Annotated in this window: 55 protein-coding genes; 36 read left to right on the top strand and 19 right to left on the bottom strand. The window is 59.7% G+C overall.

Annotation, left to right across the window (positions count from 1 at the left end):
* Positions 1-134: 134 nt before the first annotated feature.
* Positions 135-1901, top strand: coding sequence for an ABC transporter ATP-binding protein (locus tag NOV21_RS02615; protein WP_283171755.1), 1767 nt, complete (start codon positions 135-137; stop codon positions 1899-1901).
* Positions 1898-3631 (top strand): ABC transporter ATP-binding protein, encoded by a 1734-nt coding sequence (locus tag NOV21_RS02620; RefSeq protein ID WP_283171246.1) that lies wholly within the window; start codon positions 1898-1900, stop codon positions 3629-3631. Before NOV21_RS02615 ends, NOV21_RS02620 begins: the two co-directional genes overlap by 4 nt.
* On the opposite strand, the gene NOV21_RS02625 is transcribed toward NOV21_RS02620, so the two are convergent.
* On the bottom strand, positions 3615-4589 hold the full coding sequence (locus NOV21_RS02625; RefSeq protein WP_283171247.1) for a helix-turn-helix domain-containing protein: 975 nt from the start codon (positions 4587-4589) through the stop codon (positions 3615-3617). The two genes, NOV21_RS02620 and NOV21_RS02625, sit on opposite strands and share 17 nt — an antisense overlap.
* An 83-nt stretch (positions 4590-4672) precedes the next feature.
* Complete coding sequence (locus NOV21_RS02630; RefSeq protein WP_283171248.1) at positions 4673-4813, bottom strand: hypothetical protein; 141 nt, start codon at positions 4811-4813, stop codon at positions 4673-4675.
* 156 nt (positions 4814-4969) lie between these two features.
* Between NOV21_RS02630 and NOV21_RS02635 the strand changes: the two genes are divergently transcribed.
* The 5 genes from NOV21_RS02635 (at position 4970) to NOV21_RS02655 (ending at position 9107) form a co-directional block, all read left to right on the top strand.
* Positions 4970-5284, top strand: a complete 315-nt coding sequence (locus NOV21_RS02635) for an RNA/DNA-binding domain-containing protein (RefSeq protein ID WP_283171249.1) — start codon at positions 4970-4972, stop codon at positions 5282-5284.
* Positions 5285-5356: 72 nt separating this feature from the next.
* The gene (locus NOV21_RS02640; RefSeq protein ID WP_283171250.1) at positions 5357-6046 is read left to right on the top strand and encodes a hypothetical protein; all 690 of its coding nucleotides are present in this window, start codon (positions 5357-5359) and stop codon (positions 6044-6046) included.
* 152 nt (positions 6047-6198) lie between these two features.
* Positions 6199-6531 (top strand): hypothetical protein, encoded by a 333-nt coding sequence (locus NOV21_RS02645; RefSeq protein ID WP_283171251.1) that lies wholly within the window; start codon positions 6199-6201, stop codon positions 6529-6531.
* A gap of 170 nt (positions 6532-6701) precedes the next feature.
* The gene (locus NOV21_RS02650; RefSeq protein WP_283171252.1) at positions 6702-8123 is read left to right on the top strand and encodes an amidophosphoribosyltransferase; all 1422 of its coding nucleotides are present in this window, start codon (positions 6702-6704) and stop codon (positions 8121-8123) included.
* Between the two features lie 411 nt (positions 8124-8534).
* Complete coding sequence (locus tag NOV21_RS02655) at positions 8535-9107, top strand: DNA-3-methyladenine glycosylase I (RefSeq protein ID WP_283171253.1); 573 nt, start codon at positions 8535-8537, stop codon at positions 9105-9107.
* A 214-nt stretch (positions 9108-9321) separates the two neighbouring features.
* Here the strand turns inward: NOV21_RS02655 and NOV21_RS02660 are convergent, their stop codons facing one another.
* From NOV21_RS02660 to NOV21_RS02670, 3 genes are all read right to left on the bottom strand, one after another.
* The gene (locus NOV21_RS02660) at positions 9322-9615 is read right to left on the bottom strand and encodes a Txe/YoeB family addiction module toxin (protein WP_283171254.1); all 294 of its coding nucleotides are present in this window, start codon (positions 9613-9615) and stop codon (positions 9322-9324) included.
* A gap of 3 nt (positions 9616-9618) precedes the next feature.
* Positions 9619-9870, bottom strand: coding sequence for a type II toxin-antitoxin system Phd/YefM family antitoxin (locus NOV21_RS02665; RefSeq protein ID WP_283171255.1), 252 nt, complete (start codon positions 9868-9870; stop codon positions 9619-9621).
* A 184-nt stretch (positions 9871-10054) separates the two neighbouring features.
* Positions 10055-10627 (bottom strand): TetR/AcrR family transcriptional regulator, encoded by a 573-nt coding sequence (locus NOV21_RS02670; RefSeq protein WP_283171256.1) that lies wholly within the window; start codon positions 10625-10627, stop codon positions 10055-10057.
* A gap of 237 nt (positions 10628-10864) precedes the next feature.
* Here NOV21_RS02670 and NOV21_RS02675 point away from each other — a divergent pair, with 237 nt between their 5' ends.
* The 3 genes from NOV21_RS02675 to nrfD (NOV21_RS02685) are packed head-to-tail and all read left to right on the top strand — an operon-like array spanning position 10865 to position 15078.
* Complete coding sequence (locus NOV21_RS02675) at positions 10865-13273, top strand: molybdopterin-dependent oxidoreductase (protein ID WP_283171257.1); 2409 nt, start codon at positions 10865-10867, stop codon at positions 13271-13273.
* A 2-nt stretch (positions 13274-13275) separates the two neighbouring features.
* Complete coding sequence (locus NOV21_RS02680) at positions 13276-13893, top strand: 4Fe-4S dicluster domain-containing protein (protein WP_283171258.1); 618 nt, start codon at positions 13276-13278, stop codon at positions 13891-13893.
* 12 nt (positions 13894-13905) lie between these two features.
* Positions 13906-15078, top strand: coding sequence for an NrfD/PsrC family molybdoenzyme membrane anchor subunit (gene nrfD / locus NOV21_RS02685; RefSeq protein ID WP_283171259.1), 1173 nt, complete (start codon positions 13906-13908; stop codon positions 15076-15078).
* A 413-nt stretch (positions 15079-15491) separates the two neighbouring features.
* Here nrfD (NOV21_RS02685) and NOV21_RS02690 read toward each other — a convergent pair whose 3' ends face one another.
* The 6 genes from NOV21_RS02690 to nrfD (NOV21_RS02715) all read right to left on the bottom strand — a co-directional run bounded on the left by NOV21_RS02690 (position 15492) and on the right by nrfD (NOV21_RS02715) (position 21540).
* Positions 15492-16814 carry a glycoside hydrolase family 30 protein gene (locus tag NOV21_RS02690; RefSeq protein ID WP_283171260.1) on the bottom strand — a complete coding sequence of 441 codons (1323 nt, stop codon included), beginning with the start codon at positions 16812-16814 and terminating at the stop codon, positions 15492-15494.
* Positions 16815-16933: 119 nt separating this feature from the next.
* A complete protein-coding gene (locus NOV21_RS02695) occupies positions 16934-17530 on the bottom strand; it encodes a TlpA family protein disulfide reductase (protein ID WP_283171261.1) in 597 nt (198 codons plus the stop codon).
* A gap of 25 nt (positions 17531-17555) precedes the next feature.
* The gene (locus NOV21_RS02700) at positions 17556-18233 is read right to left on the bottom strand and encodes a cytochrome c biogenesis CcdA family protein (RefSeq protein WP_283171262.1); all 678 of its coding nucleotides are present in this window, start codon (positions 18231-18233) and stop codon (positions 17556-17558) included.
* A gap of 1013 nt (positions 18234-19246) precedes the next feature.
* A complete protein-coding gene (locus tag NOV21_RS02705) occupies positions 19247-20191 on the bottom strand; it encodes a slipin family protein (RefSeq protein ID WP_283171263.1) in 945 nt (314 codons plus the stop codon).
* On the bottom strand, positions 20175-20663 hold the full coding sequence (locus tag NOV21_RS02710; protein WP_283171264.1) for a GntR family transcriptional regulator: 489 nt from the start codon (positions 20661-20663) through the stop codon (positions 20175-20177). Before NOV21_RS02710 ends, NOV21_RS02705 begins: the two co-directional genes overlap by 17 nt.
* 1 nt (position 20664) lies before the next feature.
* A complete protein-coding gene (gene nrfD / locus NOV21_RS02715) occupies positions 20665-21540 on the bottom strand; it encodes an NrfD/PsrC family molybdoenzyme membrane anchor subunit (RefSeq protein ID WP_283171265.1) in 876 nt (291 codons plus the stop codon).
* Positions 21541-21679: 139 nt separating this feature from the next.
* On the opposite strand from nrfD (NOV21_RS02715), the gene NOV21_RS02720 reads away from it, so the two are divergent.
* The 18 genes from NOV21_RS02720 (at position 21680) to NOV21_RS02805 (ending at position 38894) form a co-directional block, all read left to right on the top strand.
* Entirely contained in the window at positions 21680-24337 is a 2658-nt protein-coding gene (locus NOV21_RS02720) for a molybdopterin-dependent oxidoreductase (RefSeq protein WP_283171266.1), read from the top strand.
* Positions 24338-24339: 2 nt separating this feature from the next.
* Positions 24340-24939, top strand: a complete 600-nt coding sequence (locus NOV21_RS02725; protein ID WP_283171267.1) for a 4Fe-4S dicluster domain-containing protein — start codon at positions 24340-24342, stop codon at positions 24937-24939.
* 2 nt (positions 24940-24941) lie between these two features.
* On the top strand, positions 24942-25772 hold the full coding sequence (locus NOV21_RS02730) for a dimethyl sulfoxide reductase anchor subunit family protein (protein WP_283171268.1): 831 nt from the start codon (positions 24942-24944) through the stop codon (positions 25770-25772).
* Positions 25773-25855: 83 nt separating this feature from the next.
* Positions 25856-26545 (top strand): TorD/DmsD family molecular chaperone, encoded by a 690-nt coding sequence (locus tag NOV21_RS02735; protein WP_283171269.1) that lies wholly within the window; start codon positions 25856-25858, stop codon positions 26543-26545.
* A 72-nt stretch (positions 26546-26617) separates the two neighbouring features.
* The gene (locus NOV21_RS02740) at positions 26618-27172 is read left to right on the top strand and encodes a 4Fe-4S dicluster domain-containing protein (RefSeq protein WP_283171317.1); all 555 of its coding nucleotides are present in this window, start codon (positions 26618-26620) and stop codon (positions 27170-27172) included.
* Between the two features lie 814 nt (positions 27173-27986).
* Positions 27987-28922 (top strand): NrfD/PsrC family molybdoenzyme membrane anchor subunit, encoded by a 936-nt coding sequence (nrfD, locus tag NOV21_RS02745; protein WP_283171270.1) that lies wholly within the window; start codon positions 27987-27989, stop codon positions 28920-28922.
* Between the two features lie 12 nt (positions 28923-28934).
* The gene (locus tag NOV21_RS02750) at positions 28935-29429 is read left to right on the top strand and encodes a GntR family transcriptional regulator (protein ID WP_283171271.1); all 495 of its coding nucleotides are present in this window, start codon (positions 28935-28937) and stop codon (positions 29427-29429) included.
* Between the two features lie 2 nt (positions 29430-29431).
* Positions 29432-30418: a slipin family protein gene (locus NOV21_RS02755; protein ID WP_428978401.1), complete on the top strand. Its 987-nt coding sequence runs from the start codon at positions 29432-29434 to the stop codon at positions 30416-30418.
* 33 nt (positions 30419-30451) lie between these two features.
* Positions 30452-30721 carry a type II toxin-antitoxin system Phd/YefM family antitoxin gene (locus NOV21_RS02760; protein ID WP_283171273.1) on the top strand — a complete coding sequence of 90 codons (270 nt, stop codon included), beginning with the start codon at positions 30452-30454 and terminating at the stop codon, positions 30719-30721.
* Positions 30711-31022: a type II toxin-antitoxin system RelE/ParE family toxin gene (locus NOV21_RS02765; RefSeq protein WP_283171274.1), complete on the top strand. Its 312-nt coding sequence runs from the start codon at positions 30711-30713 to the stop codon at positions 31020-31022. Before NOV21_RS02760 ends, NOV21_RS02765 begins: the two co-directional genes overlap by 11 nt.
* A gap of 188 nt (positions 31023-31210) precedes the next feature.
* Positions 31211-33646: a molybdopterin-dependent oxidoreductase gene (locus tag NOV21_RS02770; protein WP_283171275.1), complete on the top strand. Its 2436-nt coding sequence runs from the start codon at positions 31211-31213 to the stop codon at positions 33644-33646.
* Between the two features lie 9 nt (positions 33647-33655).
* Entirely contained in the window at positions 33656-34273 is a 618-nt protein-coding gene (locus NOV21_RS02775; protein WP_283171276.1) for a 4Fe-4S dicluster domain-containing protein, read from the top strand.
* 12 nt (positions 34274-34285) lie between these two features.
* Entirely contained in the window at positions 34286-35461 is a 1176-nt protein-coding gene (nrfD, locus tag NOV21_RS02780) for an NrfD/PsrC family molybdoenzyme membrane anchor subunit (RefSeq protein ID WP_283171277.1), read from the top strand.
* A 246-nt stretch (positions 35462-35707) separates the two neighbouring features.
* Positions 35708-37057 (top strand): ATP-binding protein, encoded by a 1350-nt coding sequence (locus NOV21_RS02785; protein WP_283171278.1) that lies wholly within the window; start codon positions 35708-35710, stop codon positions 37055-37057.
* A gap of 124 nt (positions 37058-37181) precedes the next feature.
* Entirely contained in the window at positions 37182-37823 is a 642-nt protein-coding gene (locus NOV21_RS02790; protein ID WP_283171279.1) for a TorD/DmsD family molecular chaperone, read from the top strand.
* 5 nt (positions 37824-37828) lie between these two features.
* Complete coding sequence (locus NOV21_RS02795) at positions 37829-38161, top strand: MGMT family protein (RefSeq protein WP_283171280.1); 333 nt, start codon at positions 37829-37831, stop codon at positions 38159-38161.
* Between the two features lie 123 nt (positions 38162-38284).
* On the top strand, positions 38285-38596 hold the full coding sequence (locus NOV21_RS02800) for a type II toxin-antitoxin system Phd/YefM family antitoxin (RefSeq protein ID WP_283171281.1): 312 nt from the start codon (positions 38285-38287) through the stop codon (positions 38594-38596).
* A complete protein-coding gene (locus NOV21_RS02805) occupies positions 38583-38894 on the top strand; it encodes a type II toxin-antitoxin system RelE/ParE family toxin (protein ID WP_283171282.1) in 312 nt (103 codons plus the stop codon). The genes NOV21_RS02800 and NOV21_RS02805 overlap by 14 nt, the downstream gene beginning before the upstream one ends.
* A 99-nt stretch (positions 38895-38993) precedes the next feature.
* On the opposite strand, the gene NOV21_RS02810 is transcribed toward NOV21_RS02805, so the two are convergent.
* The 4 genes from NOV21_RS02810 to pdxR form a co-directional block, all read right to left on the bottom strand.
* Complete coding sequence (locus NOV21_RS02810) at positions 38994-39359, bottom strand: HepT-like ribonuclease domain-containing protein (protein ID WP_283171283.1); 366 nt, start codon at positions 39357-39359, stop codon at positions 38994-38996.
* Positions 39349-39645, bottom strand: coding sequence for a nucleotidyltransferase family protein (locus NOV21_RS02815; RefSeq protein WP_283171284.1), 297 nt, complete (start codon positions 39643-39645; stop codon positions 39349-39351). The genes NOV21_RS02810 and NOV21_RS02815 overlap by 11 nt, the downstream gene beginning before the upstream one ends.
* A gap of 185 nt (positions 39646-39830) precedes the next feature.
* Positions 39831-40352: a hypothetical protein gene (locus NOV21_RS02820; protein ID WP_283171285.1), complete on the bottom strand. Its 522-nt coding sequence runs from the start codon at positions 40350-40352 to the stop codon at positions 39831-39833.
* Between the two features lie 91 nt (positions 40353-40443).
* Positions 40444-41919: a MocR-like pyridoxine biosynthesis transcription factor PdxR gene (gene pdxR, locus NOV21_RS02825; RefSeq protein WP_283171286.1), complete on the bottom strand. Its 1476-nt coding sequence runs from the start codon at positions 41917-41919 to the stop codon at positions 40444-40446.
* Between the two features lie 117 nt (positions 41920-42036).
* Between pdxR and NOV21_RS02830 the strand changes: the two genes are divergently transcribed.
* The 5 genes from NOV21_RS02830 to NOV21_RS02850 all read left to right on the top strand — a co-directional run bounded on the left by NOV21_RS02830 (position 42037) and on the right by NOV21_RS02850 (position 46893).
* Positions 42037-44295: a molybdopterin-containing oxidoreductase family protein gene (locus NOV21_RS02830; RefSeq protein WP_283171287.1), complete on the top strand. Its 2259-nt coding sequence runs from the start codon at positions 42037-42039 to the stop codon at positions 44293-44295.
* A 9-nt stretch (positions 44296-44304) separates the two neighbouring features.
* On the top strand, positions 44305-44829 hold the full coding sequence (locus NOV21_RS02835; RefSeq protein ID WP_283171288.1) for a 4Fe-4S dicluster domain-containing protein: 525 nt from the start codon (positions 44305-44307) through the stop codon (positions 44827-44829).
* A gap of 24 nt (positions 44830-44853) precedes the next feature.
* Entirely contained in the window at positions 44854-45507 is a 654-nt protein-coding gene (locus tag NOV21_RS02840) for a TorD/DmsD family molecular chaperone (RefSeq protein ID WP_283171289.1), read from the top strand.
* Between the two features lie 17 nt (positions 45508-45524).
* Positions 45525-46313 carry a DmsC/YnfH family molybdoenzyme membrane anchor subunit gene (locus NOV21_RS02845; protein ID WP_283171290.1) on the top strand — a complete coding sequence of 263 codons (789 nt, stop codon included), beginning with the start codon at positions 45525-45527 and terminating at the stop codon, positions 46311-46313.
* A 103-nt stretch (positions 46314-46416) separates the two neighbouring features.
* Positions 46417-46893 (top strand): pyridoxamine 5'-phosphate oxidase family protein, encoded by a 477-nt coding sequence (locus NOV21_RS02850; protein ID WP_283171291.1) that lies wholly within the window; start codon positions 46417-46419, stop codon positions 46891-46893.
* Between the two features lie 18 nt (positions 46894-46911).
* Here NOV21_RS02850 and dmsD read toward each other — a convergent pair whose 3' ends face one another.
* The 4 genes from dmsD to NOV21_RS02870 all read right to left on the bottom strand — a co-directional run bounded on the left by dmsD (position 46912) and on the right by NOV21_RS02870 (position 51744).
* Complete coding sequence (dmsD, locus tag NOV21_RS02855) at positions 46912-47535, bottom strand: Tat proofreading chaperone DmsD (RefSeq protein WP_283171292.1); 624 nt, start codon at positions 47533-47535, stop codon at positions 46912-46914.
* A gap of 299 nt (positions 47536-47834) precedes the next feature.
* Positions 47835-48671, bottom strand: a complete 837-nt coding sequence (locus tag NOV21_RS02860) for a dimethyl sulfoxide reductase anchor subunit family protein (protein WP_283171293.1) — start codon at positions 48669-48671, stop codon at positions 47835-47837.
* Positions 48672-49295, bottom strand: coding sequence for a DMSO/selenate family reductase complex B subunit (locus tag NOV21_RS02865; protein WP_283171294.1), 624 nt, complete (start codon positions 49293-49295; stop codon positions 48672-48674).
* Positions 49296-49311: 16 nt separating this feature from the next.
* Positions 49312-51744 (bottom strand): DMSO/selenate family reductase complex A subunit, encoded by a 2433-nt coding sequence (locus tag NOV21_RS02870; RefSeq protein ID WP_283171295.1) that lies wholly within the window; start codon positions 51742-51744, stop codon positions 49312-49314.
* A gap of 332 nt (positions 51745-52076) precedes the next feature.
* Between NOV21_RS02870 and NOV21_RS02875 the strand changes: the two genes are divergently transcribed.
* From NOV21_RS02875 to NOV21_RS02885, 3 genes are read left to right on the top strand one after another with little or no spacing between them, the layout of a single operon-like run.
* On the top strand, positions 52077-53414 hold the full coding sequence (locus tag NOV21_RS02875; protein WP_283171296.1) for a radical SAM protein: 1338 nt from the start codon (positions 52077-52079) through the stop codon (positions 53412-53414).
* Positions 53411-54286 carry a dimethyl sulfoxide reductase anchor subunit family protein gene (locus tag NOV21_RS02880; protein ID WP_283171297.1) on the top strand — a complete coding sequence of 292 codons (876 nt, stop codon included), beginning with the start codon at positions 53411-53413 and terminating at the stop codon, positions 54284-54286. The genes NOV21_RS02875 and NOV21_RS02880 overlap by 4 nt, the downstream gene beginning before the upstream one ends.
* Positions 54287-54288: 2 nt before the next feature.
* Positions 54289-55923, top strand: coding sequence for a helix-turn-helix transcriptional regulator (locus tag NOV21_RS02885; RefSeq protein WP_283171298.1), 1635 nt, complete (start codon positions 54289-54291; stop codon positions 55921-55923).
* Positions 55924-56035 lie beyond the last annotated feature (112 nt).

The raw sequence follows: 56035 nt of genomic DNA on the forward strand, positions 1-56035 counted from the left end.
TGCCAGACTCCTTTACGAGAAGCGGGGCTCTCACACGAAATGTCGGCAACCCTGCCCGCCAGAATCTGCATTGCATCCACAAGCATTCGATAATCGGCTCGAAAATGCAACGACTAAAAGATAGGAGCTCGGGAATGTTTTCGAAGCTGTTGGAGTATGCGGGTGCGTACAGGAAGTACACCATCGCCGCTGCGGCGGTGCTCGTCGTCGCGACCATCGCCAATATCATCCCATTCTACTTCATCTACGAGCTCGTGTGCGCGGTGATGGCGGGCGGGGCCGGCCAAGCGTTGCTCGTCTCGAGGCTCGCGGGCATGGCGGCGTGCGCCGTGGCCTACGCCGTGCTGTACGCGTGGGGGCTCGACCTGTCCCATAAGAGCGCGTACCACACGCTGGAGAACCTGCGCAGGTCGCTGCAGGGGAAGCTGGAGCAGCAGCCGCTCGGCGCAATCCAGGACAAGGGCACCGGCTCGCTCAAGAAGATGTTCGTCGACGACATCGATTCGCTCGAGACCATGATCGCCCATGCGCTGCCCGAAGGGCTGGCGACGACGCTTGTCCCGGTGATCATCTTTATCGGTCTCTTCTTCGTCGACTGGAAGCTCGCGCTGCTCTCGCTTCTCACATTGCCCATCGGGGCATTCGCCATGAGCAGGATGTACAAGGTGGGCACGGCGCGCATGGGAACGTACTACGCGGCCAGCCAGAAGATGAATGACACCATCATCGAGTACGTCAACGGGATGGAAGTCGTGAAGGTCTTCAACAAAGGTGGTCAGACGTATGAGCGGTACCGCTCGTCGATCGAGGATTACCGCGATTTCACCCTGGCCTGGTACAAGGTGTGCTGGCCGTGGATGGCGGTGTACGGCAGCATCATCCCCTGCGTCTGCCTGTTCACGCTGCCCGTAGGCGCCTGGTTCTGCACGCTTGGGATATCGACTGTGCCCGATCTGGTGCTGTCGCTGTGCATGTGCATCGCCGCGGGCACGCCGCTCATCCGCGCGGTGAACTTCATGGGGAGCATGCCGCAGATCAACTACAAGATCGACGAGCTGGAGAACGCCCTGTCCGCCGAGCCGCTGCAGCAGAGCGATGGTGCGTTCACGGGCGTCGACGACTCCATCTCGCTTACGAACGTCCGCTTCGCATACGGCGATGCCGAGGTGCTGAAAGGCATCGACCTCGACATCGCCGCCGGCAGCACCACGGCGATCGTCGGGGAGTCGGGAAGCGGCAAGTCGACGCTTGCCAAGCTCATCGCCCATTACTACGACGTGACCGGCGGCTCGATCGCGATCGGGGGGCAGGATGTGCGCGACATGAGCCTCGCCGCGCTCAACGAGCGGATTTCCTACGTATCGCAGGAGCTCTTCCTCTTCAACACGAGCATTCTCGAGAACATCCGCATCGGCAGGCCGGGCGCAACCGACGAAGAGGTGCTCTCCGCCGCCGGGAAGGCGCAATGCACGGAGTTCCTCGACCGGCTTGATCAGGGGATCGACTCTGTTGCGGGGGCCGGCGGGGCCAAGCTTTCCGGCGGGGAGCGTCAGCGCGTCGCCTTGGCCCGCGCCATCCTCAAAGACGCGCCCATCGTGGTGCTCGACGAGGCGACTGCCTTCATCGACCCGGAAAACGAGCGGGCGATGGACGAGGCGATCGCGAACATCGTGAAGGGCAAGACTGTCGTGATCATCGCGCACAAGATCCCCTCCATCAAGGAAGCCGACCGCATAGTCGTCATGAGCGACGGGCGCATTGCCGCCCAGGGAACGCATGGTCAGCTGCTTGAGACGAGCGTCGAATACCGCAAGCTCTGGGATGCGTCCGTGAGAAGCGCCAGCTGGAGCGTGAGCACCGCAAGGCGTTCGGAGGCGCTGCAGGAAGGAGGCTCGCGATGATCTCGCTTATCCGCAGGGTCTTGGACCTTTCCGGCTCGAAGCGCGGCTCGATACGCTTGGCATTCGTGCTCGCCTTCGTGAAATCTATCCTTTCCAAGGCGCCCATCATCCTGTCATTCATCATCCTTGCGATCTTCTTCGATGAGGCGATCACGGCGGCGCAGTGCCTGTGGGTCGGCATCGCCTTCCTCGTCTGCCTGGCGTTTCAAATGGTCCTGCAGAACGCGACCGACCGCCTGCAGTCGGGCGCGGGTTACGAGATCTTCGCCCAGAAGCGCCTCGAGCTCGGGCGGCATTTGCTCAAGCTTCCCATGGGGTTCTTCACCGAGGGCAACATCGGCAAGATCAGCTCGGTACTGTCGGTCGATATGGCGTACGTTGAGCAGAACTGCATGAGCGACATCGCGAACATGATGAACTACGTCTTCTCCGAAATCGTCATGATCGTGCTGCTCTGCGCCTTCTCCCCCTACCTCGGGCTTGCAGCCGTCATCGTATCCGCGCTGGTACTCCTTACTGCACGGGGCATGAAAAGGACTGCCATCGACGAGTCCGTGAAGCGCCAGGAGCAAAGCGAGAAGCTGACGAGCGCGGTGCTCGACTTCGCCGAGGGTATTGCGGTCGCCAAGACGTACAACCTGCTCGGGGAGCGTGCTCGGGAGCTTACCAGGAACTTCGCGCGGAGCCGCGAGACGAGCATCGCGTTCGAGAGGCGCTACAACCCCTGGTTCGTATTGCTGAACCTGCTTTACGGTTTGGGGGCGGTCGCGATCGTCGCCCTGTCGTTCTACCTGAACGCGCGCGGCATGCTTCAAGCCACAATGCTCATCGGCATGCTGTTGTTCGTGTATGACCTGTTCGGGCCGTTCCGCGCCCTCTACAATCAAAGCGCCCAGCTCACCATCATGAGTGCATCCCTCGATCGTATGGACGCGCTGTTCGCCGAGGTCGAGCTTAGCGACGGTGGCGCGGTGCACATCCCGGACAAGGCAAATCCCGCCATACCCGAGGTTATCTACGATGGCGTGCGCTTCGCCTACTCGGACAAGGAAGTGCTCCACGGCATCTCGTTCGCGATGCCGGGCAACACGATGACGGCACTCGTTGGACCGTCGGGCTCGGGCAAGTCGACGGCGGCATCGCTGCTCGCTCGGTTCTGGGACGTGACGGATGGGTCGATACGGGTGCGGGGCGCAGACGTGCGGGACGTTCCGCTCGCCGAGTTGATGGACAACCTCAGCATGGTGTTCCAGCGCGTGTACCTTTTCCAGGACACGGTTTTCAACAATATAGCCTTTGGCAAGCCCGGCGCAACGCGCGAGGAAGTGGTGGAGGCGGCGCGCAAGGCCCGCTGCCTCGACTTCATCGAGGCGTTGCCAGATGGGTTCGACACCATGGTGGGAGAAGGCGGGGCGAACCTTTCCGGTGGCGAAAAACAGCGCATCTCCATCGCACGATGCATCCTGAAGGATGCGCCCATCGTCATCCTCGACGAGGCGACGGCCAGCGTCGATCCCGATAACGAAAGCTACATCCAAGAAGCCATCACCGAGCTCGTGCAGGGCAAGACCCTGCTCGTCATCGCGCACCGATTGGGAACCGTCCGGGATGCCGACCAGATTTTGGTGATGAGAGACGGCAAAATTGTAGAGAGCGGAACGGACGGCGAGCTGTTGGAGGCAGGCGGCCTGTACGCGCGCTACGTGGAGCTGCTCACGAGCCGAATGTGAGGTGCTCGTCTGCAGAGGGGTCGAGCATGACGCTCGATCGCATGGAGGTGCGGTATTCCCTGGGCGTCATGCCAGACTGTTTGCGGAACGACGTGGCGAAACCGCTTGCGGTCTGAAAGCCCGCCTCCCGTGCGACCTGATAGATGGGTATGGACGTGTCGGACAGAAGGTGCATCGCCCGGTCCGTCTTACGCTCCAGTACGTACTGCGTAACGGTGAGGCCGGTGAACTGCTTGAACAGGTTCTTGAGCTTGGTGGCGCTCATGCTCGCGACTTGGACCAGCTCGCTCTGCTCGATCTCCTTCGCGAAGTTCTCGTTGATGTAGGCTATGACGGCGCTCACACGCTCGTAATCGGCGCTCTGTTTCGGAAGGCGCTCATTCCCCATCTGCAGGAGGGCCGCCATCAGCTCGTACGCTTTGCCGACGCAGAAGAGCTGTGCTGCGGCGCCGGCGAGCGTACAGTTGCGTACATCGTCGAGCGCTGTCATGACCTGGGTGGACCAGTTGTGCTCGCCGGCGATGCTCCGAAGGACATCCGTCGGGTTGGCAGGGTAACCGCCGAAGCTTTCCCGCAGATGAGATTCGTAGAACGAAGGCAAATACATGACCTCGGTATACGCCACCCGCAGGCCGCGTTTCATGGTGGCGGGCACGTTTCCGCCGGCCTCTTCGAGGAAGGCGACGATCTTGCCGGGGGGAAGGTGCTGCGCGTAGTCGAGTCGAAGCGAAATGTAGCGCGTGTCCGCCGGAAAGGCCGCAGCGACGTCGCTCGTGAACGAGAAGTCGCATTTCGACACGGCGATGTGGCCCGCGTAGGTGATGAACCAGTAATGCCCGCGCGTCTTCCTTCCGTCCCCGGCGAGGTACGTTCCGCAGTCGAAGGGATTGCCACTCGATGGTTCCATACCCAGTTGGGAGCAGACCTTCATCAGCACCCCTTCTATGTCTTCCATCATGCCTCGCTCCGCTTCTCGATTGATGGCTTTCAGCATACCGTAAACGCGTGTTCAATCACGGGTTTTCGGAATACCCGCCTGAGCTATGCGTCGATGAGGGCGGGGTCGGTGAGAAAATCTGTCGACCCGACGATGAGCATTCCCTGTTCGTTGCGCCAGGGCTTTACGCGGTTTCGATGACCGCCCCCATCCGCCTCGATGCGCTCGATCGCTCCGACGTCCATGTTGTAGCCGCGGCAGACGAGCTCGTTATGGAACGCGTTCTATTCTCATTCAATCGCCAATCCGAACGATTAGGTAGGTTGATTTTTTAAACGCACCCCTTTTTTTCGCGTGCAAGGCGGGTGCAAAACAATGAAGAAGGGATTGAGATACGCGAATTGAGGAATCTCGAGTTCAAGGAGATTGTCTCCTCTGGCTCTCTGAAGACCGTCTCCGCATTTGCCAACTACGGTGGTGGTACGATCCTCTTCGGCGTGGATGACGGGGGTTGCAACAAAGCCGCGGAGATGCTTGCCGATGTGAACGCTCTGCCGAACGGCATATCGGAGCAGGAGTACCTGAACAACAGCACATCGGTCCGAAGGAATCCCGTTCTCGCAAACGTATTCTACCGGCTTGGGACATCTTCGGACATTCCCTTGCAAGATGTCCGAAGATGTCCGAAGATGTCCGAAGCCGGTAGGAGACGATGATGACGCCAGAGAAGTTCGCCCTCGGTCTACCGCTTCAAGGGCGTTATCTACGATCGCGTCGCCGATGTCGACGTGAAGACGACCAGTGACGACCGCATCTCGCTGATGTACATACGCAAGAAGGGGTACTACTCCGAGCAAAAGGTATACCCCTTCATGAAGGCGACCGACCTCCGTCCCGATCTCATCGACCGTGCCCGGAAGATGGCCGTCGCCAACAAGCGAGACCATGCATGGGGAAAGATGGACGACGAGGAACTGCTCAGGACGGCGGGGCTCTACGATCGGGACAGGGAGACGGGCGAAACCGGCTACACGCTCGCTGCGGCGCTGCTTCTGGGAACCGACGAGACCATCAGGTCCGTATGCCCGGCGTATATGACCGATGCGGTCGTGCGCCTCGAAAACACCGATCGCTACGACGACCGTCTCATGATCAGGACGAATCTTATCGACTCCTACGAGCAGCTGAGCGCATTCGCACGCAGGCATCTTCCCGACAGGTTCCTGCTCGAGGGCGACATCCGAGTAAGCGCACGCGACGTCATTGTGAGGGAACTCGTGTCGAACCTTCTCATTCACCGCGAGTTCCTGAGTTCGATGCCCGCACAGCTGGTCATCGACGCAGACGGCTTGCATACGAAGAACGCGAGCCGATCCGTGTTCAATGGGCGGATCACGCTCGCCGACTTCTCCCCCCGCCCCAAAAACCCCCTGATAGCGGATTTCTTCACGCAGATAGGCCTAGGGAACCGCCGATGAATTCCGCCAGCCCGAGAACGGCATGCTGGCGCCGGAGCGGCTCAACCCTCGTTCACGCACGTCAGCGCGCTCGCTCGCCTTTCGCCGCCCCGGCACTCAGCCCGCCGTCCCCGGCCAAGGCGGAATTAATCAGTGCTTCCCTAGCGGAAGAGATGGGGAGCGGCACGCGGAACCTGTACAAGTACTCGAATGCGTATACGGGGACGGAGCCAGAGCTTGTTGACGGTGATGTGTTCGAGGCCCATGTAACCGTCGAATCGCCCGGGAGTGTCGAGCGCGACAATCCTGTCTCCGCTCCCATGGCGAATGTGGACCAGGTGATACGAGCGCTTCTCGACTCACGCGGATCTGTTACGGCAAGCAGCGTGGCCGCGGTCGCGAGGGTCAGCGCGAGAACGGCGCTCAGACACCTGTCGAAAGCGGTCGAGGCGGGCGAGCTGGTAGCGATCGGTGCCACATCGTCGCGCGAGTACCGGCGTGCTTGATTGACGAAAAGGAGCGATGGGACCATATCCTGATACCCTGACCACGCGATTATCGCTCCTCCTTCAGCATCAAAATGAAAGCCCAAAGAGCGAAATGTGGATTAACTTCGATGACACATTGCTTCGCTATACTGTCGAAACGGAGTGTAAATGCCGACGAGAGGGCAGCCATGGGTGGATTCTTCGGAGCGACTTCGCACCGAGATGTGACGATCGACGTGTTCTTCGGTGTGGATTACCATTCGCACTTGGGAACGAAGTACGGCGGATTGGTGTACAAGGATCCCGATAGCGGCTTCCAGCGCGAAATCCACTCGATCGAGAACACCCCCTTCCGCACGCGCTTCGAGGACGACCTGGCCACCATGCACGGCTGCTCCGGCATGGGCTGCATCAGCGACTCCGATCCGCAGCCGCTTCTCATGCGCTCCCACCTAGGTGTTTTCGCCGTTGCGACCGTCGGTTTCGTGCGCAACGCCGAAAGGCTGATCGAGGACTTCTCCAAGAAGGGCGTGCAATTCTCCGTGCGCGGCTCGGGCGAGGTCAATACCACGGAGCTGGTCGCCGCGCTCATCAACCAGAAGGCCGACCTGGTCGAAGGCATCCGGTTCGCGCAGGAGGTGACCGACGGATCATTGACCATGCTGTTGATGCTGGAGGACGGCTCGTTCATCGCCGCGCGCGATCGCATGGGGCGCCTGCCCGTGCTCATCGGCAAGGACGACGACGGCTATTCCGTGACATTCGAATCATTCGCCTATGGCAAGCTGGGCTACGTCGACGAATACGAGCTCGGCAGCGGCGAGATCGTGAAAGTCACGGCGGATGGCTACGAGGTGCTCTCTCCCGCTCGCGACGAGATGCGCATCTGCGCGTTTTTATGGGTGTACTACGGCTACCCGAACAGCACATACGAAGGTGTGAACGTGGAGACCATGCGGTACCGCAACGGCGCCCTCATGGCCCGCGACGAGGCAGCCCGCGGCGTCCTCCCCGATGTGGACAGCGTCGGCGGCGTGCCCGATTCCGGCTTGCCGCATGGCATCGGCTTCGCGTACGAGGCGGGCAAGCCGTTCGAGCGCCCGTTCGTGAAATACACTCCCACCTGGCCGAGGTCGTTCATGCCCGCGAACCAGAAGGTCCGCAACCGCGTGGCGAAGATGAAGCAGGTGCCGGTGCCGGAGCTCATAGACGGCAAGAGGCTGCTGCTGGTGGATGACAGCATCGTGCGCGGCACGCAGCTGCGCGAGACGGTTGACTTCCTGTACAACGCAGGCGCCTCCGAAGTGCATATGCGCAGCGCCTGCCCGCCGATCATGTACGGATGCAAATATCTCTCGTTCAGCCGCAGCAACAGCGATTACGAGCTGATCGCGCGGCGCAAGGTGCGCGAGCTCGAAGGCGACGAGGGCGAGCAGCACCTGGACGAGTACGCGGACAACCGCACCGAGCGCGGACAGTGCATGCTCAAGGCGATTTGCGAGGAGATGGGCTTCAGCAGCCTGTCGTACCAGACGCTCGACGGCATGTTGGAGGCCATCGGCATCGATCCCGCGAAGGTGTGCACCTACTGCTGGACGGGCCGGGAGTAGCCGCCACCCGCCTTTTTCGGGGTCAATCTGGCGCAGGCATCCAGGCATTGCAGTGCAGCGGTCCTATAGGAGCGCGAAAATGCTCGGGGTGGGATACGGAGTTGCGTTATCTCCGGTGACGATGCGCGGGCTGGCGCTCGTTTCAGACGGCTCTCCGCGTAGACCATGTCTTTGCCACGACGTTCGTCCGGCTGGATTCATCCCTCCGGATATCCGGCGCACGCGGGAAATGCGGGTGGAATGGTTTTCGAGTGCAGTCGGAGTCGGTCCATATCGGCACCGGGATATAGGCTCACGCGATGGCGGAGGATGCGATCGAGTCCGCAAGCCCGCGGGGAGAAGCGTTCTCGCGGTTCGCGACTGCGGCAAAGGATACAATCGAACCTGCAAGCATGGTGGAAGGAGCGGAGCGTGGGCGAATGCGATGTGGAGCGCTGCTGGGGGAGCGCGACTGTCGAGGAAGCTGCTTATCATGATGCGCGTTGGTGCGTGCCCCAGCACGATGACCGTGAGTTGTTCGCTATGCTCGAGCTGGAGGGCATGCAGGCGGGGCTTTCATGGAAGACGATCCTGCTGAAGGAGCGGGCCATACGCGCTGCGTTCGATGATTTCGATCCGGCGGAGGTGGCCGCCTACGACGATGTGGAGATCGAGCGTGTGCTGGCAGCCCCCGGGGTGATCCGCAACCGCGCCAAGGTTCGATGCGCGGTCTCGAACGCGCAGGCGTTTTTGGAAGTTCAGCGCGAATGGGGAAGTTTCGACGCGTACATCTGGCACTTCACCGACGGCAAGGTGGTGGACCATCGGCTGGGGAGCATGGCGGACATGCCCGCCTGCGACGAGATGTCCGAAATCGTGAGCACAGACCTGAAAAAGCGCGGGTTCAAGTTCGTAGGGCCGGTGATCGTCTACTCCTATTTGCAGGGCATCGGCGTGTATAACGACCACCTGCTGTCCTGCCCCTATCGGAATCACGCGGAATAGTCCCGGTCGGTACTGCACTCATCGTTACGCTTGGCGGTACGTTCATCGGAGAACCGAGTTTGGACATCCCCGGAAGCAGGAAAGGAAGCCTTATTGCGCTTGACCGTGGGTTAATCACAATCATACGGATTTTCACGTTTCGATTCCGCAGCGCAATGCTCCCGTAGTCGGCGGCCGTTGCCTGGAATTCGCCGGACGGCGATGGTGGATCGGGCTACGGGTCCTCGTAATGCGCCCACATGCTCAGCGCCTTGACGGCACCGTCGTACTCGATGCCGTCCTCGGTGAGGGGGTTCGCGATCACTTCGTAGACGAATCGGTGCTGGATGCTGATTCGGCGGGAATACATGCCCGATAGGTTGCCGACAAGCGCCTCGTATCGAGGGGGATTGCGGAACGGATCTGCACGGACGATCGCTACGAGCTCCTTCGCCTTGCCGTCGAGCCCGGCCGATTTCAATTTCTTCGCGTCCTTGACGGCACGTTTGGCAAACTTCACCAAGTACATGGGTTACCAATCCAGCTCGCTCTCGTCGACGCATTCCTCGAGGGATTCCGCGTGGCTTGCCATCAGGGTTTCGACCATGCCGGGAATGGAGGCGAGCGCAAGGGTTTCCTCGATGGCGGCCCAGTCGTCTTCTCCGACGAGTACCGCGCCCTTGCCTTTGGTGCTGGTGATGGATACCGGCGTGCTTTCGGCGTTCACCTGGTCGATGAGCCGATATATGTCCTTGCGAGCCGTCGTAGCGGTAATGGAAGTCATGGCGTCTCCAATCCCAAAAGCGTACGTTCTTGTGTACGCTAAAAGATACCGTACGTTCTTGCGTACGTCAATACTGATAGAGACCGGATCGCGAGAGGGCTGGTTGCGGCGAAATGGCTTAGATACCTGTCAGGGCCCATGCTCGGTTCCATCCATTGAGCTGCAGTTCTTGCTTGTGGCCTTGCTACCGCATGAGTCCTTCCACGCCGTGGCAGGTCACGTTGCCGAGCAGGCGAGCCGCGTCGTCGATCGGGACCTTCTTGCCGTTGCGCACCCATTCGCGGTACCAATCGAACGCCGTCATGCGTATGAAATGCAGCACCAGATCCTGCTGGTCCACGGGCATCCACCCGAACGGATTCCCTGCATCCCGGTATCGAAGCATTTGCGTTTCGTAGAGCTTGCGTCCGAATCCGTAGTAATTGCGCTTGAATATAAGCCTTTCGATGTGGGGCGGCAGCTGCGCAAGATAGCGGAAGAAGCGCTGCGCGTGGCCGTCGATATCCTCGGGTGTTTCGGGAGTTTCCTCATGGTTTTTGAAATATTCATCGAGGACCCCATTCAGCACCTCGTCGAAAAGCGCGTCGAGCGTCTCGTAATGCAGATAGAAGGTTTTGCGGTTTATTTCCGCGCGATCCGAAATCGCTTTCACCGTTATCTTGCTCGCGTCCGTCTCGAGTAGCAGCTCCGTGAATGCCCGCCTGATCGCATGCCGCGTGCGTTGCGCCCGCAGGTCGTTTTTATTCGATTCGCCCATCAGCCTTTCCTCTCCAAAATGCCCACTTCCTCGAAAGCGTGGCGTAAGCCCCTGTCGCAAAAAACTGGGCAGTGAATGCGGATGCGCACGCTTTTACCCTTCAAGCAGGCGCAACGCCGTCGGGGCAATTCCGTGGGAGAACCCGATAAACATCGCGGAGATTTTACCATCGGCGGCAGCGCGCGTGAGTGAAAGGTTGGGGGGGAGCGCCCCAAAGGCGAGAATGGGGGAGAAGCGATGCGAGAGAACGTGCAATCGCCTATGACCAGCCGTCGAGGCTTTGTCAAAGGCATCGCGGCAGGCGCGGCGGGCTTGGCTGCCGCAGGAGCGATGGCCAGTGCATCAGGATGGCTTGCGCCCGCGAAGGCGCATGCCGAGGCGGAGGAGAAGGTTGCGTACACGTACCATAACGAGCACTGCCTCTGCAACTGCATGCTCGAATGCACGGTGCGCGATGGGCGTCTGATTAAGTTGGAGCCTCGGCCCAACGAGGACAAGCGGTTCCACAACATCTGCTTGAAGGGCATTTCCGAAATCCAGCACATCTACGGCGAAGCACGCCTGCAACGGCCCATGAAGCGCGTGGGAGAGCGCGGCAGCGGCGAGTTCGAAGCGATAACCTGGGACGAGGCATTCCAGATGATCGCCGACAACTTCAAGGGCGCCCAGGAGAAGTATGGCCGGGAAAGCCTGTGGATCCAATACTCCACCGAGGCGCAGCAGCGGTTCACCCCGCTGCTTTCGAGCGTCCTCGGCGCGCATGCGGGCGGTTTGAACGGCTACGATATGGGCCAGGGCAACGGCCAGGGCCAGGGCATGGGCTTTTCTGGGATGTTCGCCATGAACACCGTGTGGGAATGGCCGCAGGCGAAGGTCGTGCTGATGGTGAACCACAACATGGTCGAGACGAGCATGATGTGGTCGCGGGCCATGCTGGACGCCAAGGAAGCCGGCACGAAGATCATCTGCATCGACCCCCGCTTCAGCCAGACAGCGGGCAAGGCGAGCCAGTGGGTGAACCTGCGTCCCGGCACCGATCCGGCGTTCTTCCTGGGCATGATCCGCTACATCTTGGACAAGAAGCTCTACTCAGAGGCGCACTTGCTCGCGCACACGAGCTTCCCCTTCTTGGTGGACGCGGAAACGGGGGAGGTCCTGGGCGACGTCGCGCAGGCGGAGAACCCGATCTCGGGCCAGATGATGCCGGTCAAGCCCGCTCCGTATGTGTGGGATACGGCTTCCAACGCCGCCGTCCCGTGCAACACACCGGGCGCTTCGCCTGCATTGCAAGGCACGTTCGCGGTGAACGGCCGCACCTACGTCACCGAATTCACGCGCTTGCTGGAAGAGACGCGGATGTACACGCTCGATTGGGCGGAAAAAACGTGCGGGGTCGGCGCAGATGTCATCGCGCAGGTCGCCACGGAGTATGCGGAAGGCCCCAGCATCATCGACAACGGCGTCGGCGGCATCGACAAGTTCGGCAACAACGACATCGCCGGCCACTGCTACGCGCTCATCGCCTCGCTAACGGACAACTACGGCAAGCGCGGAACGGGCATCGGCATATACGGCTACCATGTGACTCCGTACTCGGTGAACATGGGGCCGTGGCTCCCCACGGCGAATAGGGAGCCCGCCAAGAGCCCGATGGGCTTCTACGATATGGTGCAGAAGGACGACTCCATTCATGCGGCCATGTTCTTCGGCGACATCCCCACGCAGAAGGCGGCGAACTGGAGCAAGACGCTGGAATGGATCGATTCGCTCGATTTCATCTGCCTAGCCGACATCTACCAGAGCAGCGTGACGGATTACGTCGACCTGGTGCTCCCGGTATGCAGCAAGTTCGAATGCGCCGACGAGGTAGGCGGCGTGAAGTGCGCCAACGGGTACATCCTCGAGAACCAGAAGGTGCTCGACCCGCTGTTCGAGGCGAAGAGCGATTTCTATATCGAAAAAGGCATCGCGGAAGCGATGGGGCTCGGCGACCTGTATCCCGCCGATGGCGAAGAGTTCGCGCGGGCGATGCTGCAGAGCGGCGATCCCATGACCGAGGGCTTCACTTTGGAGAAACTCGCCGAAGCGAAGGGCGCCTTGAAGCTGTTGGGCACGGACGATCCGTTAGGTCCCGAGGTGGGGTATACGCTGGGAACGCCGTCCACGCGCCAAGAGCCGTACTACGAAAACCTGCTTTCATGGGGCCAGGCGTTTCCCGCGTGGGAGGCGCCCAACGAGGCGTATCCCGAGAATCCGCTGCGCGAGAAGTATCCTCTTGCGTTCACGCAAAGCCGCACCCGCTTCCGCGTTCACTCCGCGTATTCCGGAGCTAACTGGGTGCAGCAGATATTCGAGCCGCATATCGAGATGAACCCCGCCGACGCAAAGGCGCGCGGTTTGGAATCCGGCGACAAGGTGGAGGTTTTCAACGACCGCGGCAGTTTCAAGACGAAGCTCCTGGTGAACAACGCGGTGCGCCCGGAAACCGCCTTCATGGCGGAAAGCACGTATCGGCAGTACCTCGACGGGACGCTCATGCAGAGCGTGACCAACGACACACTGAACCCGCGCGGCTACGCGTTGAACTTCGGCCCCATGATCCCCTTCAACGATACCCTCATCGATATTAAAAAGGCTGGTGAATAGCAATGACGAAACTAGCCATCGTCATCAAGCAGACGCGCTGCATCGGATGCCATACCTGCTCCCTCGCCTGCAAGATGCAGAATAACGTTCCCGACAACATGCTGTGGAACCGCGTTTTGACCGAGGGTGCCGACGTGCTGGACGGTGCCGTGGGCACGTACCCGAATCTGTCCCGCTCGTACCTGCCGCTGGCGTGCCAGCACTGCGAGAACCCGGCCTGCCAGAAGGTGTGCCCGACCGGTGCCACCTACAAGGATGCCTTGGGCCGCGTGGAGATCGACTACGACAAGTGCATCGGCTGCCGCATGTGCATGGCCGCCTGTCCGTACAACGCCCGCACGTTCAACTGGAACGAGCCGGTGCGCTCGACCGGGTTCAACTACGGTGATGCGGATGTCCCGGTCCGTATCAAGGGCGTGATGGAGAAGTGCACGTTGTGCGCCGAGCGAACCGATAAGGGGCTCCAGCCCATGTGTGTCGAATGTTGCCCGGCGGATGCGCGCATATTCGGCGATTTGGACGATCCGGAGTCCGACGTGTCCCAACTGCTGCGCGAGGACGGCTGTTATCAACTTCTCGCCGAGAAGCAGACGAACCCGCAAGTCCACTACATCCGCTAGGAGGTGCCGAAAATGAATCAAACAAGTTCCAGGGCAGCCAAGCCCGTCATGGTCGTATGTGGGGCGCTTGCCGCCGTCGCTTTCGGATGCTGGGTGTATCAGCAGGTCATGGGCCTTTCGATCACCGGGATGAGCAATCTTGTCTCATGGGGAACGTACATTTGCATGTTCATGTTCTTCGTGGGGCTTTCCGCGGGAGGGCTGATCGTGGCGAGCAGCGCGAGCGTGTTCAACATCAAACCATTCAAGGCGATCGCCAAACCCGCCATCCTGCTTTCCACGGTGTGCATCTGCGCCGCCGGTGCGTTCATCCTGCTCGACCTGGGCGGCATCGTGCGCATCTGGCGCATCCTCACCGGCCCGAACCCCAGCAGCCCGCTGGTGTGGGATATGACGGTCATCACAATCTACCTGGTCATGAATCTGGTGTACATCTATCTGTACACGCGCAAGAACCCCGATCATCGCAAGCAGAAGATCGCCAGCTTCATCGCGCTGCCCGTCGCCATCCTCGTGCACAGCGTGACCGCTTGGATCTTCGGTCTGCAGATCGGCCGCGAATGGTACAGCTCCATCATGGCGCCGCTGTTCGTCGCGAGCGCTTTGGATAGCGGGCTTGCCTTGCTGCTCATCGTGATGGCCTTGCTGGAAAAATTCGATGTGTTCAAGGTGGACGGGGATCTGATCGCTGACCTGGCCGGCCTGCTGTGCGTGTTCATCGCCGTCGACGGGTACATGGTGGGATGCGAGATCCTTACCATGGCGTATCCGGGCGGCAGCTATGGCGACTACCTCGCCATGTTGGCGACCGGTCCCACCGCGCCGTTCTTCTGGTTCGAGATCATCGCCGGCGTCATCATCCCCTTCGTGATGCTCGCGCCGCGCGCGAACCGGCGGAGGACCGGGCTGATGATCGTCGCCTGCGCCCTTAACGTGCTGGGCGTGTTCTGCAAGCGCGTGTGGCTTCTGTTCACCGGTTTCCAGGTGCCCAACGTGCAGGGGGCGGAAGGCGTGACCGTCGGCAACGTTAACTTGGTCGGCGACACCGCTTATGCGCAGTTCGGCAGCTACATGCCGACGCTGCCCGAGATCATGATCGTCGTGGGCGTCATCGCCGCCTGCGTATTGGCATACATGCTGCTCGCCCGCCGCGTGTGCGATGCGGGAGCGCCTGCGGAAGGGTAGGGGCCTACGGGCCGGTCCGGGAGCTCCTGGCGTCCCTTGGGACGCCCCGTTCCGCTTGTTGCCCCTGGAAGATAATCAATCTTCCAGGGGCAACTGCGTTCCACTGCTTCAAAAGCGTTCACTTGATTTTTTCGCATACAGCAAAAAAATGGGCCAGACGGGCTGGCCCATGTACATAAGGTGTTCAGAGGGTCCCAAGGAGCGTCAGCGGCTCCCGGACTCTTCTGCGTTGGTTTGTGCTGCAGCCGGATCGAGTCCGGCGCTCGCGGTGCGCCGCGTGCTTGGATCCTGCTTCCGATCGGATGGCTTCGATTCGAGCCGATCGCAGGCGTTTCGCGTCCTATTCCCACGTGGCGGACAGTATGCTGTGTGCGGGAAGGTTCGGTTCTCTTCCCTCATGCGCCTTTCCATCCCTACTTCCACATGGCGGACAGTATGCTGTGTGCGGGGGATGCGATCTGCCACAGGCGATCTCCGTCGGTGAGGCCGAAATCGATGTCGTCGCCGGTGCGGTTGAGCGCGACGAAACCGCGTGTGTCATCGGGATTGATGACGGCGAGCGTCTCCAAGCGGGATGTGAAGCTGCTGCATGCGCACACGCGGGCGCGCGGCTGGATGAAGCGCGTCAGATGGCGTAGGTACGAGAACGCAAGCGCGTCGCGCAATTCGCCCGATCGGCGATCGAGCATCAACGGCGCATCGCAGAAATTCCCCACGTAGGTGGGCCCGCCCGTCTCGTCGAGGAGGATGTTCCAATCCAGGCAGGCATTGGCACCAGCCCGGATATCCCCCAGCCATTCATGCGCGTACTTTTCCGCATGGACGAGCGCACGCGACTCGTCGAAATCGCTGTACTCCATACACCCTTCGGTGAGGATCAAATCGGCGGCGGGATAGCAGCGTCGCACCTCGCGCACTGCCTCGAAATGGTCGCCCGAATAGATGTGGAACGCCATGCCCGCGAAGGCGTGCGATCCCTTCGGGCTTCCCAGGTAGGCATCCGCCCGGTCAAGCAAGCGCTCTTTGTTATGATCCCAGCCCAGGATGCGCACGTGCTCCAAGCCGGCGGCATCCAATACCGGGCGTAGGAACCGCGCCGCAAAGGCGAGCTCGGATTCGGCGGTGTAGCGGCACGAGTCCCACGGTGCGGAGAAGTGCGGTTCATTTTGCACGGTCACGCGGCCGATGTCGATGCCGTGGTCGCGAAAGCCCAGCAGCGCCAGCGCCACCATCATCGCCCAGTTCTGGTAATGCTTTTTGCGCAGGCTTCCGCCGGCTTGGCGAATGCGGGTGCTTTTCATGAATGCGGGAGGGCTCCAGGGGCTGGCGATGAATTGCACGGCCGGATTGACCTGCTGAATGCGTTTGAGCAGGGGGATCACGTATTCAAGTTCGTGGGCGATGGTGAACTTCGCGAAGCCTGTGTCCGCCGGGTCGCTTTCGTATTCATAGGGTGCCAACGTGAAATCGCAGCTTTGCAACGCGATGCGCACCATGTTGTAGCGGCTGCCTTGTTCGCTGAAGCATTGCTGCAAGAACTCATTTTGCCGCGAAGCGTCCATACGGGCGAACGTGACGGCGGATGCTTCCGTGATCGCCCCGCCGAATCCCCAGACCATGTGCCGCTGGTGGTGCGGGTACACGCGGACAAGTTCGCCCTCGCGCCCGCCCAGCTTGACGAAATGCGCCGTCTTCTCCGCCATTCGCTCGGTTTCGCTGCTCAGGAAATAGAGCATCGGCATCCTCCGCCCCGATCCGTGACCTCGTGTATATATTCGCCGCCCTCTTGCTCGCAGAAAAAGGCACGTGTGCTTTGCAGTTGCTGCAAGATGCGGGAATGCGACATGTACGGGGCTTACAGAGCGTCGAGCGCCGATGCCATTTTAGACATGGTCAGGCGGCCCGGCGTGTAGCTGATCATCGAGCCGTCGGCCCCGATGATGGCGGTGGTGGGAAGACCGCTCACCTGATAGTCGGCCAACCCGTTGTGGTCGGTATCGTAGTAGACGGGGAAGGTGTAGCCGTGCTCGGAGATGTAGGCGGCGCCCGATTCCGCTTCGCCGTTCTTGTCCGCTACGTTGACGATGGCAAATTGGACCTTGCCTCCGTATTCCTCGTAGAGCTTTTGCAGGTCGTCCATTTCGTCCAGGCAGTACGGGCACCATGTTGCCCAGAAATTCACCACCATCGGCTTGCCGTCTGCAATGTTCTTCAGGGTGGTCTGCGTGCCATCTGCTGCGTACACCGTGCTGCTGGGGGCGGTGACGGTTTTCGACGAGCTTGATTTCGCGGCGGTGCCCGATTGGCTGCCCGCGGTCGAGGATGTGCTCGAAGGCGCCATTTGCGGGGAGGCGTTCTGCTGGGAGAGCGCGGAATACGCTGTGGCGGCAAGCGCAATGACGACGACGAATACCGCGATGATTATGAGCGCTTTCTTCTTACTCGTATTCATGGGGAATCTCCTTGACGGGGGGTGGTTACACGGGGATGATCGTTGCCAGCATCGTCATCTGGCCGGTCATCATCATGATACCGACGATGACGAGCAGGCCGCCGCAAATGCGGTTGATGGCGGTGTAATGCCGTTTGATGAAATCGAAGGCGCCGGACAGCGCATCGATTGCCAGCGCGCAGATGACGAAGGGGATTCCCAGACCGGCGGAGTAGGCCAGCAGCAGGGCGGCGCCATGGAGCGCTTCGCCCGACGTGCCGGCCAAAAGCAATGCCGAGCCTAGGTACACGCCCACGCAGGGGGTCCAGCCGATGGCGAAGACGATGCCGAACAGCACGGCGGGGAAGAACCCCGTCGGCGCGATGCGGCTGCGAGGTTTCAGCGTGCGGTTCAGCAGGTCGATCTTCAACACGCCCATGAACGAGAGTCCGAATAGGATGACGATTGCCCCGCAGACGATGTTCACGACAAGGGCGTGGCGTGCCACGAGCCCGCCGAGCAGCCCCGCGGAGATGCCAAGAATTTCAAACACGATGGTGAATCCGAGCACGAAGCCGAGCGCGCAGATGAGGGTTCGCTTGCCGGAGCCGCCGTGCTCTTCGGCCGTCCCGGCGAAGTATGCCAGATAGGCCGGCAGCATGGGCAGCAGGCACGGGCTGATGAAGGTGATGATGCCCTCGAGGAATGTGATCAAGTAATCCATGGCTGGGAGTATAGCGTCCCTGCGCGGGAAGTCCCGAGCGTTTACCGTTTCGTTTCCCTCCGAAGAGCACGCTGGAGCTAGGGGAATCCAGGGGAAGCAAGGGGAGGCCAGGGGAGGCCAGGGGAAGCCAGGGGGAAGCCAGAGGAGATCAGGGGAGGCCAGGGGAGGCCAGGGGGAAGCCCGACAACGAGGGATCCACCCTGCCATTCACGCGTGGCCGACATTACGGACCGTTCACGCTCCGTTTCATCGGAGCTTTCATAGGGCGTGGATAGGTTCGCGCCTCGCCTTGCCGTGCAAAATGTGTCGAGCATTGGCCGCATGCGCTTCGTCACATCGGTATGCTCGCTGAGCGTTGGAGTGAAGCATCCCGACGCGCCAAGCTTACGCTGAACCATGCGCGCCATTCCGACACGCCAAGCCTACATCGAGCCATGCGCGCCATTCCGATGCGCCAAAAATTGCGGGTTCTAGCTTTTCCGGAAGCTGGACGCCCGAATATCGCGGTCGGCGCGCCAACTTAGGGGGTTTCTAATCTTTTTCGCAGCTTGCGCTCTGGTTGTGAAATTCCCCACGCCAATTTGAGCTGGGATTATGTGAATTCAAATGCAAGAGTCAACTCTCAAAAAAGTTGGAAACCCTCAAAGTTGGCCCCGAAAGGCCTGTTTTTCTCCGTTCAGCTTTCCAAAAGGCTAGAAACCCTCAAAGTTGGCGCAACCTCCTTCATTTCGAATGCAGAAGGTTAAGGCTGCTGCATTGGTTCCCGTTTCGCGTCACCCGCGCGACGGATCCCTGTCGGATGCAATGAATTGAGTGCTTCGAAAATAGCTGTGGCAGATCCCCCTCCGATCTCGTCGGCGCTCAATGTGCAGTGCACCGCGAAATGGGAACGCGGTGGTTTTTCGCCTCTTGCATGGCTGGTCCTCATGTTCTTCCAGCCTGCACCACGAGGTCACTCGAAGCGGTTTGCTCACCCGAGTTATAGCGGCACCGTCGAGATACGCTGATGGGATCTAGGATATTTGATCGCTTTTCCCTTGGTTGAAGCCTTCGGCGTAGGGGCTGGGAACGACGATGGTTCCATTCGAGTCTTTTACTCCCTCGTTGAGAAGATGAAGTTTGCGGAGTTCGAATGCCGTTGCATCTTTCGAATAAATGCTGCTTGCTTGATGCAGCATCGACGCGATGTCCCTTTCGACATCTGCGAGCACGATTCGCGCTTCTTTTTCGCGCGCGGCGGTTGCTTCTGCCGCCATAGCGGATTGCAGGTCTTTGGGAATGACCACATCACGGATTTCCACGGAGATGACCGAGATTCCCCAGGCGGCCGCTTTCTCGTCGATTGCATCCTGCAACTCCTCGTCAAGTTGCACACGGCTCGTGGCTACTTCGGAGAGCTCGCGTCGGCCGATCGCGTCGCGAAGCGCGGTCTGGGCCGCTAAAGCTACCGAATCATAATAGTCTTCTACTTCGATGCAGGCCCGTTGCGGGTCGAATACCGTCCAAAAAAGAACCGCGTCGACGTTCACGGGAACGAGGTCGGCGGTGAGCGTTTCCTCCGCGTTGAATCCGGTGAGCATGACTCGTTGATCTGCCCAGAGCGCTACGTGGTCGATGAAGGGAATAGTGAAGAACACCCCCGGACCGGCAGTGCGGGAGTAGCCGCCGAGCCTTAGCACCACAGCTTTCTCCCACTCGGCCGCTATACGGATGGTGGAGGATGCAAGCATGCCAAGCAGCATTCCGGCGGACAATGCAAAAATGTCCACCGTTCCCGTGGACAAATACGCTGCCCCGCAGACCGCAATCAAGACCACCACGAATAGAAACGAAGAGAAGATCGGGCGGGTATTGCGGCTGGCGCGGCGAATATGGGGGGTGTTGTACGCCTCGATCGCCGTGGCTTCTCGCCGTTCGCTTCGGCGCGAACCCGAGGGTTTCCTATCTCGATTCTTCATAGTAGATCACGTTCTCCTGGGCTGGACTTTCGGGTGCGGTATCCATCTTGCCGATAATGCCTTCGATACGATTGCGAATGTCGTTAAAGGACATTCCTTGCGATCGATAGCGTTTGATGCATGTTTCCTGCAATGCATCGATGGACGTTGCAGGATCTTCGCGGTTGATAATGATGTTTTGAACGTACATACCGCGTCCCCGCACTGAGACGATGAGTCCGCTTCTTTCCAGGTCCTTATACGCGCGGGTGACTGTGCTGTAGTTGATGCCGGCGGCGGCAGATAGGCTCCGCACGCTTGGCACCTGCTCCCCCGGCTCGAAATAGCCCGTACGAATCAGATAGGAGATACGGTTGCGCAATTGCACCCAGATGGGAAGGTCCGAGCTCTCGTCGACCGTGAAAATTTCCCGTAAGCCGGCTGCGCTGGCCTTCACCTGGTCGTTGTTTCCTGGACTGTATTTCGTCGGCAATTCAATGCACCCCGCAGACTATGACGCAGTAACGAAGCAGAAATCCTCCTACCAAGCAGGCGAAATCGGAAAAGGGGACTGCCCGCCCCTCTTCTGCGAAAGCAAGCGTCCGAATCTCGCTGCCGAAGGGGATGAGGATTCCCATACCTAGGGCTCCTATGATGCCCGTCTGAAGTATCGATGGGCTGAGGAGAAGGGCAAGAGATTCGCTTGCTGCCGCTGTGGTGAAAGCATGGTTGAGGAATGCTGCGAGAAAGACGGTTTCAAAGGCAAGGCCTGCGCAGTGTATGGCGCTCATGGGCCGGATGACATTGGCATGCCGCGCATCATCTGGGTTGAAATAATCAAGCAACATGACGACAGCGCTTCCCGATGAGAATGATGAGAAGAAGAACAGCGCGACAAGCGTCCATGTTGACCAGAGCGGAACCGATTTGTTTGCAGCAAGGAAGACACCCGTGTAGATGATCACTCCGCAAGAAAAAACTGCGCAGCAATATTCCAGCACGCGGCGCGCATTGCCGCCTATTGCGTGAAAGTCGAAGAAGGTCGCAAGGGCCAGCGCACCAGCAAGGATTGCTTCGAGCGACAAAATGAAGGAGCCGATGGACAAAATCGAGAGATGGGGATGGAGAAATAGATTGAGGGCGCGCTCGGGCGATCCCAAATCCCAGAGCAAGCAGGCGATGGAGAAAATCAAGAGGACGAATGCCGTCGCATAGCAATTGCTGCGCAGGGTGTTGAATCCTGCAATTTCGCGGGAGGGGCGTCGGATGCGATGCGCATGGAACAATATGCTCCAAGTGCACGTAACCAAAAGCGCGCCAGCAGCAGCGCCGCCCAAAAACAGGTATGTGATGATCAGTATTCCGAACAAATCCGCTTGTTCCTCTTCGATTCCGCATGCGATTTTATCCGAGGGGAGGAAATAGTGCAATGGTACTTGCATGAACCGGTGAATCGATTTATCATATCACCATATCGGATTGGTCGTGAAGAGACGAGGAGAGAACGACATGGGGAAGAGAACCGTCAGGTGTGAACCGCACGGCGTTACGCGGCGCAACTTCCTAAAAGCCTCCGCAGTTTTGGCTGCGGCGGGCGTGAGCGGAGGGTCGCTTGTCGGATGCGGCGAAACATCATTGGTGGACACAAACGGCAGGGCAATCGACACCGAAAAAGGGGAGTGGCGCACCGCGGCATGCTGGCATAATTGCGGCGGACGCTGCTTGAACAAGGTGTTCGTGCAAGATGGCGTGGTCATTCGTCAAAAAACCGACGATACGCACGAAGACAGCGCCGATTGCCCCCAGCAGCGCGGCTGCTTGCGTGGGCGAGCGCAACGCAAGCAGGTGTTTTCCGAGGATCGGCTCCGCTATCCGATGAAACGCAAGAACTGGAGCCCTGATGATCCCCATGGGGACCTCCGGGGAATCGATGAATGGGAGCGAATCAGTTGGGATGAGGCGCTCGATTACGTTGCTGCTGGCTTGAAGAGGGCGAAAGAGCAGTATGGAAATCGCTCTATCATGCTTATGGACGGGTGGAGCAGCGAAATCCACGAGATGTCCCGTACATTGGGGTTGTATGGCGGCTATTGCGAATATTGGGACACCAATTCATTCGGCAGCTGGTGCAAGACCCCCTTTGTCGTGGGATTCGACCATGATGGGGTATGGGATCAGACCGTGAACGATCGGTACGATCTTCGCGAATGCGAGACGATCATCATGATGTCGATGAACCCCGCATGGAGCGCGACCGGCAGCCAGATGTGGGGCTATTGGCAGGCGAAACTCGCCGGAGCAGAGTTCATTTGCATCGATCCCGCCTATACGGACACCTGTTCTGCGCTTGGTGCGGAATGGCTGCCCGTGCGCCCGGCGACCGATACCGCCTTGCTGCTGGGCGTTGCGCACGCGATGCTCGAGCTCGATGGAGAATACGATCTCATCGACTGGGATTTTCTCGATCGGTGCACTGTGGGATTCGATGCCGATCATATGCCTGTAGACGCGCGTGAGAACATCAACTTTAAAGATTATGTGCTGGGTGCTTACGACAACGAGCCGAAAACCCCCGAATGGGCGAGTGAGATCTGCGGCGTTGAAGCGACGAGGATACGCCAGCTCGCTTTGAAGATGGGCAAGCACAACAAAGTCGCATTCTTGTGCGGGATGGCGTCTGCTCGCGCGAACAACGTTGACAACCTTCCCCAGCTCGTGATGACGATAGGGGCCATGGGAGGTCATATGGGTAAGTCAGGCCATATGACGGGATCGACCATGCATGCAACTTCGGGGAATGGAGGGCCTGCCCTTATTATGGCCGGCTCGGACGGGCTTCCCGCCATCGCCAATCCGGTGGATGATTCCATCAATGCGAACGAAGCGTGGGATGCCGTACTCGAAGGGTCTTACACATGGACCGGTCCTGGCTCGATGGTGGGGAAGAACCAGTTCGGCCCTGGGGAAAAGCGCGACATCGACATCCATGTCCTCTACCATTGCGGCGGTGCCGGCCTGCAGACCACCAACGGCATGGCGCGCGGTATAGAGGCGCATCGTAAAGTCGATATGGTTGTCACGCATGCCCAGTTCTACACGACGAATGCACGGTATTCCGATATTGTCCTGCCTGTGACCACCGAATGGGAAAAGTTCGGCGGCTTCTCCGGCGGCTCGCTCGTGCATTCCTCTAACCGCGAGATGATGATTGCGTACGAACAGGTGGTCGAGCCTCTTTTCGAATGCAAGTCGGATCAAGAGATCGCAATGCTCATCGGCGAGCGCCTGGGTATCGATGGATCGAAGATCTACCCCTTCGATGCGAAGCAGCAGTACTTCAACGCCCTTTCCTCGATGACGACCATCGATGAAGATGGGAAAACCAAGGTGAATGCCGTCGCCATAACGGCGGACGATATCGAAGAGATGGGCGTGAAGGGGGATCCCCAGGAGGGCAAGCTGGCTTATGAGGAGCTGAAGAAGCGAGGGGTGTACCAGGTGATGCGCCATCAAGGCGATAATTACGGATACATCGCATTCAAGGATTTCCGCGAAAACCCCTTTGGCAACCCCCTGAAGACTCCATCGGGTAAGTTGGAGATCTATAGCCAGACCTTGGCGGACATGATCAATCAAATGGGATACAGCCGCATCAAGCCCATTCCCACGTACATCACCGTGACGAACGGCTATGAAGATACGTTCAGCAATTGGGACTCGCAGGACAAGGGCGAATATCCCCTTCAGCTCATCAACCAGCATTATCTGCGCCGCGCGCACACTGTGTTCGACAACGTAGGCTGGTTGCGCGAGGCTTGGACCAATCCGGTGTTCGTAAGCGCGAAAGACGCTCAGGCCATTAACGTGAAAGACGGAGATACCGTCTTAGTGTCCAGCCCGTATGGGAAAACCATCCGGAATGCCTGCGTAACGCAGCGAATGAGGCCCGGCGTAGTCGGTCTGCCCCATGGGGCATGGGTCGACGTGGATGAAAAATCCGGCATCGACCAGGCAGGAGCCGATAATTTCCTCACCGGCCTCGTGCCGAACGGTCAAGGAGTTTCCGGGTTCAACTCCAATATATGCAAAATCGAGAAATATACGGGAGAGCAGCTTAAGGCCGACGCGGATATGCCGGCCCGCATCCCCCTGAAGGACGGTGAGTAATCATGCCGAGCGTCTCGAATTTCAGCCGGTTGGGCTTTTACTTCAATCAGAATGCGTGCATCGGATGCCGGACCTGCCAAATAGCGTGCAAGGATAAAAACGACCTGCCCGTAGGTACCGTTTATCGCCGCGTTCACAGCTTCGAGGCGGGGTCGTTCCCCGTTCCGGCCGTCTACCATTACTCGGCGACTTGCAACCACTGTGAGCATCCTGCCTGTGTTGCCGGTTGCCCGACCGGTGCTATGCACGTCTCCGAGGACGGTACGGTGCAGCACGACGACGAGCGGTGCATCGGATGCAGATATTGCGTTTGGAATTGCCCTTACGACGTGCCGCAGTACCATCCGGAATCAGGCATCGTGGGCAAGTGCGATGCGTGTGCGGATCTGAGGGCCGCCGGAGGGGACCCCGCCTGCGTCGACGCGTGTGTGATGCGGTGCTTGGAGTTCGGACCTCTCGATACGCTCCTTGCCGAGCATGCAGGTGAGGATTTGACCGACAAGCTTGTTATCTTGCCTGATCCAACGAAAACCAATCCTTCCATACTTATCGATCCGCGTCCCGCAGCCCTTGCGGGTGATTTTGCGGAAAAGGAGATGTAGCCATGCACGATATTCCCCTGCTTGCATTCACCTGCGGTCTTGAAGTCGCCGTCGGCGTGCTTGCCATCGTTACCATCGCGTCATTCGTCGATGATCGGGAAGGCTACAAGACCGCTGCTTGCGTTTCCGCGGCATGCGCTCTTGCGGCTATGCTTGCTTCCCTCTTCCATCTGGGCGTTCCCACTCGCGCCATTCTTGCCATCACCGGGTTCGGATCATCTCCTCTCAGCAATGAAATCGTTCTCGTGGGCGCCTTCGCCGCGCTTGCGGTGCTCTATGCGGTTCTTGGGTTCCTGCCCAAGGTTGATACGCGCATCAAGAAGGTTGTCGCGGTGCTCGGTTCGTGCGTCGGTTTCGCCTCTTTGATCGCCGTTGGCATCGCATATGCGAATGCCGAGGTTCCTCTTTGGGATAGCATGAGCACGTATATCGAGCCCATTACCGCAGCGCTGTCTTGCGGCGCTGTTATTTTCCTCGCACTCTATTTCAAAAAGATAAACAGCACCATGATGCGCATCGCGGGCACGATAGCGATAGCCGCGGTTGTGCTGCAGGTTGCTTACGCCGTGCCTGATTATGCGGGATTGGCTTTAGGCGCAGGAGCGGCCGCCTCGTCCGCACAGGTCATTGCCTCTTCGAGCTCCGCGCTCGCCGCTGGCTGGGTTCTTGTGGGCGCCGGAGTGTCATTGTCGGCGTGGCAAGTTGCGCACGGCGACAATGTCGGGGGCGTCGGTATGGCATGGGGGGCTGCGGGCGCTCTCACCATCGGACAGATCATCGTCCGATTCTTCTTCTACGCAGCAATGGTCACCACTGCTGTCGGGTTGCTCTAAATTGCATGTGCGGGGCGTTTTTTTCGGACAATTTGCCAAAACGCCCCGCATCTGTTGTCGCTGTGCATTTCAGGAGGGCTCCGATGAATTACGACGATATGGGAATGTTGTTGGAGGCAAGGGCGTTTGCCTACCATGCAATGCATGCTATTTTCGGCATGGAACCCTCTGAAGATTCATTGAAGGTATATCAAGAGGGAGTTTTTTCCGATTTGGGGGCGATTCTCGACGATGAAGGCTTCGAGGATGCTTCAAGCGCGATGATCGATCTGGAGCAAGCCGCTCGGTTTGCTGCAGATGTCGACATGCTCGTTTCAGCCTATACGCTGATGCTTATCGGACCGGGCGAGCTGCCTGCCTCACCCTGGGAATCTACGTATCGGTCCAACGAGCGAGTACTTTTTCAGGAAAGCACCCTCGATGTGCGCAAGGCATATGTTTCCCAGGGACTCATTCCCGCAGGCTACCCGCACGTGGCGGATGATCATATTTCGATCGAATGCGACTTCCTTGCAAAAATGGGAGACCGGATATCCGAAGCGTACGGAATGAAGGATGGCTTGAAATTAGCAGAGCATGCGAAGACGTCGAAGATTTTTCTCGACAAACATCTGCTCACCTGGGTCGGGCGATTTAGAAACGGCCTTTGTGCGTGTGATGTTCCTTCCCGGAATCCGGCAGGAACATTCTACGTGAGAGCCGCTACTGCATTGGCGCAGTTTGCTGCAGCGGACAGCGTGCTTCTCGAGCGTCTGCCCCGTATGACTGCATAGCTTGCGGCTGTTCCGCTATACTCCCGTACCGGGGAGGTGCTGGATATGGGATGCCTGGGGTTTTATTTCAATATGCAAGCATGCATCGGATGTCGCACATGCCAAATAGCGTGCAAGGACAAAAACGATCTGCCCCTTGGAATTTTCTATTGCCGCGTTCGCTCTTTCGAAGCGGGCTGCTTTCCTGAACCCAGTGTTTTCAATTTTTCAGCCGCATGCAATCATTGTAAGAGTCCAGGGTGCGTCCGCGCGTGTCCGACAGGTGCGATGTCCATTGCCGTCGACGGCACCATCCAGCATGACGATGAACTTTGCATAGGATGTCGATCTTGCGTGAGCATGTGCCCTTATGACGTGCCACAGTTCTTCGAAAGGGCGGGCATCGTGGGGAAGTGCAATGCCTGCATAGATTTACGCGAGGTGGGAGAAAATCCCGCTTGCGTGGATGCGTGTGTCATGCGTTGCCTGGAATTCGGCGATATCGAAGAACTGCGGCGGCGGCATGCGAACGAAAATCCCGTTGCGGAACTACCGTTTTTGCCCGATCCGGAAATCACGAGCCCTTCGCTGCTCGTGAACCCGTCCCCAGATGTGAATCGCGGCGAAGTCGTAGAGAAGACCCTGTAAGTTTCGTTCATTGCCTATTCATTGTGATTTTCTCAATGTTGACTAATGAGCCAACTTCGAGGGTTTCTAGCATTTGTGGAAGCTGGACGCCCGAATATCGCGGTTGGCGCGCCAACTTCGCGGGTTTCTAATCTTTTTTGCAGCTTGCACTCTGGTTGTGAAATTCCCCACGCAAATTTGAGCTGGGGTTATGTGGATTCGAACGCGAGAGTCAGCTCTCCAAAAAGTTGGAAACCCTCGAAGTTGGCTCCGAAGGGCCTGTTTTTCTCCGTTCAGCTTCCGGAAAGGCTAGAAACCCTCAAAGTTGGCGCAGCGCCCCCGTTTCAAACGCAAGGAATCTGAAATTCTGCAGGGGGGTTTCCGCTTTAAGGAGACCAATGCAGCCGATGCTTAGCAGGGGGCCCGCTGCGGGACAAGTGCGAGAACGTGGACCTTGTCGGCCTCGGGAAGATATTCGCAGATGATATCGAATGGGTCGATGACGAATTTCCGTACGTTCTTCCCATACGTCAACTGAATTGGATTCGGCAGGTTCCGCGAGCCAAGTTCGGGGGGCCTGATAGCAGATCGATGGCGAAGAAGATCTCATCCCTCTTGCTTTCAGGTCGAATGCCGGTCATATCTTCGATGAATTGCTCGGTGTAAATGAGCTTAGGCATGGTGGATGCGCCGTTCAACCTCGTCGCGGGCGGACGCCGTACCTTCGTAGATGTTGCCGGCGGCCGACTCCGTGGCGAGCAGCCTCCAGAAGCCTCTAGTACTTGCGGCGTGTCATATGATATTTTGTCGTATGACAGCATAGGGAAGGCGGGGTGTGTTCGGCGAGCTGGTCATAGCGTATTTGTTCCTTGGCGGCATGGGGGCGGGCGCCCTTGCCATCGGCTCGTTGGGAACCCTGCTTGTTCCCCGCGACGAAGTGGCGGTGCGGCGCTCGACCATCAACGGGCGGGCAACCCGAACGGTGCTTTACGTTCCTGCGCCCTACCAGAAGCTGTTCGGCCCGACGCTCGCCGCCTCGTTTATAGCCCTTGCCATCGGATCGATCGCCCTCTCCGTCGATTTGGGCCAGACGAATCGCGCGGAGCTTCTGTTCCTGTTGCCGCAACCGACATTCATGACATTGGGGGCGTATTCCCTCGCACTCGCCCTCGCGCTGTGCGCGCCGCTCGCTGCCGCTTGGGCTTTGCCCCACTTGCATCTGCGCTATTGGGTCGTCCGCACGCTCGCAGTACTCGCCGTCGCCGACGGTGTTGTCGTGATGCTGTATACGGGCCTTCTCCTATCCGACATGCAGGCTATTCCCTTGTGGAACACGCCTTGGCTGCCCCCGCTGTTCGTTGCGAGCGCGCTTTCGTGCGGCAGCGCGCTTATGCTGGGGACGTCCGTTTTCACAGGGGCCATAGGCCTTTTCGAGTCGTCGATCCGCAGGCTCATGAAGCTCGACATCGTTTTGCTGGTGGTCGAGGCGGTTCTCGCCGCCTGCTTCATTGCTGCGTCGTGGAAAGCCCCTTTTGCGGTGGCGGCGGTTGGCTCAGCAAGCCTGCTCCACGGGGAACTCGCCCCGGTGTTCCTGGCCGGTTTCGTCGGATGCGGAATCGGCATACCCGTGCTTGCGGAAGGGTACGAGCTTGCGGCCAGAGGCCACTACCAGGTTGCCTCCCTCATCGCCTCCACGGCTGTTTTCGTGGGTGGGATCGCGTTGCGGTATTCGATCGTGATGGCGGGCATACGCCCGGAAGTTTGGATATAAGGAGAGATGCGCATGGCGCGCGATGATGCAAAGACGTTCAAGTTCGAAGTCGATCCAAAGAGCGACCTGCCCCTGTGGGTTCAGCTGCGCAACCGCCTTGCCCATCTGATAACCAACGGGTTCTACAAGCCGGGCGACCAGCTTCCGACGGTGCGGGCTTTGGCGGCGGACATATCCATCAACTACAACACGGTGAACAAAGCCTATTTGGATCTGAAATCGCAGGGGTATATCGAATCGAGTCGAGGACGGGGCGCCTTCGTGCGCGAGGTGGACGTCGAGGTCGACAAGGAGTACTCGCAGCAGGTCGGCATGATCATGGATGAGTGCGTGGCATCGTGCCGCGAATTGGGAATGTCGCTCGACGACATCGCCAAATGCATGGATGCGAAGATATTGCAGATCAAGCGCGGCGAAGGGCTTGCGAACCCCGAAGACGGATCCGGCGGTCGCATCATCACCATCGAAATCGGAGGAAGCGAGCATGCATCGGAAGCGGGAGCGTAGCCATGGGGTTGCATCGGAGGAATGACTTGAGGCCGGATGAGGGCGGGCGACGTGCGCATCCGAGGCGCTTGCAGGTGAAGCCCGACATCGCGACGGAGATCGTGGGGGAGCGGGCGTCGAATACCGGGGTCGTGCTGTTCTCCACCGTCGTGTTCGCGGTGGTGGCGGGGCTGGTCATGCTCGCGTTCAAGTTCGCATCGCCTGCGGGAATTAATCTGACGGCGATCATCATCGCCGTTGTCATCGCGTCGCTCGCAACCCTGTCCGTGCATATCGCGGAGCAGTGGGAGAAGGTCGTCGTTCTGCGGCTGGGGAAGTTCGACCGGGTGGCGGGTCCCGGATTGTTCTTCACCATCCCCGTGATCGAAAGCCCCACGATCCGCATCGACAGCCGCGTGCGCGTGACCACGTTCGGGGCGGAGGAGACGCTGACAAGCGATTTGGTGCCACTCTATGTTGACGCCGTGCTGTTCTGGATGGTGTACGACGCGAAAGCCGCCTGCACCGAGGTGGGCGATTTCACTCGGGCGGTGGAGATGGCGGCGCAGACCGCCCTGCGCGATGCCATCGGCCGCGGCGAGGTGGCGCAGGTTGCCATCAGGCGCGACCAGCTCGATCGCGAACTGAAGCAGGCGCTCGAGGACAAGGCGTCGGAGTGGGGCGTGACCATCCTTTCCGTGGAGGTTCGCGACATCGTGCTGCCCGAGAAACTGCAGGATGCGATGTCGTTGGAGGCTCAGGCCGAGCAGCGCAAGAAGGCGCGCATCATTCTGATGGAAGCCGAGCAGGACATCGAGGAGATGCTTTCCGAGACAGGCCGGGGCTATGCGGAGAACGAGGAGGCTTTACGCCTACGCGCCATGCACCTTCTGTACGAGAGCATCCGAGAAACCGGCGGGACCGTGGTGGTGCCCAGCAGCTTCAGCGAGGGTTTCGGCGATGTTCTTCCGAAGGATGCTGCCGATGCTTTGGGTAAGATAGCGAAATAATGGTAAAATACTCCTGGAATTAAGGGGGTAAAAATGCCAAAATGCGTACCAGTGAGCGATTTAAAGGACACCGTTTCATTTTGCGAAAAGGTTGAAACCGCTGGAGAACCGGTGATTGTAACGAAAAACGGGTACGAGCGGTTTGTCGCCATCGATGCGGAGCTCTTCCGATCCTATCGCAAGGAGACGCCTGAAGAACATCTGGAACGTCTCCTGCAGGAACCCGATCGTGACATTCGCGCGAGGCGTGTTTCCGATATGAACGTGGGACTCTCTGAGCTCAGGGCGCAGTATGGCCTATAAGGTTATTTGGACGAACAGCGCACGTGCGGATGCCGAGTCGATCATCCGCTATATAGCGGTGGATTTAGACAGCCCGAGTGCCGCGGTAGAGCATCTTGATGCATTCGAGGATGCTGCACGGGAGATGGGTGAGAATCCGCTGCTGCATGCTGTTTCGGCCTTGCCTTCATTAGAGTTGCGTGCTTTGCGTCCCTGCTTCGTCAAGCGATATGTGGTGCTCTATTCCTTCGACGGCGACCAGGTGACTGTGCATCGCATCTTTCACATGCTTCAGGACTATGCGAAGATCATCGAAAGATAGCGTTTCGGAATTATCCTTAAAATAGAGTAATAATTACGAAAAATGTCCTATGACAACTCTTGTTTGTCATAGGACAAATTGGTATCATCGCCCTAACAAGATTTTGGCCGGATCTTACAGACGAGAGAATGCCGCGCCGGGGCATGCGCAAACCTTCGCGAGCGGCGATTCGAACATCGGGAGGAAAGATGTCGAAGAAAAGCTTGGACGCCTCGATTTCGCGCCGTGGCTTTCTAAAAGCGGCAGGTGTAGCCGGGGCATTGGGCTTGGCCGGGGCAGGTGCGATGACCACCGCCGACGGATGGCTGGCACCTGCGAGTGCCGCGGCAGAGCCGGAGGAAAAAGTATCATATCTTTATCACAGGGACCACTGCGGTTGCCACTGCTCGCTCAAATGCACAGTGCGCGACGGCAGAGTTTGCTTTATGGAGCCAAATGATGCCTATCCTGATCCAAAATATCGTAGGATTTGCGCTAAAGGAATCGCAGAGATTCAGCATATCTATAGCGCAGACAGGATTCAGACCCCCCTTAAACGCATTGGTGATCGCGGAGAGGGAAAATTTGAATCTATTAGTTGGGATGAAGCCTACGATATCCTAAAAACGAAAATCGAAGATACGTGGAATGCCTACGGTCACGAGGCAGTATTCGTAAATTGCGCATCCGAGCCAAGGCCAATGTACCCATTTCTACCTGCAGTGTTGGGTGCAGCTACACAAGGGGCTGTTGGAATTGATATGGGCTTGGGAAATGGTGTGGATGATGCCTATGGCTCAAGCAAGGGAACGACGGATTCGCCTGGTGAGTATCTGCAGTGTGGGGCTGGATGGAACAGGCCCACTAATGAGCCAAGAGATTTGATTAACTCAAAATTTATCCTAATGGTGGGGAATAATGTATTAACGAGTGTTCTCTGCCACGGATACAAGTTTTTCGATGCTCAAGACGCTGGAGCTCATACAGTTGCTGTCGACCCCCAGTACTCTTTAGTTGCCTCTAAATGCGACGAATGGGTTCCTATTGAACCAGGTACGGATGCTGCTCTCTACCTGGGAATGGCTTCAGTAATTATTGACAAGAAACTGTATGACGAAGCCTTTATGAAAGCCCGAACGGCATTTCCGTTTTTGGTGAACCGGGAAACGGGAGAGCAACTCACCTTGGGTGAGTCGGTTCCGGAAGGGAAAAATCACGCAGGCGATTATGTGGTTTGGGATAATTCGATCCAATCTGCGGTTAGGCATAACCTTGCGGTCGATCCTGCGCTGTCTGGAACATTTATAATTGATGGGGTTAGCTATCAAACGGTTTTCGATCTTTTCGTTGAAAGCGAAAAAACTTACAACGTCGAGTGGGCTGCAAAGAAAACAGCTATCCCTGCTGAGAAAATCACTAGCATAGCCGAGGAATATGCGAAGAGTGGGGCATCGGCGATCGTTACCGGTTACGGTGGCAACGATAAAATGTCGAATGCTGACGTGGTCGGTCATGCTCTCGTTATGCTTCCCGCCCTTACGGGTAATATCGGGAAGCCAGGTGCTCTTATCGGGAGTTTCGCTGATGGGTTCCATGGCTATGCCGCATCTCTCGGGTCTTGGAAGTTCCCCGACGGAATGAAAGCCGCAACGCCGAAAGTCAAGGTTTTTGAAATGCCGCGTAAGGAAAGCGGTATTCATACAGTAATCGGTGTAGGCGATTTCGTTTTGAATAGGATGCCAAACTTCAACAGTTCGGTGGAATGGATACAGGGTCTCGATTTCTTCTGTGCAATTGATATGTACCACACAACATACGTTGACTATGCAGATTTGGTTTTGCCCGCATGTACTCCTTTCGAAAACGAAGAGCCTTATGCGGGTCTTGAGGCCTATGGAGGACATGTCCTTCTGCGCGAGAAGGCGCTGGATCCTATGTTTGAGAGCAAATCCGATTATCGTATTCAAATCGAGATATCTGAGCTATTTGGGAAACGAGAAGCTCTTCCGAGAACGCAAGAAGAATACATCAGGTATTGCCTTGACACTTCGACCGACGAAACGATAAAAGGAATTTCGCTCGATACCCTCGTGCAGCACCAAGGCGTGCAGCCTCAATCTTGCCAAGAAACATTCCGCAGGTCATTTGTCAACCGATTTGGAACACCGAGCGAAAAGCTCGAGGTCTATTATCAGAAACTGCTTCCCTATAAATTGGCTCTTCCTGTTTGGGTTGCGCCCAATGAAATAGAAAACGAAGAGCTGAAGAAGCGGTATCCCCTCAAGATGTGCTATTACAAATCAAAACTTCGAGTTCACAATCAATTTTGGGATGCAACATGGTTGAACCAGTACGAAGAAGCACACTGCGAGATGAATCCATTTGAGATGAAGTCCAGAAACATGAGTGCAGGTGACGAAGTCCGAATCTTTAACGATCGAGGAGATTGTGTCACGCGAGTGTTTCCCAATGATGGAGTAAGGACAGGAAGCATTCGCATGTTTTCAGGGGTATGGAATAGGTGTTTCAAATCCGGAGGATTTCAGAGCTTATCTAACGACCATGAAGAAGACCGCGCGGCTGTTTTGAAGATGGGGCCTAACATTCCATTTAACGACACCCTTGTTGAAGTTGAGAGAGTGTAGGTGATTTTGATGACTAAACTCGCAATTGCTATCAACTTGCATCGATGCGTAGGGTGCAATACATGTGCTAATGCATGCAAAATGGAAAATAACGTCCCGATGGGGATGCTTTGGAACAGAGTTATAACTGAAGGATCAGATATTCCCGATCAATCTGTTGGATCCTATCCAAACCTGTCTCTGACGAATATACCCATCGCCTGCCAGCATTGCGAAAACCCCGCTTGCATGAAGGTGTGCCCGACCGGAGCAACCTTCAAGGACGACAAGGGACGCGTGGAGATCGACTACGACAAGTGCATCGGCTGCCGCATGTGCATGGCCGCCTGCCCGTACAACGTTCGCGTGTTCAACTGGAACGAGCCGGTGCGGGATCCTGATTTCAATTACGGGGACAAGGATGTTCCCGTTCGCCCCAAGGGCGTGATGGAGAAGTGCACGCTGTGCAAGGAGCGCACCGATCGCGGCGAGGAGCCCATGTGCGTGGTGTGCTGCCCCTTTGACGCCCGCGTGTACGGCGACCTGGACGACCCGGACTCCGAGATCTCGAAGCTGCGCAGCAAGCAGAACGTCCGCATCCTCCTCGAAGATATGGGCACCAAGCCCCAGGTCTTCTACCTGCAATAGGAAGTGATTGAAATGACTTTTTCTACTCGCGGAAAGACCGCGTTGGGCGTCTGCGCCGTCCTGGCCGCCGTCGCGCTGGGATGCTGGATCTACCAGCTGGCTGGCGGCTTGGGCGTCACGGGCATGAACAACTCCACCAGCTGGGGCGCCTACATCATGATGTTCATGTTCATGGTGGGCCTGTCCGCCGGCGGCCTGATCGTGGCCAGCTCCGCCTCCGTCTTCCACATCGAGAGGTACGAGCGCGTGGCGATACCCGCCATCATCTGCTCGCTCGTGTGCATCTGCCTGGCGGGCGCCTTTATCCTCATCGATCTCGGCGGAATCCAGCGCATCTGGCGCATGCTCACCGGCCCGAACTTCGCGAGCCCGCTCGTGTGGGACATGTGCGTGATCACCCTGTACTTGGTGATCAACATCCTGGATCTCCGTTTCCTGGTACGCGGCGACCACAGGGCGGTCGAGATCCTGTCCCGCTTCGCCCTGCCCTGCGCCATCCTGGTCCATTCCGTGACCGCCTGGATCTTCGGCCTGCAGATCGCCCGCGAGGGGTGGCACTCCGCCATCATGGCCCCCATCTTCGTGGCGAGCGCCTGCGACTCCGGCCTCGCCCTGCTGCTCGTTAGCCTGATCGGCCTGCAGAAGGCCAAGCTCTTCGACGCGGGGGACAAGCTGATCGCCAACCTTGCCGGCCTGCTCGCCGTGTTCGTGTCGGTCGACGCGTTCTTCATCGGATGCGAGCTGCTGACGACCGCGTACTCCGGCACCGACGCGGGCAATTTCGTGCTGGGGCAGATGTTCTCCGGCGCCACCGCCCCGTTCTTCTGGTTCGAGATGGTGTGCGGCCTGCTGATCCCGTTCCTGATCCTGGTGTTCGCGAAGAACCGTTCCCGCAAGGGCATGGTGCTCGCGGCGAGCATCCTCGTCGTGCTCGGCGTGCTCTGCAAGCGCGCGTGGCTCCTGTTCACCAGTTTCCTGATGCCCAACGTCTACGGCGGCCCCGGCATCACGCTGGGCACGAAGTCCGCGCAGGCGGATCCCGCCGCCGTGTGGTCCGCCATGGGAGTCTACGCGCCCACCCCCGTGGAGGTCGCCATCATCGTCGGCGCCCTGGCCGGCGGCTTCGCGATCTGGCTGCTGCTGTCCAAGAGGTTCCTGCCCGCCTGGGAGCCGGCGCGGGAAGCCTAGCCTTCGTTCTCCCTCTCTTCCCAAACGCGCCCCGCAGGTACATACGGGGCGCGATTTTACTGCGGTCTTGCCGAGGCCCTCGTTTCAGAAGCCTGCCGCGCGGTTTTCGGATAGTAAGAAATAAATATACAACCTTCAAAATGCACATTCCGTATTTCGGGTCCTAGTCAGCTTTTTAAAATATTTAAATTGCGTCAAAATCTTTTATATGAAATACTCATTTTGCGATAGAAGCGAGGTGGGGATATGGGTGGCATATTCAGACGCAAGATATATGATCGCCTTGTCGAATGGAAGCGAATTTCGAATGGTAGGACTGCCGCGCTCATCGAGGGGACACGTCGTGTGGGGAAGAGCACGGTGGCGGAACAGTTCGCGAAAGATTCCTATGCAGACTATCTCCTAATCGATTTTTCCAAGGAGAGCAACGACGTCAAGCAGCTCTTCTCAGATGCTATCGGCGACCTCGACACGCTGTTTCGCAACCTTTTCCTGCTCAAGGGCAAGGGTCTCCCCGCAGGCGACGCTGTCATCATCCTCGACGAGGTCCAGTTGTGCCCACCTGCCCGGCAAGCTGTGAAAGCGCTCGTCGCCGACGGCAGGTACCACTACATCGAAACAGGCTCGCTCATTTCCATCAAGCAGAACACGCGCGATATCCTCATCCCCTCCGAAGAGCGCAAGATGCTCATGTTCCCCATGGATTTCGAGGAGTTCTGCTGGGCCAGGGGCGATATGGTGACAGCGGATGCCATACGCGACGCGTTCGATGCGAGAAAGCCGCTCGGCAACGCGGTGCATCGCAAGATCATGCGCATGTTTCGCGAATACATGGCTGTCGGCGGCATGCCGCAGGCCGTAGAGGTCTTCGTTAAGGGCGGAACGTATGCGGAAATCGACTACGCGAAGCGGAGCATCCTTGATCTTTATGGAGATGACCTGCATAAATACGATAGCGATGAAAACGGGCACGTGAGTGCGATCTTTAAGTCGCTGTCCGCACAACTCGGCAATCGCGGAGGTAGATTCAAATATTCCGTTATAGGTAAAGGGCAGCGCTACAACCGGTTGAAAAAATCGCTTGGATTCCTCGACGAGTCGATGATGGTCAACTTCTGCACCAACGTGACCGATCCCGACGTGCTGATGGAGATGTATGAAGATCGTGGCAACTTCAAGCTGTTCATGGGCGATACCGGTCTTCTGGTGACACAGGCTTCGGGCAGGGCAAACGATTCCCTTTACAAGAGCCTGGTGGTCGGCACGTCCGGTGCGAATATGGGCATGATCTTCGAAAATGCAGTGGCGCAGATGCTGGTTACTTCGGGGCATGCAGCTCATTTTCACGAGTTCGAACTCGAAGACCCCGCAACGGGAAGGGTCCGACCCTATGAGATAGACTTTCTTATCGTGCGGGGGAGGCGAATATGCCCCGTTGAGGTAAAGTCTTCTGGATACAAGACGCATAAGTCAATTGACAAGTTCTACGAGAAGTACGACGTAAAAGCACCCGAACGCTACGTTTTGTACGGCAAAGACGTGGCGCGGGACGGTGAGATTCTATATTTGCCCGTCTACATGGCGATGTGCCTATGAGCGATGCTTCTGCGCAGTTCGTGCGGTGCTGTGCGGGGTTTTCTTTCCCCCGCCGACGTTGCCGCGGCAAGACGGCAAATAAAAGATGGTATGCTTTCCTCCGTTGACTTTTTAAGGTGGTCCCATGATCGAATTTGATTCCGAAACCCTGAACGCATATTCGCAGGAGCTTGCCTTCTGCGGTAACAGCCTGCTCGACACCGTGCACCACACCGGCGACACCGGCCTGCTGCATGAGTTTTGGGACGTGTTCCCCACGTTCGGGGATGAGCCCCTCGCCGAAGCGGCCGCCGCCTGCAAAGCGTTTGCGGATGATGCCGAGAGGCGCGAGGAGGCGGGGGAGGACCCCGCGACCGAGGTGTCCGTGGAATTCACCAAGCTGTTCGTCGGGCCGCCCCGTCCCGCCGCCGCGCCGTGGGAGACATTCTACCGCGGTGGGGGCGACCGGCAGGACGGACCAAAAGTCGGGTTCGGTGAGGCGACCTTCGAGATGCGGCAGCAGCTGCGCGATGCCGGCCTGGAGCTGAGCAACGAGAACAACCAGTACGCCGACCACATGGGCATCGAGCTCCTCCTCGCGAGCATCTACGCCGACCGTGCTTCGAAGGGCGACGAGGCATCCGCCGAATCGCTGAAATCGTTCGTTGCCGCGCATCCGCTGAAGTGGATCGGCGCGTTCCGCGCGGCTGTGGATGCGGCTGCCCCCGGAGGGTATTACTCCCACATCGTGGCGCTCGCCGAAGCGCTGCTGAACCTTGCCCGCTAGCTTCCATGGGCGAGTTTTCCGACCAGGTGTTCGCCATCGTGGCGCACATCCCGCGCGGCCGCGTGTGCAGTTACGGGCAGGTCGCCCGTCTGATGGGCCGGCCGCGATCAGGGCGCTACGTGGGATATGCGCTGCGCGGCAACCCGTCGCCCGGTGCGGAAGGCGCCTACCCCTGCCATCGCGTCGTGCATAAGGACGGCGAGCTTGCCGGCGCCTTCGCGTTCGGCGGACCAGGGGTGCAGCGCGCGCTGCTGGAGGCGGAAGGCGTCGCGTTCCTGTCGGACGGACGCGTCGACATGGACGCCTGCGCATGGTTCGGCGACGTTTCCTCACTATAGCCCTGTTCCGAACGGTTACCGGCCGCTTCCGCACCGTTGGCTGGGCAATTTGATCCACCCCGCATCGAATCGTATATCATTCAACACATAATCATATACTGAATTCGGTATAGGAGGATTGCCATGCCGGTTCCTTCCGCCCCTCTTCCCCTTATTCGTCCCATCACCGACTTACGGACGCATCTGAATGACGTATGCGCACAAGCGTCGGAGGCGCATGAGCCCATCGTTCTGACTAAAAACGGAGTGGCGTCGTATGTGCTCATGGACAGTCCGACGTATGAGTCCCAGGTTCGCAGCAGCAGGATGTTCCTTGCCTTGCGAGAAGCGGAAATCGAGGAAAAATACCGCCCTGATCCGGTAAGCGCAAAGGAATCGGATGATCGCATGCGCGAGATCTTTGCCACGTGGGGACTCGAGTATGCTCGCGATTAACTGGCGTCCGCGGGCTCATCTCGATCGGGAATCGATCGCTATGTACCTCGGCATTGAATGCGCTGCTCCTCAGGCGGCCCTCAAAACCATCAAGGCAATCGACAGGGCGATTGCTCGCACGCAGATGTTGCCCGACTCGGGCGGGCACTGGAGCCAAAAGGGACTGGACGGGGAATTCCGAACGGTTTCCGCCGGTTCCTACACGGTGTTCTACCGGTACGATGAAGCGACGCTCACCGTGTACCGCATTCTTCACCAACGTCGGGATGTCGATACGTACACCTTGGTCGAGCTATAGCGCCATCTGCGTGATCAGAAACGTGTTGCCGACGGCAGGGGTGAAGCTAGCAAAGTTGATGGCGGGGTTCACGTGCAGTTCGGAGGGGAAATTGGCGCGTTAAAGCGTCGACGCGTGCTTTTCGAGGCTCCGCGCTAGTTTGGGAAGGTCGCCGACGATGACGTTCCAGGCTATGCGTCGGTCGATTTCACCATAACCATGTGCGATAAAATTACGGAACCCCCTCATCTCGTGCCATGCGAGTTCCGGACAAGCGGAGATAACCTCTTCCGAGAGATGTGCAGCATCTTCAACGATGCGGTAGACGGGATTCATTATGGCATCGTATGCGATTTCGCCTTCGAAAGTATGATCATTGCAGAATGAATCCTTCGTGAGGCTGAAATGCCCGATTCTCTTCTCGACGGTTTCACAGTCTTCGATGATTCTTTCGATAAGCGATCGGTCGCGAGCACTACGCTCCATAGAGTAGCACCTGGTCTTTTTTTATATGATTCCAGAATGACTGCCTCATCTGCTCGGGTGGGGCGGTGACTATGTCGAGAGGTTGCCCGATGCGCTTCTCGAGCTGTTGTTGGATGTCGTAAAGTTCAGCGAATCCGATGTGGTCGCCGCAGAGGAAGCGCAGATCCACGTCGCTTCCGTCCGCCTGATCCCCTCGTGCGTAGGAGCCGTAAAGCCATACCTCGCGAATGTCGTGACCGGGCACAACTTCGTTCACGGCTTTTCCTATGGCTTCTTTTTCAACCACGGCGTCTCCTTTTCCGTTTCGCACAGTATATCAACTCATGCCGGATCGAATAGGGCACTGGTACAGAGATTCAGCTTGCGCTTCTGCACAGCGGGAAGTGCCGTCCATGGCACTGGTTTCCTTTTCGCCTTGGTTTCCGGCAAGACAGGGAGGACGATCCTCGGCCCGCAAAAACTCTTGCCTACTCACGTCCATCCGTGCAGCACGGGTCGCTTTGAGAAGATCCGCGAGGCGATGAGGGCGCCAAGGAGGGCAAGCCCGCATCCGATAAGCGCCATGGGTATGATCGAGGAGAGGGCGTTTGGGCCGCAGGCATATGATCCGAATGCGATTCCCGCGAAGAGCGCGCAAGGGTAATCGAGCGCGCCGAACAGGAAGGCGGTCGCGAATACCCGGGTGCTTGCCCTCGCCTTCGAGAATGCGAACCACACGATAACCGTCAGTGCGGCAAGCGTCCCGAAGCTCATGCCCATCACGGGGCTCATCATTCCCAAAACGAGCGCGAGCAACGCCGTCGCGAGAAACAACGGCAAGGCGCTGTCTTCGCGTCTGAGGCTCCAATATGCCGCAGCGGCGCAGAACGGCGCGGCGAGCACCCCGTGCAACGCGTAGAGCTGCGGGAACTGCAGCGCAGGGAACCTGGTTGCCATGCCGATGGCAAGCAGTATGGCGAAGAGGGCGAGCGTGCGGATCAGACGAGATCTCATGGCGGTCCTTTCCCGAGAGCGGATGGTGATATTCTCTCGTAAGGAAAGCCTAATTAATAGGGGCAGATCGAGCATATCCGATGTGGTCAGATCAACGGTCGCTGGAAGGAAACCATGCGCGCCGCAGGGCCGCGACGCCTGGAGCAATGTCTTCGATCGCGATGGCGGAGAACCCGATCAGCAGTTTGTTTTCGGGGGCGGGCCGGCTGAACCACATGCGCTTCGTCCCGTACACCGCGGCGCCTTGCCGGGCGGCGCTTTCCAAAAGCCCGTCCTGCGACATCGAATTCTTCACGGTGGCGAACAGGTGCATACCCGAGTTGATGCCCGCGAGCTCGATGCGATCGCCGAGTTCGCTTTCGAGGGAGGAAAGCAGGGCGTCGTGGCGCTTCCTGTTGCCCGTTGCCGTGCGTCGGAGGAGCTGCTCCCAGTACCCCTCCGATATGAACCGTGCCAGCACTTCCTGCTGCAGGGCGGAGACGGGCGGGTGCGCGTAAGCGAACGTGCGCAGGTAGCGGTTCAGCAGCTTGGGCGGCAGCACGAGGTAGGCGATGCGCAGCGCGGGGGAGAGCACCTTGGAGACGTTGTTCAGATACACCACGCGTCGCTGGGCGTCAAGCGATTGCAGGCTGGGGATGGGGCTCGTTCCGTATCGATACTCGTTGCAGCTGTCGTCCTCGATGATGTAGGCGTAATTCTTCTCCGCCCACTTCAGCAGCCGGATTCGCATATCGAGCCCCATGACCCGGCCCGTGGGGAACTGATGCGACGGCGTGGCGAAAACGATCTTGGGCTTGCGTTCCTCGAGCGCAGCGAAGTAGGCATCGACGCCTTGGTCGACGGGAAGGCCTGCGATGCGATACCCCATCCGCTTGGCCACTTCGTGCACGGTCGCATAGCCGGGCTCCTCCATCGCGATGAGGTGCTGCTCGTGGTCGAACAGCTGGAACACGGTCGCCAGCGCCCCGTCGGTTCCCGCCTGCGGAAGGACTTGCTCGGGGATGCAGGACACGCCTCGCGCTTGGGCGAGGTAGCGCGCCAGGACAACCGACAGAGTGCCCGGCTTGTCGGTGAAGCCGTACCGTGCGAGCCAGGGCGCGGTGCTTGCATACAGCGCGTCATCGGTGAGCTTGCGCCATGTTCTGACGGGGAAGCTGTCGGGTTGGAGGTTCGCGTAGCTGAAATCGTACCGTGCGCTTTGCGCGCGGGTGTTCTCCTGCGTGAACGCATCGCGTTGACGCGGGGCGAGTGCGGCGTGCAGGTCGTTTGCCGTGTCGACGGGGGAGGTGCGGAGGAAGGACGCGTCGAAGTGCTCGACCCGGTATCCGCTTCGGGGCACGTTTCGCACGTACCCTTCGAGCGCGAGCTGCAGATACGCCTGCTCGACGGTGGTGTGTGCCACGCCTGCGTCGGCGCTCGCACGGCGGATGCTGGGCAGGCGATCGCCTTCCACGAGCGTCCCCGATAGGATAGCCCGACGCACCTGATCGTAGATCTGTCGGTACAGCGGCGTTTTGCTCTGGGAGTCCAATTGGAAGAGCAATGTGCGATTGCGGTGGACGGCCATCCGATTACCCTATCTGACCATGTCTATTACACTCATAACTGTCCATTTTACCCATTGCAGATCGAAAGTACACTTCAAGCATCCCGTTCAGGGGGCATCCAGGGAAAAGGAGAAGGAATGGCGCAGACACGTCGTGGATTCCTGAAGGCTTCGGCGCTTGCCGCATTGGGAATCGGGGCAGCGGGCGCGGGGTTGACGGCGTTCACCCCCAAGCCGGCGAACACGGGCATCAAAGCCGAGAAGGTCAAAACCGCCGGATATCAGTACGAGCACGAATACTCCGAGGGCGAATGGCATTATTGCGCCTGCCAGCGCAACTGCTTCGACACCTGCTCGATCAAATGCAAGGTGGTGGACGGTCGCCTGGTGGAGGTGCGCGGGGCCGACAACCCCTTCACCAAAGGGGGGCTGTGCGTGAAAACGCAGAGTTACGTGGACTGGTGCTACCGGGAGGACCGCATACTGTACCCCTTGCACCGCACGAGCGCGAAGGGCCCGGGTGCCACATTCGAGCGCATCAGCTGGGATGATGCTATCGACGAAATCGTCACGCGGTGGAAGGGCCTCATTGCGCAGTACGGGGGCGAGGCCATCACCTGGTCGCGGTACCAGGGGAACCAAGGCAGCCTGAACCGCCGCGTGCTCGAGCCCCTCTTCTACAAGATGGGCGCCACCTACAACGAGGGGAGCATGTGCAACAACGGCTACGTGTACTCGCTTCCGTACACGACCGGCACGGTGCCCGTCATGCGTACCGAGGACATCGCCAACGTGGACCAGTATCTGTCGTGGGGGCATAACCCCGCCGCCGCGTCGCTGCACACGATGAAGTTCATCAAGGAGATGCGCAAGAAAGGCGGCCGCATCATCGTGGTGAACCCGGTGAAGACGGTCGAGTGCATGTGGGCCGATTTGCACGTGCAGCTGCGGCCCGGCACCGATGTGGCGTTGGCGCTGGGCGTGGGCAACTACTTGATCCAGCACGGCATGTACGATCGGGAATGGGTCGAGCAGTGGAGCATCGGCTTCGACGATTACCGCGCGAACTGCGCCGAGTGGACGCCGGAGAAGGTCGCCGAGACCTGCGGCATCCCTGCGGAGCAAGTGGGCCAGATGGCGGAGATGCTGTGGGAGCGCCGTGCGAACATGTGCCTGAAGACCGGCCTTCAGATCGGTCGCCGCCGCAATGGCGGGATGACCCATATTTCCGTGAAATGCTTGACCGGCCTGGTCGGGCATCCCGAAATGTACTACAACATGACTACGAGCGGAGGCTTGCAGCTGTTCAGCAACGCGGCGCCCGCCATGCAGAAGCAGTATATGCAGGGCAAGGCCCCCACCGAAGCGGAGCCCGTAGGCACCATCCGCAACTACAGCAGCCCCAGCCTGGGCAAGGTGCTCAACGGCGAGAACTTCGGTCCCGATCACAACTTCGCGGATAACCCTATCCGCAGCTTGTTCATCTTCGGGAACAACCCGCTGGTCTCGCATCCCAACCGCAATTACGTGGAGCAGGGCCTTCTGCGCGACGATCTGTTCACCATCGTGCATGACATGTTCATGACCGAGGCGTGCAACTACGCCGATATCATCCTGCCCGCGCCGAGCAACTTCGAATACGAGGAGTTCAACGGCGGGTACGGGCACAACTACGCCGTCCACAACGAGGCGATCATCGCGCCGCTGGGCGAGAGCATGGCGAATTGGGAGCTGTGCAACAAGCTGGGCCGCGCCATGGGCTACACCGACGAGGCGTTCTTCCGCGACGAGGAATGGTTCCGCGACCTGTTCATGAAGGACAAGGACTTCACCTACGACGAATTCGTCGAGAAGGGCTGGATCAGCGTTGACCCCAAGGGCTGGGACACCGTGTACGAAAGCGGGTTCCCCACGCCCAGCAAGAAATTCCAGTTCGCCAGCGACGAGCTGGAACACGACCACGGGACGCGCGCACCGCGCTACATCCCCGATCCCGAGAGCCTGACCGGCGATAAGGGCACGTTGAAGAAGTACCCGATCGCGTTGGTGAACCCGTCGGCGAAGGAGTTTTTGAACGGCTGCTTCGGCAACCTGCCGGACAACAACATCCTCTTCCACGAGAACTACCTGTACATGAACCCGCAGGATGCTGCCGAGCGGGGGATTCAAGAGGGCGATGAGGTGCGCGTGTTCAACGATCGCGGCGAGGTCCATCGCGTCGCGCGCGTCATCGAGGGCATCACCGGCGAGCACGTGATGCTGACGTACAAGAGCACGTGGGAATCGGTGCGCGGGAAGAACCGCGAGAACATCAACCGCGTGACGGGCGACGCCCAGGCCGACATGGGCCGCGGCGTGACGTTCATGAGCCTGCTGGTTGAAGTAGAGAAAGCGTAAGCTGGGGAGATGGCAATGACTCAGATGGGATTTCTTTTCGACCAAACGTATTGCATCGGTTGCCAGACCTGCGTGCATGCCTGCCGCGCGCGTCATGGCACGGAGCCGGGCACCTATCCGCGCAAGGCGACCAGCAGCCAGGTGCAGGTGGTGGGTCCGTTCCTATCAATGAGCTGCAACCACTGCGATAACCCCGCATGCGTGTCCGCATGCCCGACCACCGCACTGCAGAAGCGCGAGGATGGCATCGTGGTGCACGATCCCAGCGTGTGCATCGGCTGCTTCATGTGCAAGATGGCCTGCCCCTACGATGCCCCCCAGAAGAACCTGCTGACGGGGACCATGGTGAAGTGCGACATGTGCGCCGCACGGCTGGATGCGGGCGACGAACCCGCCTGCGTGGCAGCGTGCCCGACGAAGGTCCTCACCTACGGCGAGGTCCACGAGCTCGAAGCGGCCGGCGGCGTGTGCGACGGCGACGCCTACCCGTTCGAGGCGATCGGGCCCAACTTCTACGTTATTCCCACGAACTAGCGGAACGCGATGGAAGGGGCTGCGATGGGCGATTTAGAGCTGGCGGGCGAGATGGCACGGTATCGCGCGAGCATCTACCGTACGATCTCGGCGCTGTTCTTGGACAATCCGGATGCACGGACGTTGGAGGGGCTGATCGAAGCGGGCCGTGCTGCGGCGGACGCGGAACCCCCCTGCGCGAGCGAGCGGGACTTCATGGCTGCGCTGGCTGCCGTCGATATCGGCGATCCGGAGGACCTGCGCACGCGGGTGGCAACCGAATACGCCGAGCTGTTCGTGGGACCCCGCAAGCCTTTGGCGAGCCCGTACGAATCCATCTATCTGGGCGGCGACCGCCATCTGCTGAACGCCACCACCATGGCGGTGCGCTCGGTGTACGAGGATCAGGGATACCATGTGGCCAGGCGGAATCAGCTTCCCGACGACCACATCGGCCTCGAGATGGAGTTCTTGGCGCATCTCTGCGACCGGGAAGCCGCTTGCTGCGAGGCGGGCGATGAGGGCGGCGCGCGTGGCGCCCAAAAGGCGGAAGCCGCGTTCATAACCGCGCATCCGGGCCGCTGGGCCTCGCTGCTCGCCGACCGTATTGCGGCAACGTGGTGCGGGAACTTCTACGCGCTGCTGGCCCGCTTCGCCGTCGCCTTCCTGGCCGAAGACGCCGACTACCTGCAACGATAATCAAGAAAGGGTTCATCATGATCTCCGAATTTCCCCTGCTCGTCTTCACGATGCTCGCGGGCATCGCGGCGGGAGCGTATTTTCTGAATGCATTCGACCTTCTCCCCGTGGGGGCGACGAAGGACGTGAACGGCGATGGAGTCGAGCGCGCGTGGGTGGCCCCGCTCGTGCTGCTGATCCTCGTCGCCGCGGGCGGCCTGGCAAGTGCAACCCATATCTTGCATCCCGAACGCATATTGAATGCGATGAGCAATCCGATTTCGCCTATCACCCAGGAAAGCCTCTGGCTCGGCGGCCTTGCCGTCGTCATGCTCGTCGATCTGCTGCTGGCCGCGTTTCGCGCGCAGGGCACGCCCCGTTGGCTGCGCCTCGTGGGGGCGGTGTTCGCGGGTGGCCTGATGGCGGTGACCGGGTTCGCCTACGCTTCGAATTTCGGCGTGGCGGGATGGCGCGGCGCGGCAACGTTCCCGCTCTTCTTCCTCGGCGATATCGCCATGGGCGCGGCGCTGCTCTGCGTGTTCGATAATGCACTTGTGACGGATAAGAACTTCTCCGTGGCGAACGGAGCGATCCAGGCTGGGATGGTGTGCGTTTTGATCGGGCTTGCGTTTCAATTCGCCTCTGCGGGTGCGGACGCGGCTTTGGCGATTGCCGGGGCGATCGTCGGTCCCGCCGTGGCGCTGGTCGTGCAATTGTTCGCGCGGAGCGGGAAAATCATCCCACGCGCAGCTGCGTGGATCATGCTGGCGGCTGTGGTTGCTGGCATGTGCATCGCACGGTACGGTTTTTACAGCCTGTTCGCATAAACTATACACCGGATGCGCCGGTTCCCGACGAGCCGGCGCACGACCGGCATCGCGCCCGCATGCCGGATGGGGATCGATTGTTTTCGGAAGGCTGGTTGGAGCGATGGAGATGCGCAAGGCCGAACGGCAAACCTCGGACGAAGAAGCCCGGTCCCTGCTTGAGGGCGGTCTGTACTGCATCTTGTCGATGGTGGCACCCGACGGCGGCGCCTACGCCGTCCCGATGAGCTACGCGGTCCGCGGCGATACGCTCTACGTGCATTGCGCGAGGGGCGCGGGATTCAAATACGAATGCCTAACCGCGCATCCGCGGGCGGCGGCGGTCGTCGTGCGCGACGACGTCGAGACGATCCCCGGCAAGTTCAGCACCTATTACGAGAGCGCCATAGCGCGCGGTCCGGTGCGTCTGGTGGAAGACGAAGCCGAGCGGCAGATCGTCCTGAACGCCCTGGTGGGGAAATACGATGCGCCGCATGCCAAGCAGGGCAGGAAGTACGCCCGCGCAGCCAGCCCGCGCGTGGACGTGTTCGCATTGGAGATCGAAGAACTCACCGGAAAGGCCCGCCGCCGCCCGCATTAGGAGCGGGCCTGTTCGCAGCTATCGCGAAAGCGGTCGATCCTCCGGGATCAGGTCGTGCCGTCCTTGCCAGTCGGAAAGAGTTGCAAGTGCGACATCCGCCAGCGCCTCGTAGAACGCATCCTGCGCGCCCTCGCGGAACAGCTGTAGGAAATGCGGGGCCCACGGCAGCAGGTGCTTCTCGAGGAGGCAGCGGATGTCTTCGTCCGACACGTCGTTCTGCACGCTCCAGGCGAGCATCATCAGCATCAGGCCGAATTGGTCCTCGGGCTCCTTGACCTTAAGCGTCATCTTCACCCCGCATGCGCGCATCCAGTCGCGCAGCTCCAGCGTTTCGTTGCCGAAGATCACGCTTTCGGGATCGAGGTACACCGAGGCCCACGGTGGCGCAGGAAGCCGGTACGGCCCTATGAACAGGCGGTTGTACGCCTTGTGCACCGCATCTATGCCTTCGTTCGACAGCGCTTCGCGTGCTCGTTCCAGCGCCTTCCCCGCATCAGGCTGACCGAAGGGCCACTCGCTGGCAGACTCGGGGGCCTTCAGCCATGCAATAGCGGCGGCGATGCTTTCCGATGCGGGATCATGGTAGAAGAGCGACCCCAGCACCGAAGGCCAGATTGCGAGATCCGAGTACGTTTCGTTCATGAGGCGGGCCTTTCTTCGGTTTGATAGGCGGACGTTGGGCTTCCACAGCCCTTTGGCCGAACCATGCCTCCCGCAGGATATGGTAGCGCGTGGTCGCGTGGGCGAGATGGTGAGGGTGAGGGGCGGCGATTGGGCGATTCAAATCCGGCAGGCATGCAGGAAATGGCGAATATATCGCGCGTGGGCGCCGGATAGGCGCCGCTTTCCGCGTCCGCCCCATCGGAGGACGGCCGCGGAAAGGACAGGGCAGCGGGGCGGTTCCCGTTTTCGTCGGGGACCTCGCTGCCGTACGGGGAAGCCTACATCGTCAACCCGACGTTGCTATAGCTTCCATAGAAGACCATGCGTGCGAGGCACAGGCCGATGAGGACGCAGACGAACCCTGCCCACAGCATGCCCGAACTCCCCTTCCTCGCACCCATGAACTGCAGGACCGCACCGGCTGCGATGAGCACGATGGCCCCTCCGACGAAGCCCGCGGCACCGTCCATATCGATCATCATGCCGCTTGAGGGCACTGCGGCTCCCGCGGCGGCGAACAGGCCGATTACCGCGATGATTGCGAGCGCGGCGCCGACGATGGCGACGATGGAGAGCTTCCTCGCGTCGATCTTGCCGGATGCCAACACGGCGGATGCCAAGGACGCGCCGCCCGCCAGGCCGATGCCCAGCTCCAGGCAGATCCCCCAGGGGCCATTCCATGTGGGGACGGTGGGAATCATATAGGCGACGCCCACCATGATGGCGGTCAGCACGCCCAAGGCGATGACGACGATGCCCCAGATCTTGCGCTGGGCAGCCGCCGGGTGCTTCGCCATGGCGAAGATCCAGTATGCGGCAGCGGCCACGATGGCAACGCCGGCGACGGCGATCTCGTTGGTCAGCGGGCTGCGTCCGAGGCCATCGACCATGCCGAACACATGCCCCAGGCTGCTGAGATGGAAAAATGATGCGATGAGGCCGATTGCCAGCACGATGATGGGGACGACCATCTGCGAGTCGGTCTTCTTGAGCGCGTCTTCGTCGGCTGCGGTGCTCTGAGCAAGCGCTTGGACGCCGATGGCGCACAATGCCAAGGGTACGAGCAGGGTGAAGATGAGCAGGGGCATCTCCGAAGTGGCATTCGCGGTAAACATTTACTCCACCTCTTTCGGATTCAGAACCTCGCCCGTGGAGGTGCCGCCCTGAGGCGCCACCGAACATCCCTTGAAGATGGTGGTCGGGCTGGTGTAGCTGGGGTCGGGGAGCGGCGCGAACCATTCGCTCTCGCCGTGCTTCTTCTTCATTTCATCGATGGGGCCAAAGTCCAGCGCGTACAGCGGGCAAGCGTCCACGCAGATGGGGTTCTCGCCCTTGGCAACCCGGCTTTCGCAGGCATCGCACTTGCGCATCTGGCCTATTTCCGCATCGAAGGCGGGGACGTTGTAGGGGCATGCGAGCTCGCAGTACTTGCAGCCGACGCATTTGTCATGATCGACGGACACGAATCCCATCTCGTCCTTGTGCATGGCGCCCGTGGGGCACACGTACACACAGGCGGGATCTTCGCAATGGTTGCAGTTCATGGATGTGTAGGTGGTCCATACGTTGTTCGAGCGGACGACGCCCGCCTCGTCGACGTCGATGCCGCCGCCCACATACTCGTACACCTTGCGGAATGCGACTTTGGGCGAAAGGTCATGGTAATCCTTGCATGCCAGCTCGCAGGTTTTGCAGCCGGTGCAGCGAGAGGCGTCGAAATAGAAAGCATATCGGTTCATGGTAGCTCACCCCTCCTTAGGAAATCTTGCGTACGCCAGCGACGTTGGAATGCTGGGGGTTGCCCTTCGCGAACGGCGAAGGATGGTCGCGGGTCAGCGTGTTGATGCATCCGCCATGGTCGATGCGGTCTCCATGCATATCGGCGTCGCGCCATGCGCCTTGCGGGATGGCGAGGCTGCCGGGGATGATGCGCGGCGTGACCTTCGCCTGGATGTACATCTCGCCGAATTCGCTGAAGACGCTGACGGTCTCGCCGTTTTCGATGCCGAGCTTCTTGGCGTCCATGGTGTTGATCCACACCTCTTGGGGGGTCGCCTGCTTCAAGACCTCGACGTTGCCCCAGTTGGTGTGCGTGCGGGCCTTATAGTGGAAGCCGATGAGCGTGAAGGGGTACTCGTCGGTGCAGTCCTCGTAGCTGTCCATGCCCGGCGTGTACAAGGGGATGGCGGCGACGACGTCGCGGGGATCGTCGAACTGCCACTTCTCGACGATCGTGGTCTGCAGCTTCTCGGAGAAGATCTCTATCTTGCCCGAGGGGGTCTTCAACGGGTTGGCGACGGGGTCGTTGACGAACGCCTTGAACGCGGGGGTGTAGCCCTGTGGGTCGCGGTAATGGAATTCTCCCACCTTGTAGCCCTCTTCGTAGCTGGGCATGCGGGGGTCCTTGGCTGCAGCGGCCTCGTAGATCTGTCTCGTCCAGCCCTCCTGGTCCTTGCCGTCCAGGTACTCATCGCGCTTGCCGGCGGCTTCGCACAGGTCGGCGCACACGTCGAAGGAGCTGCGGCGCTCGAACTTCTCACCGGTGGTTGCGGCATCGGCGAAGGTGATGGATGCGACATCGCCCGACCAACCGTCGTTGATGATGCCCTTCTGCTCGGCGCGCATGATATCGGGAAGCAGGATGTCGGCATATTTCGCCGCATCGTTCATCAGCGTTTCGAACACGAGGATGAACTCGCACTTGCTCTCATCCACCAGGATGTCGTGGGCGCGGTTGCTTTGGGAATGCTGATTGGTGAAGCAGTTTCCGCCGTATTCCACGAGGAACTTGATGTCGGTGGAAAGCTTGTCGGTACCCTGGACGCCGTCGTGGAGCGCGGTCATCTCGTGGCCGTGGTCGATGGCGTCGGCCCAGCTGAAGATGGAGATCTTGGACTTGCAGGGGTTCGTGCCGCTGATCCAGGGGATGGTGAAGGAATACGATCCCACGCTCAGGCCGCTGCTCGTTCCGGGCTTGCCCAGGGCGCCCACCATCAGGGGCAGCAGACTGTAGGCAAGGTAGTTGAGCTCGCCGTTGGAATGGCGCTGAACGCCCAGGTACTGGCCGACGAACGGAGCCTTCGCGTCGGCCAGCTCGTGCGCGAGCTGGATGATGCGCTCCGCGGGGATGAGCGTGATCGGCTCGGCCCATGCAGGGGTCTTCTTCACCATGTCATAGCCGGTGCCCATGACGTAAGCCTCGTAGGACATGTTCTTGCCCTTGTACGCTTCGGGCATGGTTTCCTCGTCGAAGCCGATGCAATACGTGTGCAGAAAGTCGCGGGCGACCAGGTTCTCCTCGATGAGCACGTGGGCGATTGCGGCGACCAGGGCCGCATCGGTGCCGGGGCGGATGGGAAGCCATTCGTCATCGTTGTTGCACTTGGTGTCGCTCATGCGCGGGTCGATGTGGATGTACTTGGCATCGGGGTTCATGCGGCGGGCCCAGTTCCAACCGTGCTTCGCCTCGCCCGTGCTGCCCATCATGCTGTCGGACGGTGCCCAACCGGCAAGGATGACCAAGTCGGAATCGATGATGGCGGCAGGGGTCGAACCCGTGTTCGCGCCCCACATGTACGGGGCGATGAATGTGGACTGCGCGGCGGAATAGGTCCCATAGTAGCTCAGATAACCGCCGGTGGTGGCAAGCCAGCGCCCGATGGGACGGCCGGTCAGGCTGTACACGCCGGAGCCCAGCGTCCAATACACGGCTTCGGGACCGTAGTTCTTGTATGTGCGCTGAAGGGCGTCGTTGATGGTGGTGATTGCCTCGTCCCAGCTGATACGCTCGAATTCGCCGTCGCCGCGCTTGCCCACGCGCTTCATGGGGTACTTCAGGCGGTCGGGATCGTTGATCCAGCGGCGCACCGAGCGGCCGCGCAGGCAGGCGCGCTGCTTGCTGGTCTCGTCATCATCCCATGCCTTGGTCTCGGACTGGATCCACTGGATCTCGTCGTCCTTCACATGCATCCAGAGCGGGCAGCGGCTTGCGCAGTTGCACGAGCAGTGGCTCTGCACGACCTTCTCCTCGCTGCTCTCCTGATTCATCTCGCTGCCGTACGCGGGTTCGACTTTGTCGAACATCGTGTCGAGCAGCACGCCGCCCGCGGCCAGTGCCGCTGTTGCCGCGGCGCCGCCCTTGAGGAACGTTCTGCGCGATACGTCCGTGGTGAGCATCGTCTCGTCCATGAGCTCTTCCTCCCTCTCGTCTTGAGTGCTCTCCGAACTCTGAAATCTGGCTTTGCGGGCTCTTCCCAACGCCCGTCTGCGAAGGAAATATAGCAGCCTCGTGAATGGGCCACATCACATGGGGTATGTGATATTTGCTATCTATATCGATAAAAGGCCAGGTCAGAGATAGGTGAGTATCAGGCCTGAAGGCTTGTCCGCCTTCTTTCTCCGAAAAAAACACCGCATCGTCCCGATTGCAATCCGTTTGCGGTTTCTGCTAGGTTAGCAGCTGCTTGCCGGCAAGGCGACGCGTCGTGTTCGGACGCGTTTTGGGGAAGGGGGAATCGCGTATGAGGCCGCTTGACGAAATCGACGTGCGCGCGTTGCCCAGCGAGGCCTATCGTCCGTACGCCTCGCTTTTCGTGGATCAGCGTTCCGCCCTCGCCGAGCGCATAGCCTCGTTCGGGCTCCCGACGGTTCCCCGCTCCCGCGATGCCGCTCAGATCGCGCGCATCCGCCGAGGTCTGGAGGAGAGCGGATGCTCGCTCGGAAACGGCGGGAAGTCCCTCGCATGGAACCGCATGTCGCCGGCGTGCGAGCGGTGCCGCACGGGGGAGAAGAGCGTGTCGTTCTTCCTCTCCCTGGCGTGTGACAGGAAATGCTGGTTCTGCTTCAATGAGAACCAATGCGATTGGGATGCGTATCGAAACGCGAAGACCGATTGGCGTTCGGACATGGATTCCCGGTTCCAGCAGATGGGCGGTCTTGATTTCGTCGCGCTCACCGGAGGCGAGCCGATGCTCTACCCCGAGGAGGCGTGCGCGTTCTTCGCGCACGCGAAGCAGCTCGACCCCGCCGTCCACTGCCGTCTGTACACGGCGGGGCTGAACGTCGACGCGAAGCGGTTGGAAGAGCTTGCCGCCAGCGGGCTCGACGAGATCCGCTTCAGCTGCAAATTGGACGATCCGCCTGCACGCAAGCGGGAACTGGTCGAAAGGATCGAATCTGCGTGCGGCGTCGTCCCCACCGTGATGGTGGAGATGCCCGTCATACCCGGCTCCCATGACGAGATGCTGCAATTGCTCGATCATTTGGAAGACGCCGGTGCGTTCGGGATCAATCTGCTGGAGTTCTGCTTTCCCCTGCATCATGCTGACGAATACCGGCGCCGCGGCATGCAGCTGGTGGAAGACCCGTACCGTGTCGTGTACGATTACGGATACGCCGGCGCGATTCCCGTGGCGGGAAGCGAGCTCCTCTCCCTGCAGTTGATGGCGGAGAAGGTGGCGCAGGGGACGCGCTTGAGCCTGCACTACTGCTCCCTGGAGAACAAGAACACCGCTCAGATCTTCGAGCAGAACCATGGCGGTGCGCTCTCCATCCCGGGGTACCGCTTCTCCAAGGCAGACTTCTTCTACCGCACCGTGCGCGTATTCGGGGAGGATGCTGCTACGGCAGCGCGGGCGCTTGAGGGCGAGGGCGCCTTCGTCTCCTACGATGCAGAGGGGCGCATGGCGTCGTTCTCCCCCGATCACCTGGCCATGGTCGCATCCGCCCTTCCGAAGGCCGCACGGTTCCATGCCTCGTCCGCTGTGATCGAGCGCGGGGAGGATGGCCGCGAGCGTTTCCGCGAAGTCGATCTCCATGTGCTCGAACCGGCGGATGTGGAACGGCCGGAGGAAGTATGAACGCCTTGCAGACCGGCATAGGGCAGGGAATAGAATTCTTCGCCCTCGCCTTGTTCACCGCGTTCACGACGTCGGGGATCTGCGCTTTCGCGGTCATGGCGGCGCGTATCGGCTTCGGCGGCGAAAGCGGGGATGCGCGGATGCGTTTGGAGAGGTTCCTCGTCATCCCCCTCGGCTTCGCCGTGTTCGGACTGATAGCCGCCGCGGCGCACCTGGGGCGTCCGAGCAATGTGCTGTTCGTTCTCACGGGGGCGGGCAGGTCGCCCCTTTCGAACGAGATCGTGGAGGCGGTCGCGTTCTTCGCAATCGCCGGTCTGGTGTGGTACGCCAGCTTCAGCGAGCGCATATCCGATCATATTCGCTTGGGGCTGCTCGGCGCGGCATGCGTAGCGGGGGCATTGTTCATGGCGGGCACCGCCAATGCCTACTCCATCGCCACCATCGTCACATGGAACCTTCCCTACACCCAGGTGAACATGGTGTGCGCGGGCATCATGGGGGCTATCCCCATTTCCCTGCTCGCCTTTTCCGCGTCCGGCATTCCGCTGCCGCGCGCATGGGCCCGCGGGCTTCTCGTGATGGGGGCGGTCGCCTCGCTTACGGCTTTCGGCACCCAGATGATGCAGTACGGCGCATTCGCCTCTTTGCGGGATGCCACCTCGGGCGCGCTCGACCTCGTTCCGTTCTGCTACGCTGCCTCGGCAGGGTCTTTGGCGCTGGCCGCCCTCTCGCTGGGAATCGACGCTTCCCGCGTGGCGAAGGGGCAGGGCCTGGGCGTTGCCCGCGCGTCGTTTTCGTGTGCGATCATGATGGGGGCGATCGTGATGGTCCGCTTCGTGTTCTACGCAGTCCATATGACGGTGGGATTCTGATCATGGCCGAGGTGCGGGAGGAAAATGCGGTCGGCGCCGATTACCTGCGCGGGTCGGCGGCTCTGCGCGAACGCGTCGCATCGGGCGGGCGCCTGCCCCGTGCGAACGTCTCGGTCATAGGGTACGCCCTGCTTCTGACCATCAACGCTCTTTCGCTGTGGGGCGGTTTCTTCCCGTTCTTCCCCATGAGCATACATACCCCCGAGATCACCCAGGCGTTTTTCCTATCCCAGTCGCTGGCGTACGCCACCATGCTCCTGGGGACTGCCGTCGTCGTCTACTTCCGGCCGGGTATGATTCGCCACGCCCTTATCTTCGCAGGCGGGGTACCGTTGGCGGCGGGATCTTGCTGCCTTATCGCCCTCATGTACGTTCCAGGTCACACCATTGCGTTGGCGGTGGTTTCGGGGCTGCTCATGGGGGCGGGCTCGGCGGGATTCTCCATGGCGTGGCAGCGCTACTTCAGCGCGGAATCGCCCGAGCGGGGGAACTATTTTCTGCTGATGGGGACGATATGCGCCCCGCTCCTCTTCTTCGCACTGTATCTGCTTCCCGAATCGGTCCCCGTGTTCGTGACGCCTCTGCTCCTGGTCCCGCTGTGCGGGCTTTGCGCGATCCTCGCCACGCGCACCATCGATTTCGACCAGGCGTCCCTCACCGATATCCCGCGCGACCACCCGGCGGTGTACCGCAAGTTCCGCTCCGATTACTGGCGAAGCGCTCTCGCGATCGGCGCGCTGGGGTTCTGCGCCGGTGCGATTCGCGCGGTGGCGTTGGGCAATCCGGCAGGCGGAGGGGGCATCAACGCCATGTCCATGGTGGGTGCGGGGGCCGCGGCGCTGATCCTGCTTGCCGTTTGGCGCCGCGGATCGTTTCGCATCGACGTGGCAACCGTCTTCAAATTGCTGCTTCCCGCCATGTTCGCCATCGTCGTCGTGCTCCCGCTGTCTTCCGGCATGTTCGTCGATCAGGCTGCCGGCATTGCATATCTGCTGTTCAGCCTTGCGAACCTCACCATGCTCCTGCAATGCGCCCAAGCCTCGCGCGACCGCGGCATCAGCCCCGCGTACACTTTCGGGCTGTTCGGCGGATTGGTGTACGCGTTGCAGGATGGAGGGTTTTCGTTCGGGTACTGGACCAACACGATGGGGTGGGAAAGTCCCATGCAGCTGTACATCGTCGCCTTCGCCGCCTTGGTTTCCATCGTGGTCGTCCTGTACTCGCTTGCCGTGGACAAGGACCTTCTCGGAGGCGCGCGGGCATCGTCCCCCTCGAATCCCGATAGCGTCGAGTTCCTTATCGCGGCGGCGGAGGAGGATGGGGCGGTTCGCGGTTTCGGCCAGAGGAGGACGGTTCCGCGTTCCGATGGAGCAGATGCGGCGGCTTCGGATGACTCGGATGCCGAACATCTGCGCGACCGGCTCTCCAAACGCTGCCTCGAGCTGAAGGCGGCCTATGGGCTCACCAAGCGCGAGGCCGAGATCCTCGAGCATATCGCCCGCGGGTACAGCGTCTCCCATATCGCTGAGGAACTGGTGATCTCCGAGAACACCGTGCGCACGCATTCGAAGCATATCTACACGAAGCTCGACGTGCACAAACGCCAGGAGATACTGGACATCATCGACGCGTTGTAGGGAGGCGCCGCTCGAAGCGGGGCGGAGCCGCGATCGCGTCCCGCCCGCCGCCGCCCGCGTGATCTCGTCGGGATCGCCTGCGGGGAAGAATGGTAGGATGATCGTGTCGGCC

It is taken from the genome of Curtanaerobium respiraculi, from assembly GCF_024609215.1.
GTDB lineage: Bacteria > Actinomycetota > Coriobacteriia > Coriobacteriales > Eggerthellaceae > Curtanaerobium > Curtanaerobium respiraculi.

What these genes read in the sequence shown, in the direction of transcription:
- NOV21_RS02765 (WP_283171274.1), top strand. Translation starts at nt 30,711, where the DNA reads ATGGCCTATAAGGTTATTTGGACGAACAGCGCACGTGCGGATGCCGAG.
- NOV21_RS02785 (WP_283171278.1), top strand. Translation starts at nt 35,708, where the DNA reads ATGGGTGGCATATTCAGACGCAAGATATATGATCGCCTTGTCGAATGG.
- NOV21_RS02860 (WP_283171293.1), bottom strand. Translation starts at nt 48,671, where the DNA reads ATGTTTACCGCGAATGCCACTTCGGAGATGCCCCTGCTCATCTTCACC.
- NOV21_RS02705 (WP_283171263.1), bottom strand. Translation starts at nt 20,191, where the DNA reads ATGAAGAATCGAGATAGGAAACCCTCGGGTTCGCGCCGAAGCGAACGG.
- NOV21_RS02720 (WP_283171266.1), top strand. Translation starts at nt 21,680, where the DNA reads ATGGGGAAGAGAACCGTCAGGTGTGAACCGCACGGCGTTACGCGGCGC.
- NOV21_RS02645 (WP_283171251.1), top strand. Translation starts at nt 6,199, where the DNA reads ATGGGGAGCGGCACGCGGAACCTGTACAAGTACTCGAATGCGTATACG.
- NOV21_RS02615 (WP_283171755.1), top strand. Translation starts at nt 135, where the DNA reads ATGTTTTCGAAGCTGTTGGAGTATGCGGGTGCGTACAGGAAGTACACC.
- NOV21_RS02870 (WP_283171295.1), bottom strand. Translation starts at nt 51,744, where the DNA reads ATGGACGAGACGATGCTCACCACGGACGTATCGCGCAGAACGTTCCTC.
- NOV21_RS02665 (WP_283171255.1), bottom strand. Translation starts at nt 9,870, where the DNA reads ATGACTTCCATTACCGCTACGACGGCTCGCAAGGACATATATCGGCTC.
- NOV21_RS02820 (WP_283171285.1), bottom strand. Translation starts at nt 40,352, where the DNA reads ATGAGATCTCGTCTGATCCGCACGCTCGCCCTCTTCGCCATACTGCTT.
- NOV21_RS02700 (WP_283171262.1), bottom strand. Translation starts at nt 18,233, where the DNA reads ATGGATTACTTGATCACATTCCTCGAGGGCATCATCACCTTCATCAGC.
- NOV21_RS02675 (WP_283171257.1), top strand. Translation starts at nt 10,865, where the DNA reads ATGCGAGAGAACGTGCAATCGCCTATGACCAGCCGTCGAGGCTTTGTC.
- NOV21_RS02885 (WP_283171298.1), top strand. Translation starts at nt 54,289, where the DNA reads ATGGCCGAGGTGCGGGAGGAAAATGCGGTCGGCGCCGATTACCTGCGC.
- NOV21_RS02790 (WP_283171279.1), top strand. Translation starts at nt 37,182, where the DNA reads ATGATCGAATTTGATTCCGAAACCCTGAACGCATATTCGCAGGAGCTT.
- NOV21_RS02845 (WP_283171290.1), top strand. Translation starts at nt 45,525, where the DNA reads ATGATCTCCGAATTTCCCCTGCTCGTCTTCACGATGCTCGCGGGCATC.
- dmsD (WP_283171292.1), bottom strand. Translation starts at nt 47,535, where the DNA reads ATGAACGAAACGTACTCGGATCTCGCAATCTGGCCTTCGGTGCTGGGG.
- NOV21_RS02695 (WP_283171261.1), bottom strand. Translation starts at nt 17,530, where the DNA reads ATGAATACGAGTAAGAAGAAAGCGCTCATAATCATCGCGGTATTCGTC.
- NOV21_RS02795 (WP_283171280.1), top strand. Translation starts at nt 37,829, where the DNA reads ATGGGCGAGTTTTCCGACCAGGTGTTCGCCATCGTGGCGCACATCCCG.
- NOV21_RS02830 (WP_283171287.1), top strand. Translation starts at nt 42,037, where the DNA reads ATGGCGCAGACACGTCGTGGATTCCTGAAGGCTTCGGCGCTTGCCGCA.
- NOV21_RS02735 (WP_283171269.1), top strand. Translation starts at nt 25,856, where the DNA reads ATGAATTACGACGATATGGGAATGTTGTTGGAGGCAAGGGCGTTTGCC.
- NOV21_RS02690 (WP_283171260.1), bottom strand. Translation starts at nt 16,814, where the DNA reads ATGCTCTATTTCCTGAGCAGCGAAACCGAGCGAATGGCGGAGAAGACG.
- NOV21_RS02775 (WP_283171276.1), top strand. Translation starts at nt 33,656, where the DNA reads ATGACTAAACTCGCAATTGCTATCAACTTGCATCGATGCGTAGGGTGC.
- NOV21_RS02865 (WP_283171294.1), bottom strand. Translation starts at nt 49,295, where the DNA reads ATGAACCGATATGCTTTCTATTTCGACGCCTCTCGCTGCACCGGCTGC.
- NOV21_RS02835 (WP_283171288.1), top strand. Translation starts at nt 44,305, where the DNA reads ATGGCAATGACTCAGATGGGATTTCTTTTCGACCAAACGTATTGCATC.
- NOV21_RS02725 (WP_283171267.1), top strand. Translation starts at nt 24,340, where the DNA reads ATGCCGAGCGTCTCGAATTTCAGCCGGTTGGGCTTTTACTTCAATCAG.
- NOV21_RS02840 (WP_283171289.1), top strand. Translation starts at nt 44,854, where the DNA reads ATGGGCGATTTAGAGCTGGCGGGCGAGATGGCACGGTATCGCGCGAGC.
- pdxR (WP_283171286.1), bottom strand. Translation starts at nt 41,919, where the DNA reads ATGGCCGTCCACCGCAATCGCACATTGCTCTTCCAATTGGACTCCCAG.
- NOV21_RS02620 (WP_283171246.1), top strand. Translation starts at nt 1,898, where the DNA reads ATGATCTCGCTTATCCGCAGGGTCTTGGACCTTTCCGGCTCGAAGCGC.
- NOV21_RS02660 (WP_283171254.1), bottom strand. Translation starts at nt 9,615, where the DNA reads ATGTACTTGGTGAAGTTTGCCAAACGTGCCGTCAAGGACGCGAAGAAA.
- NOV21_RS02750 (WP_283171271.1), top strand. Translation starts at nt 28,935, where the DNA reads ATGGCGCGCGATGATGCAAAGACGTTCAAGTTCGAAGTCGATCCAAAG.
- NOV21_RS02740 (WP_283171317.1), top strand. Translation starts at nt 26,618, where the DNA reads ATGCAAGCATGCATCGGATGTCGCACATGCCAAATAGCGTGCAAGGAC.
- NOV21_RS02770 (WP_283171275.1), top strand. Translation starts at nt 31,211, where the DNA reads ATGTCGAAGAAAAGCTTGGACGCCTCGATTTCGCGCCGTGGCTTTCTA.
- NOV21_RS02670 (WP_283171256.1), bottom strand. Translation starts at nt 10,627, where the DNA reads ATGGGCGAATCGAATAAAAACGACCTGCGGGCGCAACGCACGCGGCAT.
- NOV21_RS02625 (WP_283171247.1), bottom strand. Translation starts at nt 4,589, where the DNA reads ATGATGGAAGACATAGAAGGGGTGCTGATGAAGGTCTGCTCCCAACTG.
- nrfD (WP_283171259.1), top strand. Translation starts at nt 13,906, where the DNA reads ATGAATCAAACAAGTTCCAGGGCAGCCAAGCCCGTCATGGTCGTATGT.
- NOV21_RS02875 (WP_283171296.1), top strand. Translation starts at nt 52,077, where the DNA reads ATGAGGCCGCTTGACGAAATCGACGTGCGCGCGTTGCCCAGCGAGGCC.
- NOV21_RS02810 (WP_283171283.1), bottom strand. Translation starts at nt 39,359, where the DNA reads ATGGAGCGTAGTGCTCGCGACCGATCGCTTATCGAAAGAATCATCGAA.
- NOV21_RS02760 (WP_283171273.1), top strand. Translation starts at nt 30,452, where the DNA reads ATGCCAAAATGCGTACCAGTGAGCGATTTAAAGGACACCGTTTCATTT.
- NOV21_RS02680 (WP_283171258.1), top strand. Translation starts at nt 13,276, where the DNA reads ATGACGAAACTAGCCATCGTCATCAAGCAGACGCGCTGCATCGGATGC.
- NOV21_RS02755 (WP_428978401.1), top strand. Translation starts at nt 29,432, where the DNA reads ATGGGGTTGCATCGGAGGAATGACTTGAGGCCGGATGAGGGCGGGCGA.
- NOV21_RS02800 (WP_283171281.1), top strand. Translation starts at nt 38,285, where the DNA reads ATGCCGGTTCCTTCCGCCCCTCTTCCCCTTATTCGTCCCATCACCGAC.
- NOV21_RS02630 (WP_283171248.1), bottom strand. Translation starts at nt 4,813, where the DNA reads ATGGACGTCGGAGCGATCGAGCGCATCGAGGCGGATGGGGGCGGTCAT.
- NOV21_RS02805 (WP_283171282.1), top strand. Translation starts at nt 38,583, where the DNA reads ATGCTCGCGATTAACTGGCGTCCGCGGGCTCATCTCGATCGGGAATCG.
- NOV21_RS02650 (WP_283171252.1), top strand. Translation starts at nt 6,702, where the DNA reads ATGGGTGGATTCTTCGGAGCGACTTCGCACCGAGATGTGACGATCGAC.
- NOV21_RS02880 (WP_283171297.1), top strand. Translation starts at nt 53,411, where the DNA reads ATGAACGCCTTGCAGACCGGCATAGGGCAGGGAATAGAATTCTTCGCC.
- NOV21_RS02850 (WP_283171291.1), top strand. Translation starts at nt 46,417, where the DNA reads ATGGAGATGCGCAAGGCCGAACGGCAAACCTCGGACGAAGAAGCCCGG.
- nrfD (WP_283171277.1), top strand. Translation starts at nt 34,286, where the DNA reads ATGACTTTTTCTACTCGCGGAAAGACCGCGTTGGGCGTCTGCGCCGTC.
- NOV21_RS02730 (WP_283171268.1), top strand. Translation starts at nt 24,942, where the DNA reads ATGCACGATATTCCCCTGCTTGCATTCACCTGCGGTCTTGAAGTCGCC.